The organism is Bacillus sp. FAU18 (genome assembly GCF_056033885.1).
In genome coordinates this window covers 149,559-207,229 of sequence record NZ_JBVYHZ010000004.1, presented here as the reverse complement: position 1 = coordinate 207,229, position 57,671 = coordinate 149,559, and the positions used below count along the sequence as shown (strand labels likewise).

Genomic DNA, 57,671 nt, shown 5'->3' with positions numbered 1-57,671 from the left:
GATCTTCTGGCTTAATCGATCAGTGTATGTTTGTTCCCAAGCTTCTAACCAAAGTTTCTTGCGAAGTTTCTCATCAAAGCTGTAGGCAAATGATAAATATTCGTTTTGTTCAATGGCCGTCATCTGTGACCATTCTTCTAATGTAAGCCCACCCCAATGAATCCAAGCTGCTATAAGGGGAGCAATTGAAATTGTTTTCTTAGATCGTTCATTAGTCAAAGGTAAGTATGGCTTTATAAGAGCCCACTCCATGGATATTCGAACCGCTAAATATTCTGTTAGGAGTGCATGTTCGTGGCTCGATTGCTGGGAGCGCCAAAGCATCATCCCTGCCCATCCAGGTAATGAAAGTAAATGACCTTCAAGATAAGTCTGGATTTCTGACTCTGGGATTTCTAGTGCGAATAAAGCTTCCTGTAAAGCCAAATGTGCCTCTTTCGGCCAACCCTTTACCCTTTCTCGCTGCTTTTTGCTAAGTGCTGGATCATATTGAATGAGATGCTGCCAAGCACGATAGAAACCTTCCTCACGATTAGGCATTGTCCAGCCTGCTTGAGAGTCATCAAGATATAATTTACTCCACTTAATGACATGATGATCTAGTATATTGACTAGCCTTTCACCATCTTGATTCTCTATATGCGAACTTAGTGGTTGCATAAAAACATTCTCGATATGATCCAATCCACTACATTCATCTACTAATTTCTCCAGCTCATGTGATGATAAAAGGTCGGAAGGCAGGGGATCTAACTTTAATGCAGCATGACAAAATCGATCTGCCACGTCCCGTGGGATGTGATAGGAATGTGAATCAAGCCAATGCTGCAGCCCCATTTCCACAAAATCTTCATCAATCTCACCTTTATTCTTTGCTGAACGGATCATAGACGCACTAGGGTATATATCAACATCGCGAGTGTTTTTCAACCAACTTGCAACCTGATCAAAAGGTTGGTTTTCAAGTCCCATCCACGGATTACGTGCAGCAAATGTAGAAATAGGCCAAAGTGGCGCAATCACCCGGCTGGCAGATGTAATGAAAACGTTAAGATCCCTTTCTTGAACATCAATATCTGTATCTATCTTTTTTACATTATCTTTCGTTAATACGGATGTAATGCCCATCTCAGATTAGCTCCTTATGAAATATATTGTTTAAGGTAGTCTGGGTGACTCTCTACTGACTTTGGTTTTGCTTCACCTAATCGAACTAACCAAAGATAGAGTACCGCGAAAAAAACGGAAGAACGATGACGAGCAACCCACGTACCTAAAGCACTGCCAAATAGTAAGAGACATACGACAATCATGACAGCTGACATTGGAGGTTGAACACTTTGAAAAATGGTTGTATGCAGCCACTTATAGAAAAGGTTATGAATGATAAAATATACGAGGGCTGCTCCTCCTAAAACAGTTAAGCCGGCAATTCGGCCAATTCGGCCCTCTCCAAAAGCGACAAGCTGAGTCCAAGAAACGGACAATGACCACCCTAAGATCAGCGCACTAATGAATTGATACCCCTCTCCAGGAGCAGCGAGCCAAAAAGCAACGCCTATAACTAAGGATAAAATCCGACCAGCCATGACCCATATATAGGATGTTCTTTCATTAGTACGAGCCGATACTTCATGACGCCCTACTGCTGAACCAGCTTGTAGAAACAACGTAGCTTTGAATAAACCATGTAAAATAAGATGAATAATGGCTGCTATATAGGCGCCTAATGCACACTGAATGAGCATAAACCCCATTTGTCCAATCGTGGAGCCTACTAACTGGCGTTTATAATCAACCTGGACTAAACTAATTCCAGTTCCAATCAATACAGAAATGCCAGCAAGCAGAAGTAAGATAATCGAAGCGATACCACCATGAAATAGCGGTGAAAATCGAGTTAGTATTATTCCTCCAGCATTTACTAAACCTGCATGCATAATTGCAGAAACAGGGGTTGGAGCAACAATAGACTCAACCAACCATCTTTGGAATGGCCATTGAGCTGCAGGAATGATCACCGCCAGTACAATCAATAGCTGAATCCCTGTTCTCTCCCATTCTCCCAGCCCAGCTAAACTTTCATTTGTTACAACCAATGATAACTGCCATTGACCTGTGGCATGAAAAAGCCACATCATCGCAAAAAACAAAGAAAACCAACTTAACAAAAATAACCGTCCAGAAATTTTGGCTGCTTCACTAGCCACTTGCCAAGCACTGTTTAACCTAATAAGTAAGGTTAAACCAACAAGAGTTGCTCCCCAAAATAGAACCATCAAGCGGAGATCACCACTTAACCATGTCATTGAAGCAGCTCCTGTTGTGAAAGTAAAAAGCATAAAATATTTTCGATAAGATCGATCCCCCATTAAGTAACGTACAGAAAAACGCTGAATGATGAATCCAATTGCAAGAACAAAAAAAGTCATTAAACAAGCTAAGGAATCTAAGTGCCAAGGGCCAACATTTCCACTCACACCACTATTGGCAAGAATCAGTAAGGAAACCAAAAGTGGTAAAGCCAAGATCCCAATATGAATGCGAACAAAACTCAAGGGTACTCGCGGATGTAAAAACAATAGTCCACTAATCCCAGAAGCCATAAGCATAATAAAAAATAATGTTAATAATGATGACAAACTCAGCGAAACTAACATTCTAAATTCTCCCTTTTTTAAAACTCATTATTGGTCAAAAGACCTTTCAATCAGATCATATTTGTTTATTATTTATTTCAATTTTTATTTATCTCTATTTTTTTCCAACAAAAAAGCCGACAACTTCAAAATTTCAATGATTATGTTAGATCATTGAATCCTGAAAATTGTCGGCTTCACTTCAACTAACTTCTGGGAAGTTTTTTGAAGAGCTACCTTATTATTTGTCTTTACTTTATGCTATGATTTCATTTCCTTTAATACAGTCCTGATTATCAAATAAATCGACTCATGTTCTCTTCCTTTTTTATTAGGATACTTTTTCATCCTATCAATATTTAAAATGAAATATGAAAAGAATGCTAAAGGCCTACATATTAAAAGGAAAAATAAACATCTGCATCGATTATTAAGTTACGTATAAGATATGCTAAATTTTAAAAGTTGTCAAGTTTATCAGTAAACTGGTCTTTACTTTCCTCTAAAAGAATCCAACCCATTATAGATGATGATTCACTTTCAATGAGGAACCTTCATTTCAGATGAAACTCGCTTTTCCAGATCAAGGAGCAGTGTCTTCATTTCAAATCCGCCCCGATAGCCAGTTAATGAGCCATTCTTTCCTATTACACGGTGGCACGGTACAGTAATTAATACCGGATTAGCCCCAATAGCCGCACCTACAGCACGAACAGCTGCTGGTTTATTTATATCATTTGCAATGTCGGAATAGGATTTCGTCTGTCCATAAGGAATTTCACAAAGTGCATTCCAAACTGCTAGCTGAAATTGCGTACCGGCGTACTCAACTGGAACAGTAAAGTTTTTCCGCTTTCCTTCTAGATATTGAGTGATTTCAACGGCATAGGGTTCAAGCTTATCATCATCTTCAACAAGAAGACTTCCTGGAAAGCGTTTCTTAGCCCATTCGAACAATTCCTCGATTGGTTTGTTCTGTGAACCTACAAACACAAGCCCCTTTAAAGTTGAAGCAATATAAAAATTCCAATCCTTGAACATTAGTAAAGACCAATAAAGGGTTGGTTTATTCTTTGTTTCCATTGTACGTTTCCTCCATTTTACTCATTTCACGAAATTGTGCTGGTGTCTGTCCAGTTTTCTTTTTAAATAAAGTAATAAAATAAGGCGCGTTAGCTATACCCACACATATAGCGATATCTCCAATCGCTTTATTTGTCTGAATCAAATACTTTTTAGCCGCGTGCACTCTAACTTGTTGTATATACTCAACCAGCGTAATGCCTTTAATCTTTTTAAATGTTCGATGCATATGATACGGACTCCCATGACAAATATCTGCTAACGATTCTAGCGTTAATTTTTCTGTGAAATTTTTATCAATGTATTCAGTAATTAAATCAACCCACTCGCTATCAGGCATTTTTTCATTAGTGGGCTTGCAACGTTTACAAGGGCGAAAATTTGCGCGGAGAGCTTGTTCTGCGTTTGGAAAAATACATACATTTTCTTTTTTCGGAACGCGAGATTTACAGGATGGTTTACAGAATATCCCTGTCGATTTTACAGCGTAGAAAAATTGATTATTGTACGCTGCATCATTATTTATAATTGCTTCCCACTTTTCATCTGTTATCATTTCTACATCATTCGAAATTCTATGATCATGGCTCTCTTTATGTCCGTTATTGATACTATCCGGCATTTATCTCACCTCTCCTTACATGGCTCATCTAATTCATTTTGAATTGAATCTCAATTTAAATTTTCGACACGCGTTTTTTATATCATGAGCCATTTTTATCTACTCCCGTTTAGCATTCTTGATAACTACACTATAACCTCATAAATAGAAAAAAATAAGGCGGTTAGAATGTAATAGCAAGATAACAAAATGAGTAAAGATGATTATGTGATAAACTAATTTCAACCAGCGTGAGTTTTCTTATAATTATTTAAGATAAGGAGAATGAAAAAGTGACATGGCATGAAGTCAATGATGTTATTGTCATTACATTACCTGAAATTTTCGACATGAATGCTAACCTAGGCTATCTAACCAGGGAAAAAAATGAATGCATGTATGAGATAGAGAACAATATCATTACAAAAGTTATAGCCATTGGGGAAATTCGGTGCTTAGTGCAGGTAAGCGTAATCAATAATAAACAAATGGTTGTTCAATTCCTAAACGATTCTAGACCTGTTGAGCAGTGGAAACGGGAAGAGATTGTAAAATATATTCATGAATGGTTTGATCTTGATAACGATTTAACATCATTTTATGAAATGGCAAAAGCAGATCCATTACTTAAAATGCCTGCCCGAAAATTTTATGGGTTGCGAGTTATCGGCATTCCCGATTTATTTGAAGCTTTATGTTGGGGAGTTTTAGGACAACAAATTAACTTAGCCTTCGCGTACTCCTTAAAGAAGCAATTTGTAGAAGCATTTGGCGATTCTATTGAATGGAATGGTAAAAAGTATTGGGTGTTCCCACCGTACGAGCGAATTGCACAGTTAATCCCTATCGACCTGGCGGATATTAAAATGACGGTAAAAAAAAGTGAATATATCATTGGAATAGCCAGATTAATGGCAAGTGGAGAATTATCGAGGGAAAAATTAATGAAAATGAACTTTAAAGATGCTGAAAAAAACTTAATTAAAATACGAGGAATCGGTCCTTGGACAGCCAATTATGTTCTAATGCGCTGCCTTAGGTTCCCGACAGCTTTTCCAATCGATGATGTGGGTCTAATTCATTCGATAAAAATATTACGTAATATGAATCGAAAGCCTACGAAAGATGAAATCTTAGAAATATCGTTTTCATGGAAAAAATGGGAGTCATACGCTACCTTTTATTTATGGCGTGTCCTTTACTGAATCATTTCAACTTAAACCGGAATGTACTCAATAACAAAAGAATGAATTTTAAAACCTAAGGCCCACAAGTACATTCTCTTTTCATCTTTCATTTTAATGTCATGAATTTCTCGCCCCTTATTAAATGTCATAAAAAATCTGTTGTCATTACAATAGGCTCTCCGGTCTGCTATTACATAAGAAAATTCAGGTGAAAGTAAAAGCAATTTCGCTCCACTGAAAAATTCATGCAGTCTACTAGTTTTAAAGCCTTTTAAGCTCGTTAACTGGCCTTATGAGGAAACATCTCAAATCTATAGCCATGGCCGATCGATAGTCGGGTCCTGTACCATCAACTTCTTTAATCCATTTTTCCACTGTAGATGTTCTTTCTCTTTTGGACATAAAAACACCCCTTTAGACAATCTTATCCAAAGGGGTTAAACATTTATTACTCCACAGTAACACTCTTCGCAAGGTTACGCGGTTTATCAACATCACAGCCGCGATGCAGTGCAGCATAGTAAGCGATCAGCTGCAATGGAACAACAGATACCAACGGAGCAAGCGCTGGGTTTACTTCCGGCAGTACGAATCTGTCATCCGCATCGTCTAGGCCTTTCAGTGAGATGATGCATGTGTTTGCTCCGCGAGCGGCAACTTCTTTGACGTTTCCGCGGATGCTTAGGTTTACGTGCTCTTGAGTAGCCAATGCGAATACTGGTGTTCCTTGTTCGATCAAAGCAATCGTTCCGTGCTTCAGCTCTCCGCCGGCAAAACCTTCTGCCTGGATGTAAGAAATCTCTTTCAGCTTCAGTGCGCCTTCGACACATACGAAGTAGTCAAGGCCGCGTCCGATGAAGAAAGCATTTCTGGATACAGTCAGGTATTCACGAGCGATCATTTCCATTTCGTCTTTCTGGTCGCATAGAGCTTCCATTGCGTTTGCAGCGATACCGAGTTCTTTGACAAGGTCAAATCCGATATCGATGCCGTTTTTGTCAGCAGCTACAGAAGCAAGAACCGCAAGAACTGCGATTTGTGCAGTGTATGCTTTGGTTGACGCAACAGCGATCTCAGGGCCTGCATGAAGCAGCAATGTATAGTCAGCTTCACGAGAAAGCGTTGATCCAGGTACGTTTGTGATTGTCAGGGCTTTGTGTCCGAGCGCTTTGACTTGAACGAGAACCGCGCGGCTGTCTGCTGTTTCTCCGCTTTGAGAAAGGAAAATGAAGAGCGGTTTCTTAGACAGAAGCGGCATGTTGTAGGAGAATTCACTCGCTACATGCACTTCAACCGGCACGTTTGCCCACATTTCAATATATTGTTTACCGACAAGTCCTGCATGGTAGCTTGTTCCGCAGCCAATGATATAGATGCGGTCCGTTTCCGCTACAGCGGCAGCGATATCGCCAGGCACAGACAGCTTGCCGTTTTCATCTTGATACGTTTGGATGATTTTACGCATAACAACAGGCTGCTCATCCGTTTCTTTCAACATGTAGTGAGGGTACGTGCCTTTTTCAATATCACTGGCATCAAGCTCAGCAATATAAGACGCACGTGTAATCACGTCACCATCAAGGTTTTTGATGACAACTTGGTCATCAGTGACGATAACCATTTCTTTATCCATCAGCTCAACATATTCGTTGGTTACTTGAAGCATCGCCATTGCATCAGATGCCACGACGTTGAATGTATCTCCAAGACCTACTAATAGAGGGCTTTTGTTTTTCGCTACAAAAATCGTTTCTCTGTTGTCGTTATCGAATAAAGCAATTGCATAAGAGCCTTTTAACAGTGTAAGTGTTTTGCGGAACGCTTCTTCTGTCTCAAGTCCTCCATTGACGAATTGCTCGATTACTTGAACGACTACTTCTGTATCGGTGTCACTTTTGAGCTCTACATCTTGCAAATACTCTTGCTTCAGCTGAACATAGTTCTCGATCACGCCGTTATGGACAAGTGTAAAGCGACCCAGTGCGCTTTGATGCGGGTGAGCGTTCAGATAGCTTGGTTCGCCGTGTGTCGCCCAGCGAGTATGCCCAATTCCGGCTTTCGCTTCTACATTGGCATCCACAACTTCACGCAGATCTGCAATGCGTCCTTTTTCTTTGAACACATGGATTCCCTGTTCGTTGGCAACAGCAATACCAGCAGAGTCATAACCGCGATACTCAAGCTTTTCTAACCCTTTTAATAAAATTTCCTTCGCATCAAGCTGACCGATATAACCTACGATTCCACACATATTTTTCTTCCTCCTAAGATTGTAAAAGGAGACGAAGAAAGTCAAATTTCAAGGGGACTTTCAATCGTCCCCTCCTACATGTTTTTTGGAAGATCATGTGATTTCTCTTTGTTCAAGGAGTCACCCCCTTGGTTTGAAGAAATCCTTACGGCTGTGATCTGCACACTCAGCCGGGAGGCATCCGCCGAAAATTCGATAACCTCCATCCTCGTCAACTAAGCCTTTTTCCGGGCGCTTAGTTCGGGCGCTATAATTATAGGTAAAGCAATAATCCCGTCTTCTTTTCCTATTGAGAAAATAAGAACAAGACAAGCTTGATTTTACAACATGTGGCATAAACGGTCAATTGTTTTTTAAACAACTTTGCCGTATGTCTCACAATTATCTTATGTAAACCTCGCTTGTCTTGTTCACTCTCTGATAATAGACTTCGTTACTCTAATCCCATTTCTGACCGGACGACTTCAACAATGCGATTGACATACTCATCGCACAGCTCTTTCGTCTTCGCTTCAGCCATGACACGGACGAGCGGTTCAGTTCCTGAAGGGCGCACCAAAATCCGGCCGTCGCCGTTCATTTCTTTTTCAACTTCAGAAATAACTGCTTTTACTTTTTCATTTTCTTCAACTTTATATTTATCAGTCACTCTCACATTGACTAACAGCTGCGGGAACTTCTGCATTTCAGCTGCAAGCTCTGACAGTGGCTTGCCTGTGGCTTTCAAAGTGTTCATCAGCATAATAGCAGACAATAATCCGTCCCCTGTCGTGTTGTAATCAAGGAAAATAAGATGTCCTGACTGCTCTCCGCCGACGTTGTAGCCGTCTTTTTTCATTGCTTCTACTACGTAGCGGTCGCCGACAGCTGTCTGCACGCTTTTGATGCCTTCTTTTTCGAGCGCCTTATAGAAGCCGAGGTTGCTCATCACGGTTGAAACCAAAGTATCATCCTTTAAACGGCCCTCTGATTTCAGGTGTTTTGAGCATATGTACATGATTTGGTCGCCGTCTACAATATTTCCTTTTTCATCTACAGCAATCAGGCGGTCGCCGTCACCGTCGAACGCAAGACCGAGATCCGCGTTTTTCTCTTTGACAAACGCGCTGAGCGCTTCGGGATGAGTCGAACCGACGCCGTCATTAATGTTTAATCCGTTCGGGGAAGTCCCCATTGTAGAAACATCTGCATCTAAATCAGCAAACAGGTGTGTCGCCAAGGATGACGTTGCGCCATGGGCACAGTCCAATGCCACATGAATGCCTGTGAAATCTTCATCAGCTGTCTGTTTTAAGAATTGCAGATATTTTTGTCCGCCTTCAAAATAATCGTTTACAAGTCCAAGGTCTGCTCCGACAGGTCTTGGCAGCTTATCCTCAGGTTCGTCCATCAGGCGCTCAATTTCAGCCTCCTGTTCATCAGAAAGCTTAAATCCATCTCCCCCAAAGAATTTGATGCCGTTATCCTGCACTGGGTTATGAGAAGCGGAAATCATGACGCCCGCCTCTGCATCCATCGCTTTTGTCAAATAAGATACACCTGGTGTAGAAATGACACCTAGGCGCATGACTTCTGCGCCAATGGATAAAAGTCCGGCGACAAGGGCTCCCTCCAGCATATGGCCGGAGATGCGTGTATCGCGGCCTATCAGCACTTTTGGACGTTGTTTGTCTTTTGTCAGCACATAACCGCCGAAACGTCCGACTTTAAAGGCCAGCTCAGGTGTAAGCTCACTATTGGCGACACCTCTTACACCGTCTGTTCCAAAATACTTGCCCATTTTATAATCGCTCCTTTTTTATTCCGATGAGGATTGTGAATTCGCAGTGGATTCATCCTCATCCTGATCTTGGTTTTGATCTTTATTTTCGTCTTGGTTTTGATCGTTGCTGTTTTTATCAGTGTTCTTTGTATCTTCTTGCTGATTGTTCTTTTGATCATTTGTTTGTTTATCTGTGTCATCCTGATTCCCTGATGTATTGCTGCTGTTATCATTCGTTGATGTATTGCTTTTCTTAGACGTCAGCTTGATTTTGGCGTTTTTCCGCCCCAAGGACCAGGTTACATTCTGTGGCCCGTTCACTTCAAGCTTCACGCTATGCTCCCCGTCCTCTAAATCTGAAACATTCACATACAATTCAATATCTGATTTTTTCAGTTTTTTTATATTCGCGGGAGAGCCTTTAGCCGTTACGTCTATCGCTTGTGATTCAGGATCAAGAAATTCAATGTTTTGTGAGCTGCTCAGCCCTACAGTCTTGATAGGGACATTCTCGAACTTCTGATCCGCTTCACTATCGACTTCTATATGCAAAGTCACCTTTGACGGTGAGATTTTTTTGACACCGTCAGGAAGCGGAATATCTGCCTCGATATCGGAATCCTTGTTAATTTTACTTAAATCTAAGCTGACGCCGTCAATAAATTCAAGAGAATCCAACACATCCTGTGAGCCGTAAACCGTTACCTCACTGGGGCTGGATTCAATATTCGCTATGCTGACACCGTCAGGAAGGCTTCCTGTCCGTTCAATTTTAAAGGGCACTTTTTTACTCGGGCTTGTCACCGGAACGGTAATCTTGATGACCGAGGGCTCCACGTCGACAGGAAGCGCGTTTCCGTCTTTATCATAGACAGTCACTTTCGCTTCCTTTTCAATCGTTTCATCTGCGTTTTCCAAATTCACTGAAGCTTTTACAAGAGAAATATTATCGATGACATTTTTCGATCCGGTAATCTGCACATTTTTTGGACTGACAATCGGCTGCTCCGGAGAATAGCCTTTTTTCATCTTGCTTTTGTTGTAGTACTCCACTTCTACGGGAAAACTTTTGGTCGTCCGTTCCTGAATGGTCACTGTCGTAACAGACGGATTAATTGAGATTGTCAGCCCATCCGACACGTTTTTGGCCTTAAGCTCAACCTTATGTGTGCCGGTTTTCAAATGTTCCATATCGGCATATATTTCAAAGTTTTTGGTCTGCCGAGCCTTTTTCACAGCGCTTGTCGAGCCTTTTATCGTGACATTAACCGTTTGCGGAACACCCGTCACGACGTAATTTTCATCATCATAATACGCTTTAACCGGAATATCAGTCAGAGTTGCTTCATCAGTTGTTGATGTCGGAAAGAAAGATTCACCCGGTTTTTTCGGAGTCGGTGCTTGGTTGCTGTTAACCGCCACATAAAGCAAGAGCGCGAAAAGCAGAGCAATGATTTTCACAGCCCAGCGGTTGTTTAAGAATTTATCCATTTTTCTTGCCCCTCCAATACCAGCGGTTAGAAGAAGTGTCTCTGGTGTTTTTCTTAAACTCGGCTTCAAGCATTTCTTTCAGCGCTTCTTCTGTAAGCTCTCTGTGAAGGTCGCCGTTCTTTGCCACACTGACGCCGCCGGTCTCTTCAGACACAATAATCGTCAAACTGTCTGTTACTTCACTGATACCGACAGCTGCTCTGTGCCGCGTGCCCAGTTCTTTTGAAATAAACGGGCTCTCAGAAAGCGGCAGATAACAGGCGGCCGCGGCAATTTCATTATTTTTCATAATCACCGCACCGTCGTGAAGCGGGGTGTTTGGGATAAAAATATTGATCAGCAGCTCAGAGCTGACTTTGGCATTCAGTGGTATGCCGGTTTCAATATAATCCCCCATTCCAGTATCCCGCTCAATGGTCAGCAGGGCGCCTATACGGCGTTTCGCCATATAATTGATCGCTTTTGTAATGGCCTCAATCGTTTTCTGCTGCGCTTCTTCAACAGGCGTGCCGCTCCTCGAAAAAAAGCGGCCGCGGCCTAGCTGTTCAAGCGCTCTTCTCAGCTCAGGCTGAAAAATAATAATAATTGCTAAAAATCCCCATGTTATCGCTTGGTCCATCAGCCATTGAAGTGTGCTGAGGCCCAAATATTGGCTGGCCATACGAACAAGCACGATGACTACAATTCCTTTTAACAGCTGAACCGCTTTCGTGCCGCGTATCACCATAATCAATTTATATATCACATACCAAACAAGGAGAATATCAACGGCATTGCCGAGGTACTGCAAAAAAGGGATATCCTCAAAAGCCATTTCCTCGTCCTCCAAGATTTCAGTCATTTCGTATTTTGTGTTTTACGTGTTACGCATATGTACTTTACATAGCGAGCCCATTATACCACATTTCGATTTAGCAAGTGAAATGTGCCAGCCCTCTCAGCCCGCAAAAAAAGAGCAAAGCGGCTAACGCGCTTTACTCTTCTCCGTTCGGACTGAATGCATCGAGTACACTTTTCCCCGCAGACTTCATCTTGTACCATGTCCAGTCGAATAATTGATTGATTTCTTCAATCTGACCGGTGACTTGTCCAGCAGAGGCCATATACTTTTCGCCGTTTACGACGGTTACATCCCCGTCTATTTTGCCTTTAATAATCAGCTTGCCGTTTTTGACAGTGACATCACCTGTGACCGTCTCACCTTCTGGCACGGTCACAGTATGGTTATGAACCACAAGATTCGGCTGCTTGGATACGCTGAAATTGTGGTCATTATGCCAGCTGTTAAAAAAACCTCCGCCCATCAAAATGATGAATACCGCAGCAGCTGCGATAACGGGATGGGTTCTGAACCATCTTTTTACAGAAGCTCTTTTCTTCTCCTTAGGCAATTTTGCCATGACATTAGCGGTAAAATCCGCGGGGGCTTCGACATGCGATGTGCTCCGTACGAGCGCTATGGATTTCTCCATCTCGTAAAAATGCTTTCTGCATTTCTCGCATGTCTCCAGATGTTCATTTAATACGTGTTCATCTTTTGGAAGGATATCTCCATCAAGATGCATATGCATAAGCTGCACAATTTGTTCAGGACAGCTCATTTCATCACCCCACTTAAAGATCCCTTAATTGTTTTCTAAGAGCCTCTCTGCCTCTGTGAATCCGCGTTTTCACAGTCCCCACAGGAATGTTTAGAATCTCCCCAATTTCAATTAATGAGAGTTCGTCAATATACTTTAATACGATGACTGTTCTGTATTTGTCAGGAAGCTTTAAAATTTTCTGCTGTATCGTGTTTGAGAGCTCCAGCGACACAACTGCATCTTCAGGCAAAACACCATCTGCGGCGATTTGAGAATACATGGTCAAGCCTTCCGTACCAGCCACTTCTGCATCGAGGTAATAATCCGGCTTCTTTTTGCGAATGCGGTCAATGGTCAAATTGGTCGCGATTCGATAAAGCCAAGTTGAAAATTTCCGGTTAATATCAAAACTGTCGATATTAACGTACGCTCTGATGAAAGCTTCCTGTGCAATATCCTCCGCCTCATGCACATTGCCAAGCATACGGTAGCAAAGCTGATAAATTTTATCTTTGTAAATATCTACGATGTCCGCAAATGCATCCTGGTCGCCTTTTTTGACTTGTTTAATTCTTTTTTTAATCATCATTTCCATATTTATCTAACCTCTGCCTTCACCGGTCTGTATGTATACGAGCTTCGTTTCAAAAGGTTTCAATTTTTTTATAAAATAAGTTTATCAAATTTTTGGCAGGGTGTAGATGGTAATTCGTGAATAAACTACCTTAACATATTTTTAAAATTATTATACAGACTGAACAGTTAGAAGTTGGAATGATTTTTCCGAAAAGAAAAAAGACACCTTTTGATCAAAGGTGTCTGTGACTGGGCTAGCTGGATTCGAACCAACGCATGACGGAGTCAAAGTCCGTTGCCTTACCGCTTGGCTATAGCCCAATAATGGTGGAGGGGGGCAGATTCGAACTGCCGAACCCTGAGGGAGCGGATTTACAGTCCGCCGCGTTTAGCCACTTCGCTACCCCTCCACATAAAATTTTGAAAAAACAGTGCCGGCAAGAGGACTTGAACCCCCAACCTACTGATTACAAGTCAGTTGCTCTACCAATTGAGCTACACCGGCAAGATGGTGGAGGATGACGGGCTCGAACCGCCGACCCTCTGCTTGTAAGGCAGATGCTCTCCCAGCTGAGCTAATCCTCCAAATGGTGACCCGTACGGGATTCGAACCCGTGTTACCGCCGTGAAAGGGCGGTGTCTTAACCGCTTGACCAACGGGCCGTTGTGTTCTCGTCGAGCTGACAAAAGTTATTATATACAGGTCACCCCCTGTTTGTAAAGAGGAAAATTAAATTTTTTATTTTCAAACTTTTTAACTCCTTTTTTAACTGAAAAAGCCTCCCAACTAAAGCCATTTATTTTATGATAGAGACAAGCAAAGCAAGAGAGGAGAAACCAATATGATTCTAGTCAGTTCTTGCCTTGGAGGCATTGAATGCAGATATAACGGCTCTCACGCAGCGTCGGAGAAAATCAGAAAACTCGTCGATGAAAAGAAAGCAGTCATGGCTTGCCCTGAACTTCTCGGCGGCTTCTCTACCCCACGCGAACCCGCAGAAATCATAGGAGGCACCGGCGAGGATGTCCTCAATGGAACAGCGAAAATCGTGACAGCTTCAGGAGAAGACGTCACAGAACTATATATGGAAGGCGCCGCGAAAACATTGGCTTACGCAAAAGAAATCAACGCTTCTGCCGTCATATTAAAAGAAAACAGTCCATCTTGCGGAAGCGGGTTTATCTATAACGGCACCTTCTCTGGCAAAAAAATCACCGGCAACGGAGTAACCGCCGCATTGTTAAAACAAGCGGGCTACCAGGTCATTTCGGAAAACAAGCTTGACGACATCTTGTAAGGAGGCCACCCCATGACTCAAGACATTTCTTTATCCTTCTATAAGCCTGAACACTTGCCCGAGCTTCAAGCATTCACGCTCACCAACGATGACAAACGCTTTACCTCCCTCCCGAAAGAGGTGCTGTCTCAGGCTCTGGGCATACAGGACCGATACCCGGTTGTCATCTTAAAAGACGACCTTCCGGTCGGTTTTTTCATTTTACATGCATCAAAAGAAACGCTTGCTTCCTATTCTAACAATCCATTTGCTTTACTGCTCAGCTCCCTGTCTTTAAACGCTGTGCACCACGGAAAAGGCTATGCGAAAAAAGCCATGATTTTGCTTCCCGCTTTTGTGAGCGGATATTTTCCATGGTGCGACGAAATCATCTTGGCCGTCAATCATCTGAACATACGCGCAAAACACCTTTATATGAAAAGCGGGTTCCTTGATAAAGGACGGCGAAGAATCGGGCCGCTTGGAGAACAGTTGATCCTTCATCATTTCTTATAGTCTTGAGTGAAATAAAATTTCAAAAATTAAAAAACATAGTTGAAATATCATAACAGAAATGAATATACTGAATATTGAGATATATCATTTTAAAACAGGGGGCATCCTCATGTCAGAACCATTAAACATTCACCGTCTTACAACGGAATCACGCAATAGCCAAACAGTTGAAATCCACAAAGCAAACACTCTCGGCATCCTCAAAATGATCAACAACGAAGATATGAAAGTCGCTGCAGCCGTTCAGGAGGTTCTCCCCGACATCAAAACAGCTGTAGACTGCGCATATGAATCGTTTCAAAATGGAGGCCGGCTCATATATACAGGCGCCGGTACAAGCGGCAGACTCGGCGTCATGGATGCTGTTGAATGTCCTCCCACCTACAGCGTAAGCCCAGATCAGGTCATCGGAATCATGGCTGGAGGCCCCAAAGCCTTTTTACAGGCAGCAGAGGGCATTGAAGACAGTGAAGAAGCAGGAGCTGAAGATTTAAGAAACATACAGCTCACTTCAAATGACACCGTCATTGCCATCGCAGCAAGCGGCCGCACACCCTACGCCGCAGGCGCCCTAAGATACGCCCGCAAAGTCGGAGCACACACCATCGCCCTTACTTGCAATGAAAATTCCGCCATCAGCAAGGATGCGGATCACAGCATTGAGGTTGTCGTCGGACCTGAGGCCATTACAGGATCAACACGTATGAAAGCCGCAACCGCTCATAAAATGATTCTAAACATGATATCTACCGCTGTAATGGTCAAAATCGGCAAGGTTTACGAAAACTTGATGGTAGACGTCAACGTCAGCAACAAAAAACTAAAAGAACGCGCCATCAGTATCATCCAAAGCCTTACAAATGCTTCATACGACACAGCCAGGCACACCCTGGAACAAGCCGATCATCACGTCAAAACAGCAATCGTCATGCTCAAAACAAGCACAGATCAGAAACAAGCAAAGACATTACTCGATGAAGCAAACGGTTTCATTGACAAAGCAATCGAACATTACCATCCATGATAAGGAGAGAACTAGAATGGCCACAGGCGGTTTAGCGATCATCCAATCAATGAAGCATAAGCTCCCTCCATCCGAGCGCAAACTTGCAGATTATATCCTAGCCCATCCCCACAAAGCAATCGAAAGCACGGTCAACGAAATTAGCGCCTTAGCCAATTCAAGTGACGCTGCCGTCATCAGGCTCTGCAAATCACTCGGTTTAAAAGGATTTCAAGATTTAAAAATGAGAGTAGCGGGCGATCTGGCAAAGCCTACGTTTCAGGGCTACCGGGATATTGTTCCCCACGAGCTGCTGCCCTCCATTTCCGAAAAAACGGCCGGCAATGCCATTCAAGCCATTCAGGATACTTCAGACCTGATGGACTACAAAGAGCTTGAACGAGCGGTTTCTCTGCTTCTCAAAGCTCATACCGTGCATTTTATCGGCCTCGGGGCTTCCGGCATTGTCGCCAAGGACGCCCAGCAAAAGTGGCTTCGCATTCATAAACAAGCAACCGCGTTTACAGACACTCATCTTGTGGCATCTTTAATCGCAAATGCAGATAAAGACGACATCGTATTTGCCATTTCGTTTTCAGGAGAGACACAGGAAATCATTGAACTGTTCGCCATGGCCAAGGAAAAAGGCATCACAACGATCAGCCTCACACAATTCAGTCAGACATCCGTCTCCGCACTGGCTGATGTCCCTTTGTATACAGCCCATTCCAATGAAGCCTTGATTCGAAGTGCAGCCACTTCCTCCCGCCTCGCCCAGCTTTTTATAATTGATGTTTTGTTTTTAGGCATGGCGGCTGAGCAGTATGAAACGACAACCGGTTATATCGATAAAACGAGAGCAGCCATACAATCTATGAGAATAAAATAAGGCATCTTGAAGGGGAGGGGTTTTAATGAGCAAAGAAAATAACTACCATCATCTCGCACAGAAAATCCTTGAGCTATGCGGAGGAAAATCCAATATTTCTTCATATACGCATTGCATGACACGCCTGCGCATTACGCCTTACGATGAAAGCAAAGCGGATGCTCAGGCTTTAAGAAAGCTTGACGGCGTATTGGGGGTCGTTGAAGCTGAAACCTTACAAATTATCCTCGGCACAGGAGTCGTCAATCATGTTACAGCTGTTTTCTCGAAGCTCGTGTCAGCAGCAGAAGAAGGTGCCGATGTCAAAGAAGCAGCGGCCAAAAAGAAAGCCGATATCAATCGAAAAAACGCCACTCCTTTTAAACTTTTCTTACGTAAAATTGCCAGCATTTTTATCCCTCTTATTCCCGCTCTAGTCGCTTCCGGTTTAATTACTGGGATTACCAAAGCAATTATTCAAGCAGGCTGGCTCTCTGCAGACTCACAAATTGCGGTTATCCTGACAGTCATCGGATCAGGGCTGTTCACTTATCTCGGCATTCTCGTTGGTATTAACGCTTCGAAAGAATTTGGCGGGACACCCGCACTTGGGGCTTTGGCCGGGATCTTGATTATCAATCCGGAGATCGCAAAAATCAGTTTATTTGGAGAAGAGCTTCTCCCGGGCAGGGGAGGTCTGATCGGCGTCCTTTTCGCAGCCATATTCATTGCTTACACCGAACAATTTATTCGCCGTTTTATTCCTCAATCACTCGATATCATTGTCACACCCACCGTTTCACTGTTAATCACCGGAATCGTAACGTATGTCGTATTTATGCCTTTAGGCGGATTCATTTCTGATGCCATTACATCCGGCCTTCTGTCCATCCTGGACATCGGCGGCATCGCTGCGGGCTTTATTCTGGGCGCAACCTTCCTCCCTCTCGTCGTAACCGGACTGCATCAAGGCTTGACGCCTGTGCACATGGAACTGATCAATTCAATTGGCAATGATCCTCTGCTCCCTATTTTGGCTATGGGAGGTGCAGGACAGGTAGGCGCGGCCTTTGCCGTTTTCGTGAAGACGAAAAAAACAACACTGAGGAAAGCAATCGCCGGCGGGCTTCCATCGGGACTGCTCGGCATTGGTGAACCGCTTATTTTCGGAGTCACGCTGCCGCTTGGCCGTCCGTTTTTAACAGCATGTTTAGGAGCTGGAATCGGCGGCGCCTTTCAAGCTTATTTTCAAGTAGCCACCATTGCGATTGGTGTCTCCGGACTGCCGCTTTCTTTTCTAGTCCTGCCTTCGCAAATCATCCTGTATATCGTTGGGCTCTTTATTTCCTACGCGGCCGGCTTTTTATTGACCTATGCATTCGGATATAAAGATGAAATGGCTTCACAGTTCGATTAAATTGTTTCTGTATTAGGGATAGTAAACGGGATAGAAGCACAGAAAGGGGCTAGCCTGTGAAAACAAAGACACGGTTCATATTCAGTGCCATTTTAACCCTGTCGATATTTGCGCCAAATGAAACCTTCGCACAAACAGCAGACAACTTGGTTGAGCTGAAAACCATAAATGCAGAAACTGCACAATTCTCGACGAAGAAGCTAAGGAAGGTAGATCAGATGATAGAACGGGATATTGCAGCAGGATTCCCAGGCGCCGTTCTTGTGGTGGTGAAGGATGGACGCATCATAAAAAAAGCAGCATACGGCTACAGTAAAAAGTACGAAGGATCAGAACTGCTGCGCCGTCCGGCCAAAATGAAAACCCGCACGATGTTTGACTTAGCCTCAAATACAAAAATGTACGCAACAAATTTTGCATTGCAGCGCTTAGTCAGCCAAGGAAAACTTGACGTCTATGAAAAAGTTTCTGCATATTTGCCGGGTTTCAAGGATCAGCCGGGTGACCTCATAAAAGGAAAAGACAAGATACGTGTCATCGATGTCCTCCAGCACCAATCAGGGCTCCCATCAAGCTTTTACTTTTACACGCCGGAAAAAGCCGGCAAGTACTATTCCCAAGAACGGGACAAAACGATTGAATATTTGACGAAAATTCCACTCGATTATCAAACTGGGACAAAGCACGTATACAGTGACATTGGATATATGCTACTCGGATGTATTGTCGAAAAACTCACCGGCAAACCGCTTGATGTCTACACGGAGCAAGAGCTCTACAAACCGCTCAGGCTGAAGCATACCTTGTACAATCCGCTGCAAAAGGGCTTTAAACCGAAACAGTTCGCAGCTACTGAACGCATGGGCAATACACGTGACGGCGTTATTCAATTCCCTAACATCCGCACAAACTCGCTGCAAGGAGAAGTGCATGACGAAAAAGCGTTTTACTCAATGGATGGCGTGTCTGGGCATGCCGGATTGTTCTCAAATGCAGATGATATGGCCATACTGCTGCAAGTCATGTTAAACAAAGGTTCATACCGAAATATTTCTTTATTTGATCAGAAAACAGCCGACCTGTTTACAGCACCTTCAGCAACAGATCCGACATTCGCTCTTGGCTGGAGGCGGAACGGAAGTAAAAGCATGGAATGGATGTTTGGCCCTCATGCCAGTGAAAATGCTTACGGGCATACCGGCTGGACAGGGACAGTTACAATTATTGATCCAGCATACAATTTAGGCATCGCATTGTTAACAAATAAAAAGCATACACCAGTTATTGATCCGGAAGAAAATCCAAACGTCTTTGAGGGTGATCAATTTGCAACAGGCAGTTATGGAAGTGTCATAACCGCGATTTATGAAGCGATGGAATGAATGATTAGACGATAGGAGGAAGTTTCTATGAGACCTGTCTTTCCGCTTATCCTTTCAGCCGTTCTCTTTATTTCATGCTTTTTCGGGGCCAGACAGACAGAAGCCTCTGCATCCAAACGTGCAATCGATGCCAATCAGATTGTCAATCGTATGTCGTTAGACGAAAAACTCGGCCAGATGCTGATGCCTGATTTTAGAAACTGGCAAAAGGAAGGCGAGTCCTCTCCGCAAGCCCTTACAGAAATGAATGATGAAGTCGCCAGCCTCGTCAAGAAATATCAATTCGGAGGCATCATCCTTTTTGCAGAAAATGTAAAAACAACAAAACAAACTGTCCAACTGACAGACGATTACCAAAAGGCAAGTCCAAAAATCCCGCTCATGCTGAGTATTGATCAGGAAGGCGGCATTGTAACGAGGTTAGGGGAAGGCACTAATTTCCCAGGGAATATGGCGCTGGGCGCAGCCAGAAGCAGAATCAATGCGTATCAGACCGGCAGCATCATCGGGAAAGAGCTCTCTGCCTTAGGCATCAATACAGATTTCAGCCCTGTCGTGGACATTAACAATAATCCTGATAATCCTGTAATCGGCGTACGGTCATTCAGCTCCAATCGAGAACTGACATCACGCCTCGGTTTATACACGATGAAAGGGTTGCAGCGGCAGGATATCGCGTCTGCCCTCAAACATTTCCCGGGACATGGAGACACGGACGTTGACAGCCATTATGGACTGCCGCTCGTTTCCCATGGCCAAGAACGGCTTCGTGAGGTCGAGCTTTATCCTTTTCAAAAAGCAATTGATGCCGGTGCTGATATGGTAATGACAGCCCATGTTCAATTCCCTGCCTTCGACGACACCACATACAAAAGCAAACTCGATGGATCGGACATTCTGGTTCCAGCTACACTTTCAAAAAAAGTGATGACAGGTCTTCTTCGTCAGGAAATGGGCTTTAATGGTGTGATCGTTACCGATGCGCTCAATATGAAGGCAATCGCAGATCATTTCGGACAGGAAGAGGCTGTGGTCATGGCCGTAAAAGCTGGTGTCGATATTGCATTAATGCCAGCCTCAGTTACTTCAATGAAAGAAGAACAGAAATTCGCACGTGTTATTCAAGCTTTGAAAGAAGCCGTGAAAAACGGGGATATTCCTGAACAACAAATCAACAAATCAGTTGAAAGAATCATTTCCCTGAAAATAAAACGCGGCATGTATCCAGCGCGAAACAGCGACAGTACAAAAGAAAAAATAGCCAAAGCCAAAAAAATCGTAGGAAGCAAGCAGCACCTGAAAGCAGAGAAAAAAATAGCTGAAAAAGCAGTAACTGTATTAAAAAATGAACAGCACACTTTGCCGTTCAAGCCCAAAAAAGGCAGCCGAATCTTAATTGTGGCACCTTACGAAGAACAAACTGCTTCAATCGAACAAACCATTCACGATCTCATCAAGCGAAAGAAAATCAAATCCGTATCCCTCAGCAAAATGAATTTTGCCAATCAAGTATTTAATGCCGAGCATGCAAAACAAGTAAAAAAGGCTGATTATATCATAACCGGCTCCTATGTCGTCAAAAATGACCCTGTCGTCAACGACGGTGTCATCGACGACACAATATCAGATTCAAGCAAATGGGCCACCGTGTTTCCGAGAGCTGTCATGAAAGCCGCACTGCAGCACAACAAACCATTTGTCTTAATGAGCCTGCGCAACCCCTATGATGCCGCCAATTTCGAAGAAGCAAAGGCACTGATTGCAGTCTATGGCTTTAAAGGATACGCAAATGGCCGTTATCTTCAACCTAATATTCCGGCCGGAGTGATGGCGATATTCGGCCAGGCAAAACCTAAAGGCACACTTCCAGTTGACATCCCATCAGTCACGAACCCGGGGGACACCCTTTATCCATATGGCTACGGATTAAATATCAAAACGGGAAAACCGCTTTAATAAGGAGGGACACATGAGAAAAACAATATTCGCTTTTCTGACAGGGCTCATGATGTTCGGAACGATAACCGCTGCCTCTTCTTCACCCGATCCAAAGAATCAAACGGCTAAAAAGCCTAAAGTCCAAACTGGTATAGACACGCTCTTGCCAGACTATAAAAAACAGCTCAAGGGAAAACGTATCGGACTGATCACCAATCCAACCGGAGTAAACGCATCTCTGAAAAGCAGTGTCGATATTCTTTACGAGAACCCAGATATCAAACTGACAGCTTTATTCGGCCCTGAACACGGCGTCCGCGGTGACGCCCAGGCTGGAGACGAAGTAGGCTCTTACATTGACGAAAAAACTGGGGTTCCCGTATACAGCCTCTACGGAAAAACGAAAAAACCGACTCCAGAAATGCTAAAAAATGTCGATATTCTAATGTTTGACATTCAGGATGTCGGGACCCGTTTCTACACGTACATTTATACAATGGCATACGCAATGGAAGCCGCTAAAGAAAACGGCATTCCATTTATGGTGCTGGACCGTCCGAATCCTCAAGGCGGGAATCATATTGAAGGGCCAATCTTAGAACCTGAATACGCCTCATTTGTCGGATTGTATCCCATTCCATTGAAGCATGGGATGACGATAGGCGAATTGGCTTTACTGTTCAACAAAGAATTTGATATTGATGCCGATCTTACAGTGGTAAAAATGAAACACTGGAAACGAAAAATGGATTTTGACGATACCCGATTGCCTTTCGTCCTCCCTTCGCCTAACATGCCGACGGTGGAAAGCACATTTGTTTATCCTGCAACCGGGCTGATTGAAGGAACAAATATATCCGAAGGGCGAGGGACAACAAAGCCATTCGAATTGATCGGAGCTCCCTTTATCAAAAGCACAGAACTTGAAGAAACATTAAACAGCCTCCATTTGCCGGGCGTTACATTTAGGGCAGCATCCTTCACACCCACGTTTTCTAAACATCAAGGAACACTTTGCCACGGTGTGCAGCTCTATGTGACAGACAGAGATAAGTTTGAAGCCGTTAAAACAGGTCTTTCAGTCATTAAAACCATACACGATCTCTATCCTGAGGATTTTGAGTTCCTGTCAACAGGTTCATTTGATAAACTGGCAGGCAACGGCTGGATCAGGACAAAAATTGAAAATGGAACTTCGATTGAAAACATCATAGACAGCTATGAAAAAACACTCCAACAATTCAGCAAAACAAGAAAAAAATATCTCATTTATTAAAACGTAAGCATCGTATGTTACACGTGTAACATATTCTTATCGAACGAAAGACCCTTACTTTTACACACGAGTAAGGGTTTTTTCATGCTAAAAACCCACTCGCTTTATATAGGAAAACTTTCATTTATTTGGTACAATTTTTATTGAAAATGATTATCAATTGAACGTTTCTGAAAAGGTGGTCTACTCGTGCAAAATGCAGTGATTTATCAACCGGTACAAATTGAATATCTAAAAAAGACAAGTGATCTCTTCTCAGAACAGCAATTAGCCGATTCATTCGTGCTGATTTTTCATTTAAAAGGAAACGGCTATATTTCGATCGGAACAAACACCAATCCTCTGCAAAATAAGACACTTTATGTTTGTCCGCCTAACGAGACCTTTGGCTTCACGCCAACAGCCGATGGACATATAGATGCCTGTCTGATCAGGCTTCAAAGCTATATCAAGGAAACCGGACAAGATATTTTCACACCGTGCACAGAATCGGAATTAGCCAACCTGAAGCTTATGAATGTTTCACATATCGAGAATCTTGCAGTCCGGCTTCAAGAGCTTGCCGCACTATGGAATGAATCGTCTCAGCTTTCTCAGCTAAAATGTGTGATTGAAGTACAAAGCCTGATTTATGACCTTTTTACTGCCAGTTTATCTGATCAAACGGATACACATTCAGCAATCGAAAAAACAAAACACTATATCGAAACCCATGCCGATACAAAAATCACGCTTGCCCAGCTGTCGCAAATGGCAGGAATCAGTGCCAAACACTACAGTGAAAGCTTTAAAAAATGGACAGGACAGAGCGTAACAGAATTTATTACGAAAACACGAATCACAAAGGCAAAACGGCTCATGGCAAAATCAAACTGCAAATTGAAAGAAATCGCACACCAAACCGGTTATCAAGATGAATTTTATTTCAGCAGAATCTTTAAAAAACATACAGGCTGTTCACCTACAAGCTATATGAAAAAACGCCGAAAGAAAATCGCCGCATACGGAAGGGGCACAATGGGCCATCTCATCCCTCTTCACCACATACCTTTTGCGGCCGCTCTGCATCCGAAATGGACGTCTTACTACTATCAGCATTATTCGACAGATATACCTGTCCAGCTCAGTGCATACCGGTTTAATGAAAAGTGGGAAGAAAACCTGTACACGTTATCACAGGCAGAACCAGATGTGATTGTCAGCATGGATTCTATTTCTCCAGAAGAACAAGATCGCCTGAATCGCATCGCAGAAGTCATGTACCTTCCTTCAGAAGAAAGCTGGAGAACCCACTTTCTGCAAACTGCCTCATTTTTAAAGGAGGAGTCCGAAGCAGAAAAGTGGCTAGCGGATTATGACCAGCAGACAACAGCCGCCAAAAAAACACTTCAGCACGTTCAAGGGCTGCGTTTTCTCTTTTTGAGGCTGCATAAGCAAAACTTCTATCTGGCACATAACCGAAGTGTCCGCGAAGTTTTCTTTGGGGATTTAGGATTCAGCTCGGCAACAACGGCTGACACACCTTCAGAACAAGCGATTTCGTTAGAAAATATCGCAAATTACCAAGCTGACTGTATGATGCTTTTTCTTTTTAAAGAGCCGGAGACCATAGCTTACTACCAGCAATTACAGCAGACAGAAGCATGGCAAAACCTAAGCGCGGTACGGAATAACCGTGTTTATCTTCTATCCCTTGACCCGTGGAATGAATACTCAGCTTGCGGGCACGAACGAATCGTTCAGCAAACTGTTTCTTTATTATCCGGAGATTGTCCATGATAAATCAGGAATTTGTCCATGGTGTTATATCTGTTCATTCTCTATAATTCCAATTGATAATAGTTATCAATTGAACAGGAGGCTCTATAGATGAAAAAGATATCTCTTACCTTATTAATCTTGCTTCTCGCGCTGACGGCGGCAGCTTGCGGCAGCAAAAATGAATCAACTGCCAGCAAGGCAAGCGGTACAGCATCTGAGAAGAAGAAAATTGAATACCTTGATAAAACATATGAAGTAACTGTACCGACAGACAAAATCGCCATTACGGGAAGCGTTGAATCAATGGAAGACGCGAAATTGCTTGACGTTCATCCGCAAGGCGCAATTTCATTCTCCGGCAAATTCCCTGATATGTTCAAAGACATCACTGATAAAGCCAAACCAACCGGAGAAAAAATGGAGCCAAATATTGAAAAGATTCTTGAAATGAAGCCAGATGTTATCCTTGCTTCAACAAAGTTTCCGGAAAAAACGCTTCAAAAAATCAGCACAGCAGGCACGACGATCCCAGTTTCTCATATCTCTTCAAACTGGAAGGAAAACATGATGCTGCTTGCCCAGCTGACTGGAAAAGAGAAAAAAGCAAAGAAAATTATTGCAGACTATGAACAGGATCTAAAAGAAACAAAAACAAAAATCAACGATAAAGCGAAAGATTCAAAAGCGCTTGTCATCAGAATCAGACAAGGCAACATTTACATTTACCCTGAACAGGTGTATTTCAACTCCACACTATACGGTGATTTAGGCCTTAAGGCGCCGAACGAAGTAAAAGCTGCAAAAGCGCAAGAGCTGATTTCATTAGAAAAATTAAGTGAAATGAACCCGGACCATATTTTCGTTCAATTTTCTGATGATGAAAATGCAGACAAACCTGATGCCTTAAAAGATTTAGAGAAAAATCCAATCTGGAAAAGCCTTAAAGCAGTCAAAGAAGACCATGTGTATGTCAACTCAGTGGACCCTCTCGCACAAGGCGGCACAGCTTGGAGCAAAGTCCGTTTCCTGAAAGCGGCTGCTGAAAAATTGACACAAAACTAATTCAGAGTAGGTTTTTGTATGTATTCAAAACAGTGGACACGTATCATATTGATTACTTCTCCATTCGCTATAGCGCTGTCACTTTTGCTTTCAATCCTTTATGGGGCAAAGCATCTTAGCACAGATATTGTTTTTACATCTCTTATTCATTTCGATCCGGGAAACACAGACCATCAAATTATATGGCATTCCCGGATTCCAAGGGCTGCCGGCGCTCTGCTCATAGGGGCAGCCCTTGCTGTTTCTGGAGCGCTTATGCAGGGCATTACGCGCAATTATTTAGCTTCGCCATCCATTATGGGTGTTTCAGATGGTTCAGCGTTTATCATTACGCTTTGCATGGTTCTGCTCCCGCAATCATCTTCGATTGAAATGATGATATACTCTTTTATCGGCTCAGCGTTAGGAGCTGTGTTAGTATTCGGCCTTGCCGCCATGATGCCAAACGGATTTACCCCCGTGCAACTCGCCATCATCGGCACAGTCACAAGCATGCTGCTCAGCAGCTTATCAGCGGCCATGTCGATTTATTTTCAAATTTCTCAGGATCTCAGTTTCTGGTACAGTGCCAGACTTCATCAAATGAGTCCAGATTTCCTGAAGCTTGCCGCTCCGTTTTTCCTGATTGGCATCATAATGGCCATTTCTCTCAGCAAAAAGGTAACCGCTGTATCATTAGGGGACGACATTTCTAAAAGCCTGGGGCAAAAGAAAAAAACCATTAAAATCATGGCGATGCTTTCCGTCATCATTCTAACCGGCAGTGCCGTAGCGCTGGCCGGAAAAATTGCGTTTGTCGGGTTGGTTGTTCCGCATATCACGAGATTTCTCGTCGGCTCTGATTACAGCAGGCTGATTCCGTGCTCCTGTATTTTGGGCGGAATCTTTTTAACCCTGTGTGATCTCGCAAGCAGATTTATCAACTATCCGTTTGAAACACCGATTGAGGTCGTAACATCCATTATCGGCGTACCTTTCTTCCTTTATTTAATTAAACGAAAAGGAGGGGAGCAAAATGGCTAAAAAATATGCATTGTTCATCGCTTTGATTCTTGTTGTCAGCTATTTCAGCTTAACGAGCGGATCATTTTCTGTTCGTCCTGCTGAGCTGCTCTCCACTCTTTTTCAAATCGACCCGAATCCGCAGTATGAAATTTTGCTGTTCGATTTAAGACTGCCGCGGGTTGTCATGGCTGCTATTATTGGACTCGGTCTTGGCATTGCAGGCGCTGTTATCCAGGCCATCACGAGAAACGGGCTTGCTGATCCTGGAATTCTCGGAATCAACGCAGGGGCAGGAGCCGGCATTGTAGCGTTTATGCTCTTATTCCAAGGCCAGAAGGAAGTGACATCCATAGCGGCAGCGATGGGAATGCCGCTCTTTGGATTGATAGGCGGGCTCATCGCGGCAATCCTGATTTACATATTTGCATGGCACAGAGGCAATTTAGATTCAGGAAGAATTATTCTGGTAGGGATTGCGATCAATTCAGGATTCAGCGCCCTGTCTTTGTTTTTATCTTTAAAAATGGACCCGCAAGACTATCAAATGGCCATGGTGTGGAAAAACGGAAGCATCTGGTCTGCCAACTGGACGTATATCACAGCCGTACTCCCATGGATGCTGCTGTTTATACCGATTCTTATCGGCAAATCCCGCCTGCTCGACACCATTCGTTTTGATGAAGACACAGTCAGAAGCCTCGGCATTTCATCAAATAAAGAAAAAACCATCCTGCTCGTAGCCTGTGTAGCAATCATCAGCGCCTGTGTCTCCGTAGCGGGAAGCATGGCGTTTGTCGGCTTAATTGCTCCCCATATCTCACGGAGACTGGCTGGCGTCGAACATCGCTATATCCTGCCACTGAGCGGTTTAATCGGGATGCTTCTTGTGATAAGCGCAGACTTTGCCGGAAAACTATTTTTTCAGCCCGCAGAAGTGCCCGCAGGCATCATTTTGGCGATCCTCGGAGTTCCTTATTTCTTATATTTGCTTTTCAAGCAAAAAAAGGGGGAGAATGCTTGAAAGGATCTCTTTCAGAACACAAAGCCGGCAACAGGAGGTTCACGCTGTACCTCCCTCCTTCCTACAGCACAGACAGCGGGGGATTTCCTGCTGTTTATGTGCAGGATGGCAATTCTTTGTTTCACGACGAAATTGAATTTTTAGAAAGCATGTTTCAACAGCAAAGGCTCCCTGAACTCCTGCTAATTGGTATCGAACCCGAAAACCGGCTTGATGAATACACCCCATGGCCGGCTGCATCACTCAGTGATCGGTTCACGGACTTCGGCGGAATGGGATATCACTATCTGTCTGATATAACGAACCAGTTCATTCCGCTAATCGAAGAAAACTGGAACGTCACCAGGGAACCGCAGTCAAGAGGAATGATCGGTGCCTCATTAGGCGGCCTCATCTCAATGTTCGCCTTATTAAAATATCCGTCAATGTTCGGGAAAATAGGCTCTATATCAGGTTCATACTGGTACGAGAAAGCAGCGGAAACCATTCATATATCTTTTTTAAAGCCCGTCACTGCACGTGTTTTCATGTCTGTCGGGAGTGAAGAAGGCCGTGAAAAACAATCCATTCAGCGACATATGCTGAAAAAAACAAAGCAAGTTCATCAAAGTCTAAAAGAAAAAGGCTTCACTGAAGACCAGTTGTGTCTTTCAATTGAAAAAGGAGCGGTGCACCACCGCAAGTATTTCTGCAAACAGTTCATCAACGCGCTCGAATGGCTATACGGAAAAAACCGCTCAACCCTATGAGCGGTTTTTTTATGCTTTCTGCAACATTGGTTTTAATTCAAAACGATTCAGCATATAGCCAAACAAAGCAGCCAATATCTGCTGAAACAGCATGCCGATCACAACAGGAACGGCAACCTGAGACGGGAAGAACGTAACGGCAAGAACTGCGCCGGCACTAATATTCCTCATGCCTCCCGTAAATATAAGAGAGACTATTTCCTCTTGCCGCCTTTTCATCATTTTTCCGATCAGCCAAGCAGCGGCATAGCCTGTTAACGCGATAAAGAATACCGTTACAGCTATTCCTGCAAATCTCAAATCAATGGATTTGAAATAAGGAGCAATCGCTGAACTGTTAATCGCAATCACTGCCATCAAGCAAAGCTTTGAAAAAGGCGACAGCGCACTGCTCACAGACGCAGTTCTTTCTGGAGATGACATCTGATTAAACAGCATGCCCAGAAAAGAAGGAATCACGACCATTATAATCAGACCTTTCATCATTCCCCACACATCCATATGAACCTGAGCGCCGGCCAGCAATGAAAGACTCAGCGGTACGATTAGCGGTGACAGCACAGTATCAACTAGAATAATCGAAAGTGTCAAACCGACATTCCCTTTGTACATCGCTGCCCAAATCAAGCTTGTAATCCCCGTAGGAATCACAACAGCCAATGTTAAACCGGTAATCGTCAAAGGATCACCTTTAAAAATAAGATGGCCGCTGCCCCAAGCAAAAAGCGGCATAAAAATATGAAGAACGAATAGTGCAAGAATCATAGGGAGAGGGTGAGACAATGCATGTCTCAAAGATTGAAAGTTCGCGCTCAAACTGCCTGCAAACGTAATAAAAGCAAAGATCCAAGGCACAGCCCATTCATACCCATGTAAAAACTGAGACAGCAGCACGCCCAACACCACACTAGTCGGCGTCAACAGCGGCATAACCCTCCCCAATACACGGTTCAGCTTCTGAAGCATCATATGCAAGTCCCCTATTTAAAATTTCTCTTCTCTCTATTATATCAATGCTGCTTAAGTGTATGTTATATAAAAAAGCCCAGATCTCATTAATCTGGGCTTCTCTATTTTATGCCATCTGTTTCATTAGAGATTTACTCGCTTTATTCAAACCTTTTAACTCAGCTTCAATGCCTTGTTCCTTAAACTTCGCAACAATCTTATCAAGTGCGGCCGCACCAGAATCGTCCCATACGTGAGCTTCAGTTAAGTCAATCACAACCCGCTCAATATCCTCTTGATATATAAACGCATTTGCAAGATCCGTCACTGACGCAAAAAAGATTTGCCCCTTCACTTGATACGTTCTAAGCTTTTGATCCTCTGCATGAGAAACGATTTTCAGCTTCGAGATTTTTGCCACAAAGAACACGGCACTTAAAAGAACACCGACAAATACACCTTTAGATAAGTCATCCGTCACAACAACCGTAACCACAGTCACAACCATGACAATCGAGTCCGTGAGCGGCGCTTTTTTGAGACCTTTTAAGGAAGACCAATCAAATGTGCCGACAGACACCATAACCATTACAGCCACTAACGCCGCCATTGGGATTTTCACCACGACATGACTTAACACCGCAATTAAAAACATCAGAAAAGCACCGGCAACAAATGCTGACAAACGTCCGCGACCACCCGCTTTTGTATTAATGACAGATTGTCCGATCATAGCGCATCCTGCCATTCCGCCAAAGAATCCAGTCACGATATTCGCAATTCCCTGTCCGCGGCTCTCTTTATTTTTATCACTGTCCGTATCCGTCATTTCATCAATAATCTGTGCTGTCAGCAAAGATTCAAGCAACCCGACAAACGCTAAAGCAATTGAATAAGGAAAAATAATTTGCAGTGTTTCAAAGGTAAACGGAACATCAGGGATTAAGAAATGAGGCAATGAACTAGAAATATTGCCCATATCACCAACCGTCCGCACATCCACATGGAAAGTGACCGCAATAATTGTCATCACAATAATCGCCACAAGCGGAGACGGAACAGCAGTCGTAAACCTTGGCAGCACATAAATAATAACCAACGACCCGGCAAGCATCGCATACATACTCCAAGAAGCACCTTCAAACTGGGGAAGCTGCGCAGAGAAGATAAGGATCGCCAGCGCATTCACAAAACCGATCATCACAGAACGCGGGATGAATTTCATTAATCTTGCAATTTTACTGATACCTAAAATCACCTGAATAATACCTGTCAAAATCGTAGCCGCAAATAAATACTGAAGCCCATGATCAGCAACCAGCGACACCATAACGACTGCCATTGAGCCTGTCGCAGCTGAAATCATGCCAGGTCTGCCGCCAAAAAAAGAAATAATAATGGCTATACAAAATGACGCATAAAGACCGACCATCGGATCCACACCCGCTATAATAGAAAAGCCAATCGCTTCAGGTATTAACGCTAACGCAACTAAAATGCCAGCAAGAATGTCTTTTCGGATATTCCCGAACCATTGCTGTTTTAATGTAAAACTATTATTCAAATATAACGACTCCTTTTTAGTAAAAAATAAATCCGCACCATATCTTTTGTATTGGGAGCTTTTTTTATTTTACGGGAGAAAATGAAAAGAAAAACGACCGGGGAAAAAGGGGAAACGTTGAGTATATTGTATTGAGGCAAGGAGTTGTCATACAAAGAGTATCATAATAAATTTTTATCAATTACGCAAGATGAATGCTGAAGAAAAAAATGGCTCAAATATAGTCTGAGACATTTTATCATATCCGGATGAAACCAAGAATCGTTTTAATGACAGTAATATCTTTTCTCTCATTTGGCAACCCGAGCCGGTTTCCGAACAAACGACAGGCATGCTACTCGTTGCCAATGGATTGGCGGCTCTATCCTGCCAATCGCAGTCGGATGGAGTCTGGATGAGTCTCCCGTACAACCTGCATTTTGATTATTTATGACTCTCAACAGATATAAAATAAAAAACCCAGCTCAATGAGCTGAGTTTAAGCTTGCTTGGCGGCGTCCTACTCTCACAGGGGGAAACCCCCGACTACCATCGGCGCTGAAGAGCTTAACTTCCGTGTTCGGTATGGGAACGGGTGTGACCTCTTCGCTATCGCCACCAAACAAATTGAGAGTGTTCTCTCAAAACTAGATAACAGGTGTGACATCATTCAAAAATATGGTTAAGTCCTCGATCGATTAGTATCTGTCAGCTCCATGTGTCGCCACACTTCCACCTCAGACCTATCAACCTGATCATCTTTCAGGGATCTTACTTCCTTACGGAATGGGAAATCTCATCTTGAGGGGGGCTTCATGCTTAGATGCTTTCAGCACTTATCCCGTCCGCACATAGCTACCCAGCGATGCCCTTGGCAGAACAACTGGTACACCAGCGGTGCGTCCATCCCGGTCCTCTCGTACTAAGGACAGCTCCTCTCAAATTTCCTGCGCCCGCGACGGATAGGGACCGAACTGTCTCACGACGTTCTGAACCCAGCTCGCGTACCGCTTTAATGGGCGAACAGCCCAACCCTTGGGACCGACTACAGCCCCAGGATGCGATGAGCCGACATCGAGGTGCCAAACCTCCCCGTCGATGTGGACTCTTGGGGGAGATAAGCCTGTTATCCCCGGGGTAGCTTTTATCCGTTGAGCGATGGCCCTTCCATGCGGAACCACCGGATCACTAAGCCCGACTTTCGTCCCTGCTCGACTTGTAGGTCTCGCAGTCAAGCTCCCTTGTGCCTTTACACTCTGCGAATGATTTCCAACCATTCTGAGGGAACCTTTGGGCGCCTCCGTTACCTTTTAGGAGGCGACCGCCCCAGTCAAACTGCCCACCTGACACTGTCTCCCCGCCCGATAAGGGCGGCGGGTTAGAAGGTCAATACAGCCAGGGTAGTATCCCACCGATGCCTCCACCGAAGCTGGCGCTCCGGTTTCCAAGGCTCCTACCTATCCTGTACAAGCTGTACCAACATTCAATATCAGGCTGCAGTAAAGCTCCACGGGGTCTTTCCGTCCTGTCGCGGGTAACCTGCATCTTCACAGGTACTATAATTTCACCGAGTCTCTCGTTGAGACAGTGCCCAGATCGTTGCGCCTTTCGTGCGGGTCGGAACTTACCCGACAAGGAATTTCGCTACCTTAGGACCGTTATAGTTACGGCCGCCGTTTACTGGGGCTTCAATTCGCACCTTCGCTTACGCTAAGCGCTCCTCTTAACCTTCCAGCACCGGGCAGGCGTCAGCCCCTATACTTCGCCTTACGGCTTCGCAGAGACCTGTGTTTTTGCTAAACAGTCGCCTGGGCCTATTCACTGCGGCTCTCTCGGGCTTGCACCCTAACAGAGCACCCCTTCTCCCGAAGTTACGGGGTCATTTTGCCGAGTTCCTTAACGAGAGTTCTCTCGATCACCTTAGGATTCTCTCCTCGCCTACCTGTGTCGGTTTGCGGTACGGGCACCTCTCACCTCGCTAGAGGCTTTTCTTGGCAGTGTGGAATCAGGAACTTCGCTACTATATTTCGCTCGCCATCACAGCTCAGCCTTATGGGAAACGGATTTGCCTATTTCCCAGCCTAACTGCTTGGACGCGGATATCCAATACCGCGCTTACCCTATCCTCCTGCGTCCCCCCATTGCTCAAATGGTGAGGAGGTGGTACAGGAATATCAACCTGTTGTCCATCGCCTACGCCTTTCGGCCTCGGCTTAGGTCCCGACTAACCCTGAGCGGACGAGCCTTCCTCAGGAAACCTTAGGCATTCGGTGGAGGGGATTCTCACCCCTCTTTCGCTACTCATACCGGCATTCTCACTTCTAAGCGCTCCACCAGTCCTTCCGGTCTGGCTTCACAGCCCTTAGAACGCTCTCCTACCACTGTTCGAAGAACAGTCCGCAGCTTCGGTGATACGTTTAGCCCCGGTACATTTTCGGCGCAGAGTCACTCGACCAGTGAGCTATTACGCACTCTTTAAATGGTGGCTGCTTCTAAGCCAACATCCTGGTTGTCTAAGCAACTCCACATCCTTTTCCACTTAACGTATACTTTGGGACCTTAGCTGGCGGTCTGGGCTGTTTCCCTTTCGACTACGGATCTTATCACTCGCAGTCTGACTCCCAAGGATAAGTCATTGGCATTCGGAGTTTGACTGAATTCGGTAACCCGGTAGGGGCCCCTAGTCCAATCAGTGCTCTACCTCCAAGACTCTTACCTTGAGGCTAGCCCTAAAGCTATTTCGGAGAGAACCAGCTATCTCCAGGTTCGATTGGCATTTCACCCCTACCCACACCTCATCCCCGCACTTTTCAACGTGCGTGGGTTCGGGCCTCCATTCAGTGTTACCTGAACTTCACCCTGGACATGGGTAGATCACCTGGTTTCGGGTCTACGACCACGTACTCATGCGCCCTATTCAGACTCGCTTTCGCTGCGGCTCCGCATCTTCTGCTTAACCTTGCACGGGATCGTAACTCGCCGGTTCATTCTACAAAAGGCACGCCATCACCCGTTAACGGGCTCTGACTACTTGTAGGCACACGGTTTCAGGATCTCTTTCACTCCCCTTCCGGGGTGCTTTTCACCTTTCCCTCACGGTACTGGTTCACTATCGGTCACTAGGGAGTATTTAGCCTTGGGAGATGGTCCTCCCGGATTCCGACGGAATTTCACGTGTTCCGCCGTACTCAGGATCCACTCAGGAGAGAACGAAGTTTTGACTACAGGGCTGTTACCTCCTATGGCGGGCCTTTCCAGACCTCTTCATCTACCTCGTTCTTTTGTAACTCCGTACAGAGTGTCCTACAACCCCAAGAGGCAAGCCTCTTGGTTTGGGCTGATCCCGTTTCGCTCGCCGCTACTCAGGGAATCGCATTTGCTTTCTCTTCCTCCGGGTACTTAGATGTTTCAGTTCCCCGGGTCTGCCTTCTCATATCCTATGAATTCAGATATGGATACCACTCCATTACGAGTGGTGGGTTTCCCCATTCGGAAATCTCCGGATCAAAGCTTGCTTACAGCTCCCCGAAGCATATCGGTGTTCGTCCCGTCCTTCATCGGCTCCTAGTGCCAAGGCATCCACCGTGCGCCCTTTCTAACTTAACCGTTAAAAAGAATCACTATGTGATATCTTGTGTTACTAATTGAATGTGATGTCTACTGTTATCTAGTTTTCAAAGAACACGTTTCGAAGGAATGATCCTTCAAAACTAAACAAGACAGGGAACGTTCTGTTTATAAGACCCAAGGTCTTATATTCCGTATAATATCCTTAGAAAGGAGGTGATCCAGCCGCACCTTCCGATACGGCTACCTTGTTACGACTTCACCCCAATCATCTGTCCCACCTTCGGCGGCTGGCTCCTAAAAGGTTACCTCACCGACTTCGGGTGTTACAAACTCTCGTGGTGTGACGGGCGGTGTGTACAAGGCCCGGGAACGTATTCACCGCGGCATGCTGATCCGCGATTACTAGCGATTCCAGCTTCACGCAGTCGAGTTGCAGACTGCGATCCGAACTGAGAACAGATTTATGGGATTGGCTTAACCTCGCGGTTTCGCTGCCCTTTGTTCTGTCCATTGTAGCACGTGTGTAGCCCAGGTCATAAGGGGCATGATGATTTGACGTCATCCCCACCTTCCTCCGGTTTGTCACCGGCAGTCACCTTAGAGTGCCCAACTGAATGCTGGCAACTAAGATCAAGGGTTGCGCTCGTTGCGGGACTTAACCCAACATCTCACGACACGAGCTGACGACAACCATGCACCACCTGTCACTCTGCCCCCGAAGGGGACGTCCTATCTCTAGGATTGTCAGAGGATGTCAAGACCTGGTAAGGTTCTTCGCGTTGCTTCGAATTAAACCACATGCTCCACCGCTTGTGCGGGCCCCCGTCAATTCCTTTGAGTTTCAGTCTTGCGACCGTACTCCCCAGGCGGAGTGCTTAATGCGTTAGCTGCAGCACTAAGGGGCGGAAACCCCCTAACACTTAGCACTCATCGTTTACGGCGTGGACTACCAGGGTATCTAATCCTGTTCGCTCCCCACGCTTTCGCTCCTCAGCGTCAGTTACAGACCAGAGAGTCGCCTTCGCCACTGGTGTTCCTCCACATCTCTACGCATTTCACCGCTACACGTGGAATTCCACTCTCCTCTTCTGCACTCAAGTTCCCCAGTTTCCAATGACCCTCCCCGGTTGAGCCGGGGGCTTTCACATCAGACTTAAGAAACCGCCTGCGAGCCCTTTACGCCCAATAATTCCGGACAACGCTTGCCACCTACGTATTACCGCGGCTGCTGGCACGTAGTTAGCCGTGGCTTTCTGGTTAGGTACCGTCAAGGTACCGCCCTATTCGAACGGTACTTGTTCTTCCCTAACAACAGAGCTTTACGATCCGAAAACCTTCATCACTCACGCGGCGTTGCTCCGTCAGACTTTCGTCCATTGCGGAAGATTCCCTACTGCTGCCTCCCGTAGGAGTCTGGGCCGTGTCTCAGTCCCAGTGTGGCCGATCACCCTCTCAGGTCGGCTACGCATCGTTGCCTTGGTGAGCCATTACCTCACCAACTAGCTAATGCGCCGCGGGTCCATCTGTAAGTGGTAGCCGAAGCCACCTTTTATGTTTGAACCATGCGGTTCAAACAACCATCCGGTATTAGCCCCGGTTTCCCGGAGTTATCCCAGTCTTACAGGCAGGTTACCCACGTGTTACTCACCCGTCCGCCGCTAACATCAGGGAGCAAGCTCCCATCTGTCCGCTCGACTTGCATGTATTAGGCACGCCGCCAGCGTTCGTCCTGAGCCAGGATCAAACTCTCCGATAAAGTAGTTTGACTGACTACGCACATCGCTGTGCGATTTTTAAAAACTGAATTAACAGGTACGTTTTGTCTTGTTTAGTTTTCAAAGATCATTTTGTTTGTCCGCTTTGTTAAAGCAACTTTATTAGTATACAACGTCACTTCTTCAAAGTCAACAACTTTTTTAAAAAATTACACTAACGTGCAATTGCTTGGCGGCGTCCTACTCTCACAGGGGGAAACCCCCGACTACCATCGGCGCTGAAGAGCTTAACTTCCGTGTTCGGTATGGGAACGGGTGTGACCTCTTCGCTATCGCCACCAAACAAATTGAGAGTGTTCTCTCAAAACTAGATAACAGGTGTGACATCATTCAAAATGTGGTTAAGTCCTCGATCGATTAGTATCTGTCAGCTCCATGTGTCGCCACACTTCCACCTCAGACCTATCAACCTGATCATCTTTCAGGGATCTTACTTCCTTGCGGAATGGGAAATCTCATCTTGAGGGGGGCTTCATGCTTAGATGCTTTCAGCACTTATCCCGTCCGCACATAGCTACCCAGCGATGCCCTTGGCAGAACAACTGGTACACCAGCGGTGCGTCCATCCCGGTCCTCTCGTACTAAGGACAGCTCCTCTCAAATTTCCTGCGCCCGCGACGGATAGGGACCGAACTGTCTCACGACGTTCTGAACCCAGCTCGCGTACCGCTTTAATGGGCGAACAGCCCAACCCTTGGGACCGACTACAGCCCCAGGATGCGATGAGCCGACATCGAGGTGCCAAACCTCCCCGTCGATGTGGACTCTTGGGGGAGATAAGCCTGTTATCCCCGGGGTAGCTTTTATCCGTTGAGCGATGGCCCTTCCATGCGGAACCACCGGATCACTAAGCCCGACTTTCGTCCCTGCTCGACTTGTAGGTCTCGCAGTCAAGCTCCCTTGTGCCTTTACACTCTGCGAATGATTTCCAACCATTCTGAGGGAACCTTTGGGCGCCTCCGTTACCTTTTAGGAGGCGACCGCCCCAGTCAAACTGCCCACCTGACACTGTCTCCCCGCCCGATAAGGGCGGCGGGTTAGAAGGTCAATACAGCCAGGGTAGTATCCCACCGATGCCTCCACCGAAGCTGGCGCTCCGGTTTCCAAGGCTCCTACCTATCCTGTACAAGCTGTACCAACATTCAATATCAGGCTGCAGTAAAGCTCCACGGGGTCTTTCCGTCCTGTCGCGGGTAACCTGCATCTTCACAGGTACTATAATTTCACCGAGTCTCTCGTTGAGACAGTGCCCAGATCGTTGCGCCTTTCGTGCGGGTCGGAACTTACCCGACAAGGAATTTCGCTACCTTAGGACCGTTATAGTTACGGCCGCCGTTTACTGGGGCTTCAATTCGCACCTTCGCTTACGCTAAGCGCTCCTCTTAACCTTCCAGCACCGGGCAGGCGTCAGCCCCTATACTTCGCCTTACGGCTTCGCAGAGACCTGTGTTTTTGCTAAACAGTCGCCTGGGCCTATTCACTGCGGCTCTCTCGGGCTTGCACCCTAACAGAGCACCCCTTCTCCCGAAGTTACGGGGTCATTTTGCCGAGTTCCTTAACGAGAGTTCTCTCGATCACCTTAGGATTCTCTCCTCGCCTACCTGTGTCGGTTTGCGGTACGGGCACCTCTCACCTCGCTAGAGGCTTTTCTTGGCAGTGTGGAATCAGGAACTTCGCTACTATATTTCGCTCGCCATCACAGCTCAGCCTTATGGGAAACGGATTTGCCTATTTCCCAGCCTAACTGCTTGGACGCGGATATCCAATACCGCGCTTACCCTATCCTCCTGCGTCCCCCCATTGCTCAAATGGTGAGGAGGTGGTACAGGAATATCAACCTGTTGTCCATCGCCTACGCCTTTCGGCCTCGGCTTAGGTCCCGACTAACCCTGAGCGGACGAGCCTTCCTCAGGAAACCTTAGGCATTCGGTGGAGGGGATTCTCACCCCTCTTTCGCTACTCATACCGGCATTCTCACTTCTAAGCGCTCCACCAGTCCTTCCGGTCTGGCTTCACAGCCCTTAGAACGCTCTCCTACCACTGTTCGAAGAACAGTCCGCAGCTTCGGTGATACGTTTAGCCCCGGTACATTTTCGGCGCAGAGTCACTCGACCAGTGAGCTATTACGCACTCTTTAAATGGTGGCTGCTTCTAAGCCAACATCCTGGTTGTCTAAGCAACTCCACATCCTTTTCCACTTAACGTATACTTTGGGACCTTAGCTGGCGGTCTGGGCTGTTTCCCTTTCGACTACGGATCTTATCACTCGCAGTCTGACTCCCAAGGATAAGTCATTGGCATTCGGAGTTTGACTGAATTCGGTAACCCGGTAGGGGCCCCTAGTCCAATCAGTGCTCTACCTCCAAGACTCTTACCTTGAGGCTAGCCCTAAAGCTATTTCGGAGAGAACCAGCTATCTCCAGGTTCGATTGGCATTTCACCCCTACCCACACCTCATCCCCGCACTTTTCAACGTGCGTGGGTTCGGGCCTCCATTCAGTGTTACCTGAACTTCACCCTGGACATGGGTAGATCACCTGGTTTCGGGTCTACGACCACGTACTCATGCGCCCTATTCAGACTCGCTTTCGCTGCGGCTCCGCATCTTCTGCTTAACCTTGCACGGGATCGTAACTCGCCGGTTCATTCTACAAAAGGCACGCCATCACCCGTTAACGGGCTCTGACTACTTGTAGGCACACGGTTTCAGGATCTCTTTCACTCCCCTTCCGGGGTGCTTTTCACCTTTCCCTCACGGTACTGGTTCACTATCGGTCACTAGGGAGTATTTAGCCTTGGGAGATGGTCCTCCCGGATTCCGACGGAATTTCACGTGTTCCGCCGTACTCAGGATCCACTCAGGAGAGAACGAAGTTTTGACTACAGGGCTGTTACCTCCTATGGCGGGCCTTTCCAGACCTCTTCATCTACCTCGTTCCTTTGTAACTCCGTACAGAGTGTCCTACAACCCCAAGAGGCAAGCCTCTTGGTTTGGGCTAATCCCGTTTCGCTCGCCGCTACTCAGGGAATCGCATTTGCTTTCTCTTCCTCCGGGTACTTAGATGTTTCAGTTCCCCGGGTCTGCCTTCTCATATCCTATGAATTCAGATATGGATACCACTCCATTACGAGTGGTGGGTTTCCCCATTCGGAAATCTCCGGATCAAAGCTTGCTTACAGCTCCCCGAAGCATATCGGTGTTCGTCCCGTCCTTCATCGGCTCCTAGTGCCAAGGCATCCACCGTGCGCCCTTTCTAACTTAACCGTTAAAAAGAATCACTATGTGATATCTTGTATTACTAATTGAATGTGATGTCTACTGTTATCTAGTTTTCAAAGAACACGTTTCGAAGGAATGATCCTTCAAAACTAAACAAGACAGGGAACGTTCTGTTTATAAGACCTAAGGTCTTATATTCCGTATAATATCCTTAGAAAGGAGGTGATCCAGCCGCACCTTCCGATACGGCTACCTTGTTACGACTTCACCCCAATCATCTGTCCCACCTTCGGCGGCTGGCTCCTAAAAGGTTACCTCACCGACTTCGGGTGTTACAAACTCTCGTGGTGTGACGGGCGGTGTGTACAAGGCCCGGGAACGTATTCACCGCGGCATGCTGATCCGCGATTACTAGCGATTCCAGCTTCACGCAGTCGAGTTGCAGACTGCGATCCGAACTGAGAACAGATTTGTGGGATTGGCTTAACCTCGCGGTTTCGCTGCCCTTTGTTCTGTCCATTGTAGCACGTGTGTAGCCCAGGTCATAAGGGGCATGATGATTTGACGTCATCCCCACCTTCCTCCGGTTTGTCACCGGCAGTCACCTTAGAGTGCCCAACTGAATGCTGGCAACTAAGATCAAGGGTTGCGCTCGTTGCGGGACTTAACCCAACATCTCACGACACGAGCTGACGACAACCATGCACCACCTGTCACTCTGCCCCCGAAGGGGACGTCCTATCTCTAGGATTGTCAGAGGATGTCAAGACCTGGTAAGGTTCTTCGCGTTGCTTCGAATTAAACCACATGCTCCACCGCTTGTGCGGGCCCCCGTCAATTCCTTTGAGTTTCAGTCTTGCGACCGTACTCCCCAGGCGGAGTGCTTAATGCGTTAGCTGCAGCACTAAGGGGCGGAAACCCCCTAACACTTAGCACTCATCGTTTACGGCGTGGACTACCAGGGTATCTAATCCTGTTCGCTCCCCACGCTTTCGCTCCTCAGCGTCAGTTACAGACCAGAGAGTCGCCTTCGCCACTGGTGTTCCTCCACATCTCTACGCATTTCACCGCTACACGTGGAATTCCACTCTCCTCTTCTGCACTCAAGTTCCCCAGTTTCCAATGACCCTCCCCGGTTGAGCCGGGGGCTTTCACATCAGACTTAAGAAACCGCCTGCGAGCCCTTTACGCCCAATAATTCCGGACAACGCTTGCCACCTACGTATTACCGCGGCTGCTGGCACGTAGTTAGCCGTGGCTTTCTGGTTAGGTACCGTCAAGGTACCGCCCTATTCGAACGGTACTTGTTCTTCCCTAACAACAGAGCTTTACGATCCGAAAACCTTCATCACTCACGCGGCGTTGCTCCGTCAGACTTTCGTCCATTGCGGAAGATTCCCTACTGCTGCCTCCCGTAGGAGTCTGGGCCGTGTCTCAGTCCCAGTGTGGCCGATCACCCTCTCAGGTCGGCTACGCATCGTTGCCTTGGTGAGCCATTACCTCACCAACTAGCTAATGCGCCGCGGGTCCATCTGTAAGTGGTAGCCGAAGCCACCTTTTATGTTTGAACCATGCGGTTCAAACAACCATCCGGTATTAGCCCCGGTTTCCCGGAGTTATCCCAGTCTTACAGGCAGGTTACCCACGTGTTACTCACCCGTCCGCCGCTAACATCAGGGAGCAAGCTCCCATCTGTCCGCTCGACTTGCATGTATTAGGCACGCCGCCAGCGTTCGTCCTGAGCCAGGATCAAACTCTCCGATAAAGTAGTTTGACTGACTACGCACATCGCTGTGCGATTTTTAAAAACTGAATTAACAGGTACGTTTTGTCTTGTTTAGTTTTCAAAGATCATTTTGTTTGTCCGCTTTGTTAAAGCAACTTTATTAGTATACAACGTCACTTCTTCAAAGTCAACAACTTTTTTAAAAAACTTTTGGTGGAGCCTAGCGGGATCGAACCGCTGACCTCCTGCGTGCAAAGCAGGCGCTCTCCCAGCTGAGCTAAGGCCCCATAAAAAATGGTCGGGAAGACAGGATTCGAACCTGCGACCCCATGGTCCCAAACCATGTGCTCTACCAAGCTGAGCTACTTCCCGATTCCCTATCTATTCTATTAAAAGATATGGCGCGCCCGAGAGGAGTCGAACCCCTAACCTTTTGATCCGTAGTCAAACGCTCTATCCAATTGAGCTACGGGCGCAATTCAATTTACAATATCCCGTTGGGATAAATGGAGCGGAAGACGGGATTCGAACCCGCGACCCCCACCTTGGCAAGGTGGTGTTCTACCACTGAACTACTTCCGCATATCGCAATAAAAAAAGCTTTCTCCTTATGAGAAACCTTGGTAATAATACATTTAATAAAGCTTCCAAGCGGGCTCGAACCGCTGACCTCTTCCTTACCATGGAAGTGCTCTACCTGCTGAGCTATGGAAGCAATGGCTCCGCAGGTAGGATTCGAACCTACGACCGATCGGTTAACAGCCGATAGCTCTACCACTGAGCTACTGCGGAATAATATAAAGCTTCATAAACAAACATGGTAGAATTAATAAATCTGCTTGGCGGCGTCCTACTCTCACAGGGGGAAACCCCCGACTACCATCGGCGCTGAAGAGCTTAACTTCCGTGTTCGGTATGGGAACGGGTGTGACCTCTTCGCTATCGCCACCAAACAAATTGAGAGTGTTCTCTCAAAACTAGATAACAGGTGTGACATCATTCAAAAATATGGTTAAGTCCTCGATCGATTAGTATCTGTCAGCTCCATGTGTCGCCACACTTCCACCTCAGACCTATCAACCTGATCATCTTTCAGGGATCTTACTTCCTTACGGAATGGGAAATCTCATCTTGAGGGGGGCTTCATGCTTAGATGCTTTCAGCACTTATCCCGTCCGCACATAGCTACCCAGCGATGCCCTTGGCAGAACAACTGGTACACCAGCGGTGCGTCCATCCCGGTCCTCTCGTACTAAGGACAGCTCCTCTCAAATTTCCTGCGCCCGCGACGGATAGGGACCGAACTGTCTCACGACGTTCTGAACCCAGCTCGCGTACCGCTTTAATGGGCGAACAGCCCAACCCTTGGGACCGACTACAGCCCCAGGATGCGATGAGCCGACATCGAGGTGCCAAACCTCCCCGTCGATGTGGACTCTTGGGGGAGATAAGCCTGTTATCCCCGGGGTAGCTTTTATCCGTTGAGCGATGGCCCTTCCATGCGGAACCACCGGATCACTAAGCCCGACTTTCGTCCCTGCTCGACTTGTAGGTCTCGCAGTCAAGCTCCCTTGTGCCTTTACACTCTGCGAATGATTTCCAACCATTCTGAGGGAACCTTTGGGCGCCTCCGTTACCTTTTAGGAGGCGACCGCCCCAGTCAAACTGCCCACCTGACACTGTCTCCCCGCCCGATAAGGGCGGCGGGTTAGAAGGTCAATACAGCCAGGGTAGTATCCCACCGATGCCTCCACCGAAGCTGGCGCTCCGGTTTCCAAGGCTCCTACCTATCCTGTACAAGCTGTACCAACATTCAATATCAGGCTGCAGTAAAGCTCCACGGGGTCTTTCCGTCCTGTCGCGGGTAACCTGCATCTTCACAGGTACTATAATTTCACCGAGTCTCTCGTTGAGACAGTGCCCAGATCGTTGCGCCTTTCGTGCGGGTCGGAACTTACCCGACAAGGAATTTCGCTACCTTAGGACCGTTATAGTTACGGCCGCCGTTTACTGGGGCTTCAATTCGCACCTTCGCTTACGCTAAGCGCTCCTCTTAACCTTCCAGCACCGGGCAGGCGTCAGCCCCTATACTTCGCCTTACGGCTTCGCAGAGACCTGTGTTTTTGCTAAACAGTCGCCTGGGCCTATTCACTGCGGCTCTCTCGGGCTTGCACCCTAACAGAGCACCCCTTCTCCCGAAGTTACGGGGTCATTTTGCCGAGTTCCTTAACGAGAGTTCTCTCGATCACCTTAGGATTCTCTCCTCGCCTACCTGTGTCGGTTTGCGGTACGGGCACCTCTCACCTCGCTAGAGGCTTTTCTTGGCAGTGTGGAATCAGGAACTTCGCTACTATATTTCGCTCGCCATCACAGCTCAGCCTTATGGGAAACGGATTTGCCTATTTCCCAGCCTAACTGCTTGGACGCGGATATCCAATACCGCGCTTACCCTATCCTCCTGCGTCCCCCCATTGCTCAAATGGTGAGGAGGTGGTACAGGAATATCAACCTGTTGTCCATCGCCTACGCCTTTCGGCCTCGGCTTAGGTCCCGACTAACCCTGAGCGGACGAGCCTTCCTCAGGAAACCTTAGGCATTCGGTGGAGGGGATTCTCACCCCTCTTTCGCTACTCATACCGGCATTCTCACTTCTAAGCGCTCCACCAGTCCTTCCGGTCTGGCTTCACAGCCCTTAGAACGCTCTCCTACCACTGTTCGAAGAACAGTCCGCAGCTTCGGTGATACGTTTAGCCCCGGTACATTTTCGGCGCAGAGTCACTCGACCAGTGAGCTATTACGCACTCTTTAAATGGTGGCTGCTTCTAAGCCAACATCCTGGTTGTCTAAGCAACTCCACATCCTTTTCCACTTAACGTATACTTTGGGACCTTAGCTGGCGGTCTGGGCTGTTTCCCTTTCGACTACGGATCTTATCACTCGCAGTCTGACTCCCAAGGATAAGTCATTGGCATTCGGAGTTTGACTGAATTCGGTAACCCGGTAGGGGCCCCTAGTCCAATCAGTGCTCTACCTCCAAGACTCTTACCTTGAGGCTAGCCCTAAAGCTATTTCGGAGAGAACCAGCTATCTCCAGGTTCGATTGGCATTTCACCCCTACCCACACCTCATCCCCGCACTTTTCAACGTGCGTGGGTTCGGGCCTCCATTCAGTGTTACCTGAACTTCACCCTGGACATGGGTAGATCACCTGGTTTCGGGTCTACGACCACGTACTCATGCGCCCTATTCAGACTCGCTTTCGCTGCGGCTCCGCATCTTCTGCTTAACCTTGCACGGGATCGTAACTCGCCGGTTCATTCTACAAAAGGCACGCCATCACCCGTTAACGGGCTCTGACTACTTGTAGGCACACGGTTTCAGGATCTCTTTCACTCCCCTTCCGGGGTGCTTTTCACCTTTCCCTCACGGTACTGGTTCACTATCGGTCACTAGGGAGTATTTAGCCTTGGGAGATGGTCCTCCCGGATTCCGACGGAATTTCACGTGTTCCGCCGTACTCAGGATCCACTCAGGAGAGAACGAAGTTTTGACTACAGGGCTGTTACCTCCTATGGCGGGCCTTTCCAGACCTCTTCATCTACCTCGTTCTTTTGTAACTCCGTACAGAGTGTCCTACAACCCCAAGAGGCAAGCCTCTTGGTTTGGGCTGATCCCGTTTCGCTCGCCGCTACTCAGGGAATCGCATTTGCTTTCTCTTCCTCCGGGTACTTAGATGTTTCAGTTCCCCGGGTCTGCCTTCTCATATCCTATGAATTCAGATATGGATACCACTCCATTACGAGTGGTGGGTTTCCCCATTCGGAAATCTCCGGATCAAAGCTTGCTTACAGCTCCCCGAAGCATATCGGTGTTCGTCCCGTCCTTCATCGGCTCCTAGTGCCAAGGCATCCACCGTGCGCCCTTTCTAACTTAACCGTTAAAAAGAATCACTATGTGATATCTTGTGTTACTAATTGAATGTGATGTCTACTGTTATCTAGTTTTCAAAGAACACGTTTCGAAGGAATGATCCTTCAAAACTAAACAAGACAGGGAACGTTCTGTTTATAAGACCCAAGGTCTTATATTCCGTATAATATCCTTAGAAAGGAGGTGATCCAGCCGCACCTTCCGATACGGCTACCTTGTTACGACTTCACCCCAATCATCTGTCCCACCTTCGGCGGCTGGCTCCTAAAAGGTTACCTCACCGACTTCGGGTGTTACAAACTCTCGTGGTGTGACGGGCGGTGTGTACAAGGCCCGGGAACGTATTCACCGCGGCATGCTGATCCGCGATTACTAGCGATTCCAGCTTCACGCAGTCGAGTTGCAGACTGCGATCCGAACTGAGAACAGATTTATGGGATTGGCTTAACCTCGCGGTTTCGCTGCCCTTTGTTCTGTCCATTGTAGCACGTGTGTAGCCCAGGTCATAAGGGGCATGATGATTTGACGTCATCCCCACCTTCCTCCGGTTTGTCACCGGCAGTCACCTTAGAGTGCCCAACTGAATGCTGGCAACTAAGATCAAGGGTTGCGCTCGTTGCGGGACTTAACCCAACATCTCACGACACGAGCTGACGACAACCATGCACCACCTGTCACTCTGCCCCCGAAGGGGACGTCCTATCTCTAGGATTGTCAGAGGATGTCAAGACCTGGTAAGGTTCTTCGCGTTGCTTCGAATTAAACCACATGCTCCACCGCTTGTGCGGGCCCCCGTCAATTCCTTTGAGTTTCAGTCTTGCGACCGTACTCCCCAGGCGGAGTGCTTAATGCGTTAGCTGCAGCACTAAGGGGCGGAAACCCCCTAACACTTAGCACTCATCGTTTACGGCGTGGACTACCAGGGTATCTAATCCTGTTCGCTCCCCACGCTTTCGCTCCTCAGCGTCAGTTACAGACCAGAGAGTCGCCTTCGCCACTGGTGTTCCTCCACATCTCTACGCATTTCACCGCTACACGTGGAATTCCACTCTCCTCTTCTGCACTCAAGTTCCCCAGTTTCCAATGACCCTCCCCGGTTGAGCCGGGGGCTTTCACATCAGACTTAAGAAACCGCCTGCGAGCCCTTTACGCCCAATAATTCCGGACAACGCTTGCCACCTACGTATTACCGCGGCTGCTGGCACGTAGTTAGCCGTGGCTTTCTGGTTAGGTACCGTCAAGGTACCGCCCTATTCGAACGGTACTTGTTCTTCCCTAACAACAGAGCTTTACGATCCGAAAACCTTCATCACTCACGCGGCGTTGCTCCGTCAGACTTTCGTCCATTGCGGAAGATTCCCTACTGCTGCCTCCCGTAGGAGTCTGGGCCGTGTCTCAGTCCCAGTGTGGCCGATCACCCTCTCAGGTCGGCTACGCATCGTTGCCTTGGTGAGCCATTACCTCACCAACTAGCTAATGCGCCGCGGGTCCATCTGTAAGTGGTAGCCGAAGCCACCTTTTATGTTTGAACCATGCGGTTCAAACAACCATCCGGTATTAGCCCCGGTTTCCCGGAGTTATCCCAGTCTTACAGGCAGGTTACCCACGTGTTACTCACCCGTCCGCCGCTAACATCAGGGAGCAAGCTCCCATCTGTCCGCTCGACTTGCATGTATTAGGCACGCCGCCAGCGTTCGTCCTGAGCCAGGATCAAACTCTCCGATAAAGTAGTTTGACTGACTACGCACATCGCTGTGCGATTTTTAAAAACTGAATTAACAGGTACGTTTTGTCTTGTTTAGTTTTCAAAGATCATTACCGCCGCTTAACGAAGCAGCTTTATTACTATAACATTTAGCTTCTTTTAAGTCAACAACTTTTTTCAAAGTACTTAATGAAGCTTTTAGTTGATGTCAGCTGTTTATCAGCGACGAATAATAATATATCACGGATATTATCAAAAGGTCAACACCCAATTTAAGCTGTATGTGAAGAGACATTTTATCGGTTATATTCAATTGTCCATGCTCATAAGATGTAAAACAAGAATGATGGACAAGATAAGGAGGCATCATCAGTGAATCACTTCTATGTGTGGCACATTAAACGGGTAAAACAATTAATTATTATACTTATCGCCGCATTTGCAGCTGCCAGCTTTTTTTATATCCAAAGAGCTGTCCCGCTTCCCGTGTTTTCAACTGACACCGGACCTAAAGCCATTTATAAAGGAGAAACAGACTCTAAAGATATTTCACTTACTTTCGATATCAGCTGGGGTGATGAGAGAGCAGAACCGATACTTAATACTCTGAAAGCAAACGGGATTAAAAATGCAACGTTTTTTCTTTCCGCTTCTTGGGCAGAACGCCATCCCGACACAGTGGCCCGTATCGTAAAGGATGGACATCAAATTGGGAGCATGGGTTACGCTTATAAAAACTATGCCAATTTAGAGAGCAGCGAAATAAAAAAGGACATGAACCGGGCGCAAACAGCCTTTGAAAAGTTAGGGGTCAAAGACATACAGCTATTAAGACCCCCTACCGGCCAATTCAATAAGAATGTTCTAAAGGTCGCAAAGCAATACAATTATACAGTCGTTCATTACAGTGTGAACTCTCAAGACTGGACAAATCCCGGAGTTGAAAAAATCATCGACAATGTGACCAAGCAAGTTTCCGGTGGAGACATTATTCTTTTACATGCCTCCGATTCGGCAAAACAAACAGAAGAAGCATTGCCTGATATCATCCATCAGCTGAAAGAAAAAGGATTAAAAAATGTAACCGTGGGTGATCTCATCGCAAATTCTGATGCCAAATCCGCAGAGGTAAAGTAATTACTTTGCTGCAAACTTCGGCAGCATCAGCAATTGGAAGGCATTACATGCCATTAACGGAAAAAGCATTAAATAAAGCCAGTCCTCATCATTTACTCTTAATGCAGGGAACCATTCTAATGCGGTAATCACAACCATTAAAAACAACGATGACACAAATGTTTTCTTAGAGGACTGCTTTTGCTTTATATAAGCTGTAATCACTCCAAAGATCAATAAAAACACCGGTAACCACGCATAGCCAGCCAGCGATTCTCCGCTCTCTCCAAAAAATAAAAAACGCACGTACATTAAATCAAAAGCAACAAACAGGATGAAAAACAACTGCAGCAAATTCCACAAAGAGGAGGACCTTAATATCTCAAGCGCAAACCGATGAACTGTTAAAAACACGAAAAAACCCATTTGGCTGATCACACTGAAAATCATGCCTACACCGATAAACCAAAATAAAACAGAGAAAATCTGTCCCGCTTCAAATGTTAGAAACAGCCCTCTATATTCTCCCCACTTTAAAGCAAAACCCACAATACTCGTGATAAGCGCCCCGACAGCTAAATTAGAAAAGAAAAAACGAACTAAACCACGGCTTTTCATTTCTTTATTCATCCCCTCAAAAATCGCGAACAGCGATATTTTGTTATGTATAATTCCAAACAGATGAATCATATTAAAAGTAAGACAAGTATGTGAAAGGAGCTTAAGCATGTCAAAAGCCAAAACGCTATTGATGAGCTGTTTTTTGTTATTATCTGTAACAGCTTGCGCTCCAAAAGACCAAGCAGCGGATATGGACTATGATCAGACCAAAAAAATGGTTGTTGATATATTAAAAACTGATGATGGAAAGAAAGCTATTAAGGAATTATTAAATGATGATGCCATGAATGAAGCGCTGGTGATTGACCAAGATGCAATTAAAGGAACAATAGAAAAAACACTCACATCTAAAAAAGGTGAAGAATTTTGGAAAAACATCTTTGAAGACACTGATTTTGCTGAGGGCTTTGCCAAAACTCTTCAGACAGAGCATGAAAAAGTGATTAAAAAGCTGATGAAGGATCCAGATTACCAGAAGATGCTGATGAGCGTTATGCAGGATCCCGGCATGGATAAAAAGTACAGCCAGCTGGCAAAAAGCCAAGAATTCCGCAGTTATTTAGAAGAGGTTATTAACGAAACACTTTCTAGTCCGCTTTACAAAAAGCAGTTCGAAGATGAGCTGAAAAAAGCAGCAAAAGACACAGCAAAAGAAAGTGAATAAAGGGAAAGCCGGGATCTGGAATCCCGGTTCACCTTTTATACCTGCACTGACATTTTTGCATCTATTTTTTTTGCGATGTCCTGATATATTTCTCCGATTGGATGATTTTCGTCATAAACAGACGGAGCAAATTGGTCCTTATCCCAATCTGGCTGTTTCAATGGGATTCGGCCAAGCAAAGGCACATTTAGTTCCTCAGCTAGTTTATCTCCTCCGCCTTTTCCAAAGACATATTCTCTTTCCCCTGTCTTTGCACTTTCATAATAAGCCATGTTCTCTATGACCCCCACGACCTCATGATCGGTTTTAATCGCCATAGAGCCCGCTCTGGCCGCGACAAAAGCAGCTGTCGGATGCGGCGTAGATACGATGATTTCTTTGCAGCTCGGAAGCATTGTATGTACATCGAGAGCAACGTCCCCTGTACCAGGCGGAAGATCAAGAACGATATAGTCTACTTCTCCCCACTCTACTTCGTGGAAAAAGTTATTCAGCATTTTGCCGAGCATTGGCCCTCTCCATACGACCGGGGCATTTTCTTCTACGAAAAAGCCCATTGACATGACCTTTACTCCAAAGCGTTCAACAGGAAGAAGTTTCTCTCCTTCAATTGTTGGACGCACAGTGATACCCATCATGTCCGGCACACTGAACCCATAAATATCCGCATCAATTAAACCAACCTTTTTCCCTAGACGAGCCAGAGAAATAGCTAGGTTTACCGACACAGTTGACTTGCCTACGCCGCCTTTTCCACTTGCTACAGCAAGAAAGACTGGCGGGTTATCCATATTTAATAATGTTTTTTTCTCGGCTGACGGCGCCCCGAATTTAGCAACCGTTTCTTCAGGCAGCTCTTCAAATCGAAGGCCGACTGTCTCAGCTCCTGCCCCTTTTAATACGTTTACGATCTCTTGCTGAATCTGCATTTGTTCTGCAGTTCCTGTTTTTGCAAGAGCGACTTTTACACTGATATGCCGTTTTTCAGGCTTTATTTTAATTTCCTTAACGGCATCCAATTCTCCCAGAGGTCTTTGAAGAAAAGGTTCGCGCATTTCTCCGACTAGTTTTCTTACTTCATCTTCTCTTATCATCGAACCTCACCCTTTTGTGTATTCGTTTACAATTATTATTATATCATACATAAATGGCGGGTGTCTTATGCTTAGAACCGCAAGAAAACCCTCCATTACTCCGGAGGGTCTCCTTTTTCTGTGAAATATCGCAAAATGCCTTTATATATGGAAGATGCCACCTTGTCTTGATATTTCGGTTTACCGAGCAACGTTGCTTCACTTGGATTGGATAAAAATCCGACTTCTATAAGCGCCCCCGGTTTGGTGACGTTTTGCATTAAGTAGATACCATGAATCCGCTTTGCTTTCCGGGTTGTGTTTTCCAGATTTCTTCTCAGCTCATCCTGAATGTATTTTGCGACTTTCTCATTTTCCGCATATTTCCCGTAATAAAAGCTTTGGGCTCCGCTCCATTTTTGTGACGGAATCGCATTAAGATGAATGCTGATATAGAGCTCCGCCTCTGAATGGTTTATTAATTTGACTCGTTGTCTTAGATCCTCAGCTTTTCGTCGACTATAGCCTTTTGTTCCTTCTGGAGCGAGATCAGTATCACTTTCTCTGGTCATGATAACAAGCGCTCCTTGTTCTTGAAGATAATCCCTGACTCTAAAAGCCACTTCCAGGGTAACATCCTTCTCTAACAGCTTTCCGCCGACTGCTCCGCCGTCAGGCCCGCCATGACCTGGATCTAGATAAATGATTTTACCGCTCAAGGGCAGGCTCCACGGCTTCCAAGAGTCGTTATTGCTGAACTGATATTTGAACAGAAATAGTAATACGATGAAGCCTAGCAAAAAACCGAGCCATTTAAGCTTTTTCCTCATCCCTTCCCCTCCCGCTTGTCCGTTATTACATAACTATGGGACAGGGCCGGGAAATATGATTATCGCATGCGAAGCTTACACTGTTTTTCTCTTTGAACAAACCCTGCTGTCCACCAATCTTTAATGAACTTGCGTGCCGCTTCATAAACCGTGTTTTTATCAAGTGTTGAGTATTGCTCGTGTATCCAATTATAGAGATAATCAAAAAACTCCATACGTAGCTCTTCTTCTTCTCTTGCAGAGCGGGCACTGATACTTTGCATGGATTCTCCGTAATAGCCGAATATCCCAAAACGCCCGCCTAACAAATAAGCTTCAATCGCAAAATCAATACAGCCTTCAGTAATAATATCTCGTTCATCATGTAAAAATGGAAATAATGGTTCCAAACAATCCTTAACAGACTGGATAATTTGTCTCAGAGAGAGTTCTTTGAGCAAGTTCTTTTCTAATTCAAAATCCTTTTGGCGTTTCACATCCATAAAAGACAGTACTTCTGCCATATAAATTCACTCTCCTTTTACCGATTATTTTGAGGTTTGGATGATGAAACAATGCCCGAATTCGGTTGGAAATTCGCCCAAATGAAGGTGTAAAATCGATAAAAAATCAGCTTTCTGCAGGGTCAGGAACAAACGTTCTGTAATTAGTTATGAAAAAAGCAGCCCCTCTAACAGGTCGCTGCTTTTCATACTTTCACGCTTCTTGTTGCAGAATATGTATGGATATATTGGTCTAATACAAACCCGCCTTTATCTTCATAAAAACCAGTAACGATAAAACCGGCATCAATTTGGCCTTTGATTTGGTCTTCTAAGGAATGGCCGAATTCCAGAGCCTCATTATTTTCGATCAGTTTTTTCACTTTATGTTTCGGAAGATCTTCTGGGTCAGCATATGGAATGGAGTGTTTTACTTTTAAAACACCTTGCTGTTCTAATTCTGTATCAAACAGAAATACAACAGGATTGACAAAACCCGAGATTAGAACACCGTTCCTTTTCAACACACGGTGCGCTTCCTTCCATACCGGGAGGACATTCTCAACAAAAACATTGGCAACAGGATGTACAATGACATCAAATGATTCATCATTAAATACACTTAAATCGTCCATGCTTCCTTTGACAGTGTGTATCGTAAGACCATCTCGCTGAGCAATCATTCTATCCTGATTCAGCTGTTTTTCTGAGTTATCTAATACAGTGACATCCGCGCCTGCGGCTGCCAAAACTGGACCCTGCTGGCCGCCGCCTGATGCTAAACAGAGTACTTTCAGACCTTTGACAGGCGGAAACCAATCCTTCGGTACATCTTTCATTGGTGTTACCCTTATATCCCAATTGCCTTTTTTTGCTTGTTCGATAACCTGCTGCTCAACAGCAACAGTCCATTCATTGCCTGTTTCTACTTTTTTATCCCAGGCTTTGCTATTATGAGCTACTAACGCATTCATGAATCTTCTCCTTACTTTAATGTATAGAGTATAACAAATATTTCTAGATTGATATCGCTTTCCCTTTGCATATTTAGAAAAAAGTTCATAAAAACGCAAAAAAATCACAAAGGAGATATGTGATTTATATCATCAGATTTACACTTACTTCGTTACATAGTGCCATTAGCAATGAGAGCCCTTGTTTCTCCGGGTTAAGAATCAGCAGTGAACTTTAACGGATGAGATACAGTGGTTAGATGGAGCTGGGCTGATCACATAACGATAATAAACATTGACCGAACTTCCAATTAAATAAAAATGAAAGCTATCATGATTATTACAGTGAGACCGTTTATAAACAAACAATTTGCTTAACCCCGTCAAGCGTCCATTCAGTTGTTATTTTTATGCGGAGCTGCCAGGTTTTATTGAAAGAAAAAAGCTCCCAACCCAAGGTCGAGAGCTTTTTGAAAACGTAAAATTAACGTTTTGAGAACTGAGGTGCACGACGAGCGCCTTTAAGACCGTATTTTTTACGTTCTTTCATACGAGCGTCACGAGTCAGAAGACCTGCACGTTTAAGAGTTGTACGGTATTCTGGATCTGCTTCAAGCAAAGCACGAGCGATACCGTGACGGATTGCTCCAGCTTGACCAGATAAGCCGCCTCCATGTACGTTTACTAAAACGTCATAAGTGCCAGCTGTTTCAGTCAAAGTTAATGGTTGTTTGATATCTTCGATTAAAGCTGCAGATGGGATATGTTCGCTGATTTCACGATTATTAACGACGATACGGCCTTCTCCTGGAACTAAACGCACACGCGCTACAGAGCTTTTACGACGGCCAGTACCGTAATATTGAACCTGTGCCAAATTGGTAACCTCCTTTTTAATTAACCGCGAAGTTCGTAAACTTCAGGTTTTTGTGCTTCGTGTGGATGCTCAGAACCACGGTATACGTTCAATTTTTTGAACATTTGACGACCTAGAGAACCTTTTGGAAGCATGCCTTTGATAGCAAGCTCAAGCATTTTCTCAGGGTAGTTTGTACGCATTTCAAGAGCAGTTCTTGATTTTAATCCGCCTGGATGTTGAGTGTGACGGTAGTAGATTTTGTCAGTTAACTTTTTACCAGTTAACTCGATTTTTTCAGCGTTGATGATGATCACATGATCTCCAGTATCAACGTGTGGTGTGTAAGTTGGTTTGTGTTTTCCGCGAAGGATAGCTGCAACTTCTGAAGAAAGACGACCTAAAGTCTTGCCAGCAGCATCAACAACTAACCACTTGCGTTCAATAGTACTTGCGTTAGCCATAGGTGTTGTACGCATTGAATTTCCCTCCTAAATGATCTGTCATTTTCAATAAACTTCGATTACGTTCTATTTCACAACACAATAAGTTCCGGGGCTTATCGTGGGGTTGAAATACATACCATATGATATCTTATAACTTTATGCAGACTCTGTCAAGAAAATATTATACACCTGGTTTAGTTGTCATAGTAAACGTTCCATAAATATAGTCCGTGCCCCGGCGCTGTGCGCCCTGCTGCTTCGCGATCCTTCGCTTCCAGCATGGATTTCACCTCATCAGGAGAAATTTTTCCAATACCTGCATCAAGCAAAGTACCCGCAATAATTCTGACCATATTATATAAGAAACCGCTGCCTGTGATCCGCATTTGCAGGCCGTCAGCCGTCTCAGTCCAATCAAGTTCGTAAATCGTTCTTACCTTGTCCTGCACTTCTGTTTTAGCCGCACAAAAGCTCGTAAAATCATGTGTCCCTATAAGATGCTTTGCCGCTTCTCTCATGTCCTGCACATTAAGGCGATATGAAAAATGGTAAGCGTAATGCCGTTTAAATACGTCCGGGTGTTTCTCCGTGTATACAAAGTAGCGATATTCTTTTTTGACTGCGCTAAATCGTGCATGGAACCCATCATCCGCAATTTCTGCCTGTTTGACTGCGATATCGTCCGGAAGCAGTGCATTTAAGGCATGTGGCCATCTCTCAGCCGGGATAGACAGCGGAGTGTCAAAATGAATCACCTGTCCGGCTGCGTGAACCCCGCTGTCTGTTCTTCCAGACGAAACGACCGGAATTCTGTCTTTTGACTTATGCAGGACAGCCAAAGCCTTCTCCAGTTCATCCTGAACCGTTCTTTTGCCCGGCTGAACCTGATAACCGTTAAACAAATGTCCGTCATAAGAAATCGTACATTTCAGTCTCATACAGCACCTCTAAACCCTTAAGAAAAATAACAAAGCAGCTAATACAATTAAGCTGACAATGACAGAAGTGTCTTTTCCTGTCCATACAAGCTTTCTATATTTCGTACGTCCTTCTCCGCCTTGATAGCCTCTTGCTTCCATTGCAACCGCAAGCTCTTCGGCGCGTTTAAATGCGCTGACGAAGAGCGGGACAAGAAGCGGGACAATAGCCTTCACTCTATCTTTGACAGGCCCGCTTGTAAAATCAACGCCTCGCGCCATCTGAGCCTTCATGATCTTATCTGTCTCCTCCATCAGTGTCGGAATAAACCGTAAAGAAATTGACATCATAAGAGCCAGCTCATGAACAGGAAGCTTTAATTTTTTCAATGGGTTCAGCAGCTGCTCCATTCCATCGGTAATCTCAATCGGTGTGGTCGTAAGCGTTAATAAGGTTGTGATTAAAATCAAATAGACGAATCTAAGAGAAATGAATATCCCCTGAACCAGACCGCCCTCATAGACTTTGAAAAAACCTATTTGAAAGATAATCGGTCCTTCATGTGTCATAAGGATGTGAAGAAGGAACGTAAAAAGGACAATCCAGATGATTGGCTTCAGCCCTTTCATTAAAAAAGAGAAAGGAACTCTTGTTAAAGAAACGACGCCAATTGTAAATAAACCAAGCAACGCATATGTCTGAACATTATTGGCTAAGAATACGATGCAGACAAATAAAAAGATCGTGATCAGTTTTGTTCTGGGGTCAAGCCGGTGCACAAGTGAAGTACCCGGTACATACTTGCCGATAATCATGCTGTCCATCATAAAGTCTTCTCCCCCTGAAAAAGAGCACGGATTTCAGCAGCGGCATCTTCGATTGTGAGCATAGGCTCATTAAATCTCACACCCAGTGCAGCTTCAAGGTGTCTTTGGAATTTTATTGTTTCAGGAAGATCCAGCCCCCAGCCGGCCATCTCTTCACCCTTTAAAAACAGATCACGCGGACTGCCTGATGCTTGTATCGTTCCTTTATGCATAACAATCATTTCATCAGCGTATGCAGCTGCATACTCCATGCTGTGTGTCACAAGGATCGTCGTCAGGTTCCCGCGTTGATGAAGCTCATAAAACATGTCCATAATCTCTTTTCGCCCTCTTGGGTCCAATCCTGCAGTCGGTTCATCCAGAACAAGCACTTCAGGGTCCATTGCTAGTACGCCGGCAATTGCAACTCTGCGCATTTGTCCCCCGCTTAATTCAAAGGGTGACCTGTCCAAAAGCTCTTCTGATAAACCTACAAGCTGCAGCATCTCTCTCGCTTTTTGTTCAGCATCTTCTTTTTTAACACCAAAGTTCATCGGTCCGAATGAAATATCTTTAAGAACTGTTTCTTCGAATAATTGATGCTCAGGAAATTGGAAAACGATTCCGACTTTTTTACGAAGTTTTTTCAGATCTTTATTCTTTTTCCCTGCCTGAATGACAGTGCTGCCTAGTGATATCTGTCCCTTCGTCGGCTTCAGGAGACCATTTAGGTGCTGAAGAAGAGTGGACTTGCCAGAGCCTGTATGCCCGATAACGGCTACGTAGCTTCCTTCTTTAATCGATGCATTGATATCATATAGTGCTAGGCGCTCAAACGGCGTCTTCATTTGATAGCGATGCTCTACATCTTTGATTGTAATGTCCACAGCTCTTTCACCAGCCCTTCCTGAGTCAAATGGTTTTCTTCCAAAGCCAGTCCATTTTCTCTTAAAAGCTGGCTAAGCTGGAATGAGAAGGGTAAATCAAGCCCAATTCGAACAAGTTCTTTATTCAATTTAAAAATCTCTTCAGGCGGCCCTTCAGCATATTTTTTACCCCCATTCATGACAATGATCCTATCTGCTTTTGCTGCCTCATCCAGATCATGTGTAATGGATATGACAGTCGCCATGCCCTGCTCTTTTAAATGTCTTACCGTTTCAAGCACTTCTTCTCGCCCGATCGGATCAAGCATGGATGTTGCTTCATCTAAGATAATAATATCAGGACGTGCGGCAATAACCCCCGCAATCGCAACTCTCTGCTTTTGGCCTCCGGAGAGATGGTGCGGCTCTTGATCGAGAAAATCTTGCATATTCACCTGTTTTACTGCCCAGTCTACTCTCTCAATCATTTCTTCCCGCGGTACACCATTGTTTTCTAAACCAAAAGCCACATCATCGCGAACAGTCGTTCCGACAAATTGGTTATCCGGATTTTGAAAGACCATACCTATCTTCTTACGCACTTCCCAAACAGATTCCTCTGTCAATTGAATCCCGGCAACCTCAATGTCGCCTGATTCAGGAAGAATTAAACCATTCAATGCCCGGGCCAGTGTTGATTTCCCTGAACCGTTATGACCTACGATTGCAAGCCATTCACCCTCATACACCTGCAGGGAGACGCCGTCTAGTGCTCGTCTTTCTGCGTCCTTCCGATATCGAAATACGATATCCTCTACCGATATCAACTGATTTTGATTCATGGAAAACCGGCCTCCTCTCAGCTAATGCTCTGCTTTTCTCTCTATTAAAAGTTGCAGTATCTAAAAAAAGGGCATAGATCCAGTTAGAAACTGTCCCGCCCTTCTTTAGATACACAAAAATATGTGATTAAACCAATTCGATAATTGCCATTGGTGCTCCGTCACCACGGCGAGGACCAAGCTTCATAATACGTGTGTATCCGCCTTGGCGCTCCTCGTAACGAGTTGCAATGTCAGAGAATAATTTTTGAAGTGCATCTTGGTTATTTTCTTCGTTTGCAACCTCGTTGCGGATGTATGCAGCAGCTTGACGGCGAGCGTGAAGATCACCGC

The 57,671-nt window shown here is 45.5% G+C and carries 41 protein-coding genes, 11 tRNA genes and 9 rRNA genes (2 of these 61 cut by a window edge); 16 read left to right on the top strand and 45 right to left on the bottom strand.

Going from position 1 to position 57,671, the window contains the following annotated elements:
- The 4 genes from AC0OMU_RS12170 to adaA all read right to left on the bottom strand — a co-directional run.
- On the bottom strand, positions 1 to 1,128 hold the 5' portion of the coding sequence (locus AC0OMU_RS12170; RefSeq protein ID WP_474241205.1) for a DUF2309 domain-containing protein. 1,488 nt of this gene lie to the left of the window's left edge; 1,128 of the gene's 2,616 nt are visible here — the first part of the coding sequence; the start codon lies at positions 1,126 to 1,128; the stop codon falls past the left edge of the window.
- Positions 1,129 to 1,142: 14 nt separating this feature from the next.
- Positions 1,143 to 2,660, bottom strand: coding sequence for an NADH dehydrogenase subunit 5 (locus AC0OMU_RS12165; RefSeq protein WP_063335965.1), 1,518 nt, complete (start codon positions 2,658 to 2,660; stop codon positions 1,143 to 1,145).
- 519 nt (positions 2,661 to 3,179) lie between these two features.
- The gene (gene adaB / locus AC0OMU_RS12160; protein WP_063335964.1) at positions 3,180 to 3,722 is read right to left on the bottom strand and encodes a methylated-DNA--[protein]-cysteine S-methyltransferase; all 543 of its coding nucleotides are present in this window, start codon (positions 3,720 to 3,722) and stop codon (positions 3,180 to 3,182) included.
- Positions 3,706 to 4,344, bottom strand: coding sequence for a bifunctional transcriptional activator/DNA repair enzyme AdaA (adaA, locus tag AC0OMU_RS12155; protein ID WP_474241204.1), 639 nt, complete (start codon positions 4,342 to 4,344; stop codon positions 3,706 to 3,708). Before adaA ends, adaB begins: the two co-directional genes overlap by 17 nt.
- Before the next feature lie 272 nt (positions 4,345 to 4,616).
- Here adaA and alkA point away from each other — a divergent pair, with 272 nt between their 5' ends.
- Entirely contained in the window at positions 4,617 to 5,528 is a 912-nt protein-coding gene (gene alkA, locus AC0OMU_RS12150; RefSeq protein WP_474241203.1) for a DNA-3-methyladenine glycosidase II, read from the top strand.
- Positions 5,529 to 5,771: 243 nt separating this feature from the next.
- On the opposite strand, the gene AC0OMU_RS12145 is transcribed toward alkA, so the two are convergent.
- The 12 genes from AC0OMU_RS12145 to AC0OMU_RS12090 form a co-directional block, all read right to left on the bottom strand.
- Positions 5,772 to 5,912, bottom strand: a complete 141-nt coding sequence (locus AC0OMU_RS12145; RefSeq protein ID WP_322840126.1) for a hypothetical protein — start codon at positions 5,910 to 5,912, stop codon at positions 5,772 to 5,774.
- 46 nt (positions 5,913 to 5,958) lie between these two features.
- Positions 5,959 to 7,761 carry a glutamine--fructose-6-phosphate transaminase (isomerizing) gene (glmS, locus tag AC0OMU_RS12140; RefSeq protein ID WP_474241202.1) on the bottom strand — a complete coding sequence of 601 codons (1,803 nt, stop codon included), beginning with the start codon at positions 7,759 to 7,761 and terminating at the stop codon, positions 5,959 to 5,961.
- A gap of 433 nt (positions 7,762 to 8,194) precedes the next feature.
- Positions 8,195 to 9,541 carry a phosphoglucosamine mutase gene (glmM, locus tag AC0OMU_RS12135; protein ID WP_014478651.1) on the bottom strand — a complete coding sequence of 449 codons (1,347 nt, stop codon included), beginning with the start codon at positions 9,539 to 9,541 and terminating at the stop codon, positions 8,195 to 8,197.
- A gap of 18 nt (positions 9,542 to 9,559) precedes the next feature.
- On the bottom strand, positions 9,560 to 11,014 hold the full coding sequence (cdaR, locus tag AC0OMU_RS12130; RefSeq protein ID WP_047181997.1) for a CdaA regulatory protein CdaR: 1,455 nt from the start codon (positions 11,012 to 11,014) through the stop codon (positions 9,560 to 9,562).
- A complete protein-coding gene (gene cdaA / locus AC0OMU_RS12125; protein ID WP_003223651.1) occupies positions 11,007 to 11,828 on the bottom strand; it encodes a diadenylate cyclase CdaA in 822 nt (273 codons plus the stop codon). Before cdaA ends, cdaR begins: the two co-directional genes overlap by 8 nt.
- A gap of 160 nt (positions 11,829 to 11,988) precedes the next feature.
- Positions 11,989 to 12,615: an anti-sigma-W factor RsiW gene (rsiW, locus tag AC0OMU_RS12120; RefSeq protein WP_474241201.1), complete on the bottom strand. Its 627-nt coding sequence runs from the start codon at positions 12,613 to 12,615 to the stop codon at positions 11,989 to 11,991.
- Between the two features lie 13 nt (positions 12,616 to 12,628).
- On the bottom strand, positions 12,629 to 13,192 hold the full coding sequence (gene sigW / locus AC0OMU_RS12115) for an RNA polymerase sigma factor SigW (protein WP_003223646.1): 564 nt from the start codon (positions 13,190 to 13,192) through the stop codon (positions 12,629 to 12,631).
- Between the two features lie 230 nt (positions 13,193 to 13,422).
- A tRNA-Gln gene (locus tag AC0OMU_RS12110) sits at positions 13,423 to 13,494 on the bottom strand.
- A 4-nt stretch (positions 13,495 to 13,498) separates the two neighbouring features.
- Positions 13,499 to 13,583 (bottom strand) — tRNA-Tyr (locus AC0OMU_RS12105).
- Positions 13,584 to 13,605: 22 nt separating this feature from the next.
- A tRNA-Thr gene (locus AC0OMU_RS12100) sits at positions 13,606 to 13,678 on the bottom strand.
- 4 nt (positions 13,679 to 13,682) lie between these two features.
- Positions 13,683 to 13,758, bottom strand: a tRNA-Val gene (locus AC0OMU_RS12095).
- A 3-nt stretch (positions 13,759 to 13,761) separates the two neighbouring features.
- Positions 13,762 to 13,836: transfer RNA gene (locus AC0OMU_RS12090), tRNA-Glu, on the bottom strand.
- Between the two features lie 179 nt (positions 13,837 to 14,015).
- On the opposite strand from AC0OMU_RS12090, the gene AC0OMU_RS12085 reads away from it, so the two are divergent.
- The 13 genes from AC0OMU_RS12085 to AC0OMU_RS12025 all read left to right on the top strand — a co-directional run bounded on the left by AC0OMU_RS12085 (position 14,016) and on the right by AC0OMU_RS12025 (position 28,448).
- On the top strand, positions 14,016 to 14,471 hold the full coding sequence (locus AC0OMU_RS12085; RefSeq protein ID WP_047181996.1) for a 2-thiouracil desulfurase family protein: 456 nt from the start codon (positions 14,016 to 14,018) through the stop codon (positions 14,469 to 14,471).
- Positions 14,472 to 14,483: 12 nt separating this feature from the next.
- A complete protein-coding gene (locus AC0OMU_RS12080; RefSeq protein ID WP_174616577.1) occupies positions 14,484 to 14,966 on the top strand; it encodes a GNAT family N-acetyltransferase in 483 nt (160 codons plus the stop codon).
- Positions 14,967 to 15,075: 109 nt separating this feature from the next.
- Positions 15,076 to 15,990 (top strand): N-acetylmuramic acid 6-phosphate etherase, encoded by a 915-nt coding sequence (murQ, locus tag AC0OMU_RS12075; RefSeq protein WP_047181994.1) that lies wholly within the window; start codon positions 15,076 to 15,078, stop codon positions 15,988 to 15,990.
- 16 nt (positions 15,991 to 16,006) lie between these two features.
- A complete protein-coding gene (locus tag AC0OMU_RS12070; RefSeq protein ID WP_474241200.1) occupies positions 16,007 to 16,858 on the top strand; it encodes a MurR/RpiR family transcriptional regulator in 852 nt (283 codons plus the stop codon).
- A 25-nt stretch (positions 16,859 to 16,883) separates the two neighbouring features.
- The gene (locus tag AC0OMU_RS12065; protein ID WP_047181992.1) at positions 16,884 to 18,254 is read left to right on the top strand and encodes a PTS transporter subunit EIIC; all 1,371 of its coding nucleotides are present in this window, start codon (positions 16,884 to 16,886) and stop codon (positions 18,252 to 18,254) included.
- Positions 18,255 to 18,310: 56 nt separating this feature from the next.
- The gene (amiE, locus tag AC0OMU_RS12060; RefSeq protein ID WP_047181991.1) at positions 18,311 to 19,636 is read left to right on the top strand and encodes an N-acetylmuramoyl-L-alanine amidase; all 1,326 of its coding nucleotides are present in this window, start codon (positions 18,311 to 18,313) and stop codon (positions 19,634 to 19,636) included.
- Positions 19,637 to 19,663: 27 nt separating this feature from the next.
- Positions 19,664 to 21,592: a beta-N-acetylhexosaminidase gene (nagZ, locus tag AC0OMU_RS12055; protein ID WP_047181990.1), complete on the top strand. Its 1,929-nt coding sequence runs from the start codon at positions 19,664 to 19,666 to the stop codon at positions 21,590 to 21,592.
- 13 nt (positions 21,593 to 21,605) lie between these two features.
- Positions 21,606 to 22,850 (top strand): exo-beta-N-acetylmuramidase NamZ family protein, encoded by a 1,245-nt coding sequence (locus tag AC0OMU_RS12050; RefSeq protein WP_047181989.1) that lies wholly within the window; start codon positions 21,606 to 21,608, stop codon positions 22,848 to 22,850.
- A 189-nt stretch (positions 22,851 to 23,039) separates the two neighbouring features.
- Complete coding sequence (btr, locus tag AC0OMU_RS12045; RefSeq protein WP_474241199.1) at positions 23,040 to 24,629, top strand: bacillibactin transport transcriptional regulator Btr; 1,590 nt, start codon at positions 23,040 to 23,042, stop codon at positions 24,627 to 24,629.
- A gap of 90 nt (positions 24,630 to 24,719) precedes the next feature.
- A complete protein-coding gene (gene feuA / locus AC0OMU_RS12040) occupies positions 24,720 to 25,673 on the top strand; it encodes an iron ABC transporter substrate-binding protein FeuA (protein ID WP_014478641.1) in 954 nt (317 codons plus the stop codon).
- A gap of 18 nt (positions 25,674 to 25,691) precedes the next feature.
- Positions 25,692 to 26,696, top strand: a complete 1,005-nt coding sequence (locus tag AC0OMU_RS12035) for a FecCD family ABC transporter permease (RefSeq protein ID WP_003234979.1) — start codon at positions 25,692 to 25,694, stop codon at positions 26,694 to 26,696.
- Positions 26,689 to 27,699 carry an iron ABC transporter permease FeuC gene (gene feuC, locus AC0OMU_RS12030; RefSeq protein ID WP_003234980.1) on the top strand — a complete coding sequence of 337 codons (1,011 nt, stop codon included), beginning with the start codon at positions 26,689 to 26,691 and terminating at the stop codon, positions 27,697 to 27,699. Before AC0OMU_RS12035 ends, feuC begins: the two co-directional genes overlap by 8 nt.
- A complete protein-coding gene (locus tag AC0OMU_RS12025; protein ID WP_474241198.1) occupies positions 27,696 to 28,448 on the top strand; it encodes an alpha/beta hydrolase in 753 nt (250 codons plus the stop codon). Before feuC ends, AC0OMU_RS12025 begins: the two co-directional genes overlap by 4 nt.
- 9 nt (positions 28,449 to 28,457) lie before the next feature.
- Here the strand turns inward: AC0OMU_RS12025 and AC0OMU_RS12020 are convergent, their stop codons facing one another.
- From AC0OMU_RS12020 to AC0OMU_RS11940, 17 genes are all read right to left on the bottom strand, one after another.
- Positions 28,458 to 29,378, bottom strand: coding sequence for a bile acid:sodium symporter family protein (locus AC0OMU_RS12020; RefSeq protein WP_080030707.1), 921 nt, complete (start codon positions 29,376 to 29,378; stop codon positions 28,458 to 28,460).
- Positions 29,379 to 29,523: 145 nt separating this feature from the next.
- A complete protein-coding gene (locus AC0OMU_RS12015) occupies positions 29,524 to 30,960 on the bottom strand; it encodes a SulP family inorganic anion transporter (RefSeq protein ID WP_046340197.1) in 1,437 nt (478 codons plus the stop codon).
- Between the two features lie 486 nt (positions 30,961 to 31,446).
- Positions 31,447 to 31,562: ribosomal RNA gene (gene rrf / locus AC0OMU_RS12010) — 5S ribosomal RNA — on the bottom strand.
- 55 nt (positions 31,563 to 31,617) lie between these two features.
- A 23S ribosomal RNA gene (locus AC0OMU_RS12005) occupies positions 31,618 to 34,545 on the bottom strand.
- A 170-nt stretch (positions 34,546 to 34,715) separates the two neighbouring features.
- A 16S ribosomal RNA gene (locus AC0OMU_RS12000) occupies positions 34,716 to 36,265 on the bottom strand.
- A gap of 186 nt (positions 36,266 to 36,451) precedes the next feature.
- Positions 36,452 to 36,567 (bottom strand): 5S ribosomal RNA (gene rrf, locus AC0OMU_RS11995).
- 54 nt (positions 36,568 to 36,621) lie between these two features.
- A 23S ribosomal RNA gene (locus AC0OMU_RS11990) occupies positions 36,622 to 39,549 on the bottom strand.
- Between the two features lie 170 nt (positions 39,550 to 39,719).
- Positions 39,720 to 41,269: ribosomal RNA gene (locus tag AC0OMU_RS11985) — 16S ribosomal RNA — on the bottom strand.
- A gap of 172 nt (positions 41,270 to 41,441) precedes the next feature.
- Positions 41,442 to 41,517: transfer RNA gene (locus AC0OMU_RS11980), tRNA-Ala, on the bottom strand.
- 8 nt (positions 41,518 to 41,525) lie between these two features.
- Positions 41,526 to 41,602, bottom strand: a tRNA-Pro gene (locus AC0OMU_RS11975).
- A gap of 27 nt (positions 41,603 to 41,629) precedes the next feature.
- Positions 41,630 to 41,706: transfer RNA gene (locus AC0OMU_RS11970), tRNA-Arg, on the bottom strand.
- Between the two features lie 31 nt (positions 41,707 to 41,737).
- Positions 41,738 to 41,812 (bottom strand) — tRNA-Gly (locus AC0OMU_RS11965).
- Between the two features lie 60 nt (positions 41,813 to 41,872).
- Positions 41,873 to 41,945 (bottom strand) — tRNA-Thr (locus AC0OMU_RS11960).
- A gap of 2 nt (positions 41,946 to 41,947) precedes the next feature.
- Positions 41,948 to 42,022, bottom strand: a tRNA-Asn gene (locus AC0OMU_RS11955).
- 45 nt (positions 42,023 to 42,067) lie between these two features.
- A 5S ribosomal RNA gene (gene rrf, locus AC0OMU_RS11950) occupies positions 42,068 to 42,183 on the bottom strand.
- Positions 42,184 to 42,238: 55 nt separating this feature from the next.
- Positions 42,239 to 45,166, bottom strand: a 23S ribosomal RNA gene (locus AC0OMU_RS11945).
- A 170-nt stretch (positions 45,167 to 45,336) separates the two neighbouring features.
- Positions 45,337 to 46,886: ribosomal RNA gene (locus AC0OMU_RS11940) — 16S ribosomal RNA — on the bottom strand.
- The 16S, 23S and 5S rRNA genes sit together here with 6 tRNA genes alongside, the layout of an rRNA operon.
- A 351-nt stretch (positions 46,887 to 47,237) precedes the next feature.
- Here AC0OMU_RS11940 and pdaB point away from each other — a divergent pair.
- Complete coding sequence (pdaB, locus tag AC0OMU_RS11935; protein WP_003235130.1) at positions 47,238 to 48,002, top strand: polysaccharide deacetylase family sporulation protein PdaB; 765 nt, start codon at positions 47,238 to 47,240, stop codon at positions 48,000 to 48,002.
- On the opposite strand, the gene kbaA is transcribed toward pdaB, so the two are convergent.
- Complete coding sequence (gene kbaA / locus AC0OMU_RS11930) at positions 48,003 to 48,599, bottom strand: KinB-signaling pathway activation protein (RefSeq protein ID WP_047181985.1); 597 nt, start codon at positions 48,597 to 48,599, stop codon at positions 48,003 to 48,005. It abuts the gene before it with no gap.
- A gap of 109 nt (positions 48,600 to 48,708) precedes the next feature.
- Here kbaA and gerD point away from each other — a divergent pair, with 109 nt between their 5' ends.
- Positions 48,709 to 49,266: a spore germination lipoprotein GerD gene (gerD, locus tag AC0OMU_RS11925; RefSeq protein ID WP_003235126.1), complete on the top strand. Its 558-nt coding sequence runs from the start codon at positions 48,709 to 48,711 to the stop codon at positions 49,264 to 49,266.
- Positions 49,267 to 49,301: 35 nt separating this feature from the next.
- Here gerD and salA read toward each other — a convergent pair whose 3' ends face one another.
- The 11 genes from salA to rplQ all read right to left on the bottom strand — a co-directional run.
- Positions 49,302 to 50,360, bottom strand: coding sequence for an iron-sulfur carrier protein/transcriptional regulator SalA (gene salA, locus AC0OMU_RS11920; RefSeq protein ID WP_047181984.1), 1,059 nt, complete (start codon positions 50,358 to 50,360; stop codon positions 49,302 to 49,304).
- 95 nt (positions 50,361 to 50,455) lie between these two features.
- The gene (gene cwlD / locus AC0OMU_RS11915) at positions 50,456 to 51,169 is read right to left on the bottom strand and encodes an N-acetylmuramoyl-L-alanine amidase CwlD (protein WP_015382599.1); all 714 of its coding nucleotides are present in this window, start codon (positions 51,167 to 51,169) and stop codon (positions 50,456 to 50,458) included.
- 59 nt (positions 51,170 to 51,228) lie between these two features.
- Positions 51,229 to 51,672, bottom strand: a complete 444-nt coding sequence (locus AC0OMU_RS11910; protein WP_014475609.1) for a YbaK family protein — start codon at positions 51,670 to 51,672, stop codon at positions 51,229 to 51,231.
- 185 nt (positions 51,673 to 51,857) lie between these two features.
- The gene (locus AC0OMU_RS11905; RefSeq protein WP_047181983.1) at positions 51,858 to 52,625 is read right to left on the bottom strand and encodes a class I SAM-dependent methyltransferase; all 768 of its coding nucleotides are present in this window, start codon (positions 52,623 to 52,625) and stop codon (positions 51,858 to 51,860) included.
- A gap of 463 nt (positions 52,626 to 53,088) precedes the next feature.
- Complete coding sequence (rpsI, locus tag AC0OMU_RS11900; protein ID WP_004399691.1) at positions 53,089 to 53,481, bottom strand: 30S ribosomal protein S9; 393 nt, start codon at positions 53,479 to 53,481, stop codon at positions 53,089 to 53,091.
- Between the two features lie 20 nt (positions 53,482 to 53,501).
- The gene (gene rplM, locus AC0OMU_RS11895; RefSeq protein WP_003241966.1) at positions 53,502 to 53,939 is read right to left on the bottom strand and encodes a 50S ribosomal protein L13; all 438 of its coding nucleotides are present in this window, start codon (positions 53,937 to 53,939) and stop codon (positions 53,502 to 53,504) included.
- Positions 53,940 to 54,100: 161 nt separating this feature from the next.
- Positions 54,101 to 54,844: a tRNA pseudouridine(38-40) synthase TruA gene (truA, locus tag AC0OMU_RS11890; protein WP_015382595.1), complete on the bottom strand. Its 744-nt coding sequence runs from the start codon at positions 54,842 to 54,844 to the stop codon at positions 54,101 to 54,103.
- 9 nt (positions 54,845 to 54,853) lie between these two features.
- Positions 54,854 to 55,651 (bottom strand): energy-coupling factor transporter transmembrane component T family protein, encoded by a 798-nt coding sequence (locus tag AC0OMU_RS11885; protein WP_181218091.1) that lies wholly within the window; start codon positions 55,649 to 55,651, stop codon positions 54,854 to 54,856.
- A complete protein-coding gene (locus tag AC0OMU_RS11880) occupies positions 55,648 to 56,517 on the bottom strand; it encodes an energy-coupling factor ABC transporter ATP-binding protein (RefSeq protein ID WP_474241197.1) in 870 nt (289 codons plus the stop codon). Before AC0OMU_RS11880 ends, AC0OMU_RS11885 begins: the two co-directional genes overlap by 4 nt.
- Positions 56,493 to 57,338, bottom strand: coding sequence for an energy-coupling factor ABC transporter ATP-binding protein (locus tag AC0OMU_RS11875; protein ID WP_014478629.1), 846 nt, complete (start codon positions 57,336 to 57,338; stop codon positions 56,493 to 56,495). Before AC0OMU_RS11875 ends, AC0OMU_RS11880 begins: the two co-directional genes overlap by 25 nt.
- Positions 57,339 to 57,465: 127 nt before the next feature.
- Positions 57,466 to 57,671: the 3' portion of a 50S ribosomal protein L17 gene (rplQ, locus tag AC0OMU_RS11870; protein WP_003225836.1), read on the bottom strand. The gene runs 157 nt beyond the window's last position; 206 of the gene's 363 nt are visible here — the last part of the coding sequence; its start codon lies off the right edge, out of view; its stop codon occupies positions 57,466 to 57,468.

Bases quoted from the DNA above. Each gene is read 5' to 3' on its own strand.
- AC0OMU_RS12165 (WP_063335965.1), bottom strand. From the start codon at position 2,660: ATGTTAGTTTCGCTGAGTTTGTCATCATTATTAACATTATTTTTTATT.
- adaB (WP_063335964.1), bottom strand. From the start codon at position 3,722: ATGGAAACAAAGAATAAACCAACCCTTTATTGGTCTTTACTAATGTTC.
- adaA (WP_474241204.1), bottom strand. From the start codon at position 4,344: ATGCCGGATAGTATCAATAACGGACATAAAGAGAGCCATGATCATAGA.
- AC0OMU_RS12145 (WP_322840126.1), bottom strand. From the start codon at position 5,912: ATGTCCAAAAGAGAAAGAACATCTACAGTGGAAAAATGGATTAAAGAA.
- glmS (WP_474241202.1), bottom strand. From the start codon at position 7,761: ATGTGTGGAATCGTAGGTTATATCGGTCAGCTTGATGCGAAGGAAATT.
- glmM (WP_014478651.1), bottom strand. From the start codon at position 9,541: ATGGGCAAGTATTTTGGAACAGACGGTGTAAGAGGTGTCGCCAATAGT.
- cdaR (WP_047181997.1), bottom strand. From the start codon at position 11,014: ATGGATAAATTCTTAAACAACCGCTGGGCTGTGAAAATCATTGCTCTG.
- cdaA (WP_003223651.1), bottom strand. From the start codon at position 11,828: ATGGCTTTTGAGGATATCCCTTTTTTGCAGTACCTCGGCAATGCCGTT.
- rsiW (WP_474241201.1), bottom strand. From the start codon at position 12,615: ATGAGCTGTCCTGAACAAATTGTGCAGCTTATGCATATGCATCTTGAT.
- sigW (WP_003223646.1), bottom strand. From the start codon at position 13,192: ATGGAAATGATGATTAAAAAAAGAATTAAACAAGTCAAAAAAGGCGAC.
- AC0OMU_RS12085 (WP_047181996.1), top strand. From the start codon at position 14,016: ATGATTCTAGTCAGTTCTTGCCTTGGAGGCATTGAATGCAGATATAAC.
- AC0OMU_RS12080 (WP_174616577.1), top strand. From the start codon at position 14,484: ATGACTCAAGACATTTCTTTATCCTTCTATAAGCCTGAACACTTGCCC.
- murQ (WP_047181994.1), top strand. From the start codon at position 15,076: ATGTCAGAACCATTAAACATTCACCGTCTTACAACGGAATCACGCAAT.
- AC0OMU_RS12070 (WP_474241200.1), top strand. From the start codon at position 16,007: ATGGCCACAGGCGGTTTAGCGATCATCCAATCAATGAAGCATAAGCTC.
- AC0OMU_RS12065 (WP_047181992.1), top strand. From the start codon at position 16,884: ATGAGCAAAGAAAATAACTACCATCATCTCGCACAGAAAATCCTTGAG.
- nagZ (WP_047181990.1), top strand. From the start codon at position 19,664: ATGAGACCTGTCTTTCCGCTTATCCTTTCAGCCGTTCTCTTTATTTCA.
- AC0OMU_RS12050 (WP_047181989.1), top strand. From the start codon at position 21,606: ATGAGAAAAACAATATTCGCTTTTCTGACAGGGCTCATGATGTTCGGA.
- feuA (WP_014478641.1), top strand. From the start codon at position 24,720: ATGAAAAAGATATCTCTTACCTTATTAATCTTGCTTCTCGCGCTGACG.
- AC0OMU_RS12035 (WP_003234979.1), top strand. From the start codon at position 25,692: ATGTATTCAAAACAGTGGACACGTATCATATTGATTACTTCTCCATTC.
- feuC (WP_003234980.1), top strand. From the start codon at position 26,689: ATGGCTAAAAAATATGCATTGTTCATCGCTTTGATTCTTGTTGTCAGC.
- AC0OMU_RS12020 (WP_080030707.1), bottom strand. From the start codon at position 29,378: ATGCCGCTGTTGACGCCGACTAGTGTGGTGTTGGGCGTGCTGCTGTCT.
- kbaA (WP_047181985.1), bottom strand. From the start codon at position 48,599: ATGAAAAGCCGTGGTTTAGTTCGTTTTTTCTTTTCTAATTTAGCTGTC.
- gerD (WP_003235126.1), top strand. From the start codon at position 48,709: ATGTCAAAAGCCAAAACGCTATTGATGAGCTGTTTTTTGTTATTATCT.
- salA (WP_047181984.1), bottom strand. From the start codon at position 50,360: ATGATAAGAGAAGATGAAGTAAGAAAACTAGTCGGAGAAATGCGCGAA.
- cwlD (WP_015382599.1), bottom strand. From the start codon at position 51,169: ATGAGGAAAAAGCTTAAATGGCTCGGTTTTTTGCTAGGCTTCATCGTA.
- AC0OMU_RS11910 (WP_014475609.1), bottom strand. From the start codon at position 51,672: ATGGCAGAAGTACTGTCTTTTATGGATGTGAAACGCCAAAAGGATTTT.
- AC0OMU_RS11905 (WP_047181983.1), bottom strand. From the start codon at position 52,625: ATGAATGCGTTAGTAGCTCATAATAGCAAAGCCTGGGATAAAAAAGTA.
- rplM (WP_003241966.1), bottom strand. From the start codon at position 53,939: ATGCGTACAACACCTATGGCTAACGCAAGTACTATTGAACGCAAGTGG.
- truA (WP_015382595.1), bottom strand. From the start codon at position 54,844: ATGAGACTGAAATGTACGATTTCTTATGACGGACATTTGTTTAACGGT.
- AC0OMU_RS11885 (WP_181218091.1), bottom strand. From the start codon at position 55,651: ATGATGGACAGCATGATTATCGGCAAGTATGTACCGGGTACTTCACTT.
- AC0OMU_RS11875 (WP_014478629.1), bottom strand. From the start codon at position 57,338: ATGAATCAAAATCAGTTGATATCGGTAGAGGATATCGTATTTCGATAT.